Below are 57,671 nucleotides of genomic sequence, written 5' to 3'. Positions count from 1 at the left end.
GCCGCAAGATCCGGCTGCACACCGAGCACATCGACTACTCCCAGGACTCCTGAGCCGGTTCCGGCACAGCCTGTTCCTCACCGAGGGGCCCACGCGGTGACCACCGTGCGGGCCCCTCGAGCCTCCCCGGTCTTGCCCTCGGCTGGGGCGCGATCCGCGTCAGGCGCGTTTTCTCGGTGGGCGAACGACGACGCACGACCGGTGCCCTGCTCGCGGGGCACCACGCATACTGGGAAGGACACAGAATTCGAGTCGACGGAGGCAACCGCATGCACAAGGTCAAGGGCGTCGTGGTACGCGCCAAGAACGAGCCGGCAACCCTGGAGACCGTCCTGGTCCCGGATCCCGGGCCGGGCGAGGCACTCGTGGACGTGCTCACGTGCGGGGTGTGCCAGACGGACCTTCACTACAAGGTAGGCGGCGTGGGGGATGACTTCCCCTACCTCCTGGGCCACGAGGCCGCCGGGGTGGTCAGCGCGGTGGGTGAAGGCGTCACCGAGGTGGAGGTGGGTGACCACGTGATCCTCAACTGGCGTGCGGTGTGCGGCGAGTGCCGCGCGTGCCGGCGGGGCGAGCCATGGTACTGCTTCAACACCCACAATGCCACGCAGAAGATGACGCTCGAGGACGGCACCGAGCTGGAGCCCGCACTCGGCATCGGGGCATTCGCGGAGAAGACTCTGGTGGCGGCCGGCCAGTGCACGAAGATCGAGACCCCGCTGCAGGACGAGCAGTACGCGGCCGTGGGCCTGCTCGGCTGCGGTGTGACGGCGGGGATCGGTGCGGCGCTGAACACCGGCGCCGTCAAGCGCGGTGAGTCCGTGGCCGTGATCGGCTGCGGCGGCGTGGGGACCGCGGCCGTCGCCGGTGCCGCTCTCGCCGGTGCGACCACCATCATTGCGGTGGACGTGGACGACGAGAAGCTCGAGACCGCGCAGCGCCTCGGAGCAACTCACGTGATCAACTCCCGCTCGACGGACGCCGTGGAGGGCATCCGGGAGCGGACCCACGGCAACGGCGCGGACCTCGTCATTGACGCCGTCGGCGTGCCGGACACCTTCATGCAGGCCTTCCAGGCCCGGGACCTCGCGGGGCGCATGGTCCTCGTGGGCGTGCCCAATCCCGGAACGGTCGCCGAGATCCCCCTGGACGAGGTGTTCTCGCACGGCGGGTCCATCAAGTCCGCGTGGTACGGGGACACCCTGCCCTCCCGCGACTTCCCGATGCTCGTGGACCAGTACGTGCTGGGCCGCCTGGACCTGGACGCGTTCGTCTCTGAGCGCATCGGCCTCGCCCAGGTGGACGAGGCGTTCGAGACCATGAAGTCCGGCAAGGTCCTCCGCTCCGTCGTGGAGGTGTCCCGGTGACTCGGACACCCGAGATCGTCGTCACCGACCCCCGCGACGGTGTGCGCGTGACCAACTGCGTCACGGAGGGCACCTTCAGCCTTGACGGGCAGACGTGGGACGTGGAGAACAACGTGTGGGTGGTGGGCAACCAGGCCGAGTGCGTGGTGATCGATCCCGCCCACGACCCCGAGGCCGTGCTCGCGGCAGTGGACGGCCGCACCGTCACCCACGTGCTGCTCACCCACGGCCACGACGACCACATCAGGGCCGTGCGGGACGTCGTGGAGCAGCTCGACGGCAACCCTCCCGTGCTCATGAGCCCCGAGGACGTCATGCTGTGGCACGCCGTCCACCCCGAGGGGACCGAACCGGAACCGTTGCACGACGGCCAGGAGCTCACCGCTGGCACCGTGGCCTTCACCGTGATCGCCACGCCCGGCCACTCCCCCGGCTCGGTGGTCTTCCACGCCCCCGATCTCGGTGAGCACGGCGTGGTTTTCACCGGCGACACCCTCTTCCAGGGCGGGCCGGGAGCCACGGGACGCTCCTACTCCGACTTCCCGACGATCATCGACTCGATCGACAAGCGCCTGCTAACGCTGCCGGAGGACACGCTCGTGCTCCCCGGGCACGGAGACGCAACCACGATCGGCGAGGAGAAGCCCCACCTGGGCGAGTGGATCGCGCGCGGTCACTGACACGGTCCGGCCTCTGGCCGACGACGCCGCCCCGGTGCCTTCCACGGTGAAGGCGCCGGGGCGGCGTCGTAGTCTCCCCCGGCGGCCGTGCGGAGGTCAGATCCTGGGATCGCGGACCGGAGAGCGGCGCAGCGTGTAGCTGAAGAAGAGCGCCGTGCCCAGAAGGAGCATCGCCGCCGCCACCGGTCCCATGGCCGCGGACATGTAGTCGCGGTGCACGCCGAGGTAGGCGCAGACAATCAGCCCCACGGCCGAGGAAGCGCTGGAGACCACTGACATCTGGGCGACCAGGCCCAGGAACCCCGTGGTAACGCCCACCTGACCAGCGGAACTGTGCAGGCACAGCAGGCTGGGGCCAGAGAAGAGACCCACGAGCAGCAGCACCACCGAGTACCCCAGAGACCCGGAGGGTGCGGAGAGCAGCATGGATGCCACCAGGGCCCCCGTGCCCGAGAGCACCATCATGTTGGATGCCGTGATGCGGTGCCGGAACCGCACCGCCAAACTCGAACCCACGGCTGCGCCGAATCCCAGGAGGGCGTAGATGGCACCCATGGTCTCCCCGCTGTCGAGGGACACGGAGTACACGGCCAGGCAGCCCTGCACCGCTCCGAGCAGCGCGCTGAGCGCCCCGATGCCGTAGAGCAGTCCGTGGCGCAGCCGGAACGTGGTGGAGCGGGGGACGCCCAACGGGGAACGGTCCCGCCACAGCAGGTGGACCGGCATGTTGGCCTGCGGATAGCGGGACGAACGGTGGGCCACGAAGAACGCGATGGTGACCAGGGACAGCGTGGCGGAGACCTTCAGAACGGAGGACGGGCCAATGGCCACCGCGAGCAGTCCGGTGAGGGCCGCACCCAGAACGGTGGCGAGAGCCTCGTTGACTGACTCCCGCCGCATGGCCGACGAGAAGGCTTCGAGACGGCCCTGTCCCTGAAGGACGGAGGCCCAGCGCAGACGGGCTGCGAGGCCCATGGGCGTCAGGGAGAGGCCCGCAATGAAGAAGGGAACGAAGGCGGAGACCGCACCCCACGCGACGGGCACCGTGGAGACGTCCACCAGGGAGAGCTGCCACATGACCCCGCCCTGGATCAGGGCGATCCCGGCCAGGGCCCACTGCCGCCAGCGGACGTTCGAGAACAGTGCCATGCCCACGGCGCACACCGCCATGCCGAGGCAGAGCGCGGCGGAACTCAGGGCCGCGGCCCATGCCGAGGAAGCGGACACCGCAACCCACGTGAGCACCCCGAGCGGAGCCATGACCTGGGGCAACCTCAGCAGGAGGGTGATCGCGCTGAGCTGGCGGTCGCTGCGGACGAGCCGCTCCCGCGCGCCGGGATCGGGCGGCGCGGAAACGGGCACCTGGGTGCGGGTCGCGGTACTCACCGTCTCAGCCTACGTGAGCACCGCAGAGCCGGTCTCGACACGCAGGTGGGAACCCCGGGGAGTCTTGGTGACCACCAGCTGGGTCTCGATCCGCTGCTTCATCTCGCTCACGTGGGAGACCACCCCGATCACCCGCCCACCGCGGCGCAGCCCGTCCAGGGTTTCCAGGACCTGTTCAAGTGTCTGCTCGTCGAGGGAGCCGAAGCCTTCGTCCACGAACAGCGTGTCGATCTCCGTGCCCCCGGCATCGGCTCGCACGACGTCCGCGAGCGCCAGTGCAAGCGCCAGCGAGGTGAAGAACGACTCACCCCCGGAGAGGGTCTCGGTGCCGCGGCGTGCTCCGGTCCAGGCGTCCTCAATTTCCAGTCCAAGGCCGGACTTGCCACTGCCACGGGTCTGGTCGGTGTGCACCAGGGCGAACCGCCCGGACGACATCGTGGAGAGGTGCTCCGAGGCGACGGCCGCAACGTGTTCAAGCCTCGCGGCCAGAACGAAAGAGGTCAGTGTCATGCGCAGGGAGTTCTCCGAGGTGGTGGCGGTGGCTACGCCCGCGAGCCCGCTCAGGCGTTCCGCCCGGTCCCGGGCGGCCTGCAACGCCGTTTCACGGGCCGGTGCCTCGCGCGCGTGGGATCGCGCCTCAACCGTGAGGTCCTCGAGGCCTCCGAGCAGCCGGTTGAGTGCGTCCCTGTGGCGCGCGGCCTCCTCGCACTCGGCCTGAGCGCGTTCACGTGCCTCCGCCGAAACCTCGTGGCGCTGCTGCTCGGTGAGCCGAGCCGCGCGCTGCATGTCCTGGGTTGCGAGTTCCGCGTCCAGCGCCGCGACCTCGCTGGCGACGCGTTCGACCCAGTCGGTCACTTCGGTGGCCTCCTCCTCGTCCATGAGGGCCGCGTGGACGTCCACCTCCCTGCTGAAGGGGGACCGCGCGAGCGCACGGTCAAGGGCTTCCTCCGCCGTGCGTTTCTCGTGCCGGGCTGCGTCCCGCTCGTCCTGCGCGTCGGACCAGCGGGTGGTGAGCTGCACGAGCTCCTCAGCGGCCCGGACGCAGTCCTGGACGGTCGCGAAAGGCCCGATGGCACGGGCCACGCGCTCCCGTTCCGATGCGCAGCGACCACGTGCCGCCTCCACCCCCGTGCGCACACCCGCCATCTGTGTGGTGGTGTTCCGTTCCTCCGTCTCGAGACGGGTCACGGTGTCGTGCACGGTGGCGATTTCCTCCGTGCCGCGCTGCAGTTCCGCGAGGGCGGACTCGACGGCCTCCTCGGCGAGACGGGCCAGTCGAGCCCGCTCCACGACGTCTGCGAGGTCCTCACCGGCACCGCGCGCCAGGTGTTCCGCGCTCGTGCGCTGGGCCTGCTGCCAGCGGTGGTGGGCCGCATCGGCGGTGTTCTGCGCCGTCTCCCGATCCTCCCGGGCGCGCTGCAGCATCCCCGGGGTGACGTCCTGCTCCTCGTCCCCCGTGGCCGGGCACGGGTGCACCGTGGAACCGCACACGGGGCACGGATCCCCTTCGGAGAGTTCCCGGGCGAGGCTGGAGGCGGCACCGGCATATCGGAGGGTCTCCAGGGACTCCACCTGGCGGGCCGCTTCACGCCGGGCGGTCTCGGCGGACTCGAACTCTGCGGCCCGCGCGTTCTCCGTGTCACGGGCCCGGGCATAGTCGCGGCTGGCCTCGACCGCCTCGCGCGCCGCCCGGGCACGCTCCCTCACGAGGCCCTCGTCCTTGACCTGCAGTTCCAGCTCCTGGCGGGAGTCCTCCCACCGTGCGAGGTCCGCGTGCCGTGCGGTCAGCTCCGCTGCGATCTCCTCGGATCGCAGCTCAAGTGTGCGCAGACTCTCCTCGTCCCGCTGCAGCGCGGTCTCCTCCTCGGCCAGGAGGCGGGCGCGCTCCGCCGTTCCACGTGCCGCCTCACGAGCCGTCACGGCCGCGTCCCGCAGCTGCCGGGGCATCTCGGGGGTGCCCTCCAGCTCTCGGACCAGATCGGGCCGGTCGCGCAGGACATCCCGGAGCGAGCGCGCCGCCGCAGAGGTCTCCGTGAGCGCCGCCCGCACCGCCTCGACCGCGGAGGCAGAATCCGCCACGCGCCGTCGAGCCCGGATCGCCGATGCCAGGGGCTCCGCCAAGCCCTCGGCCGCCGTGTGCTCCTCGAGCCGACGTCTCGCGTCCCCGAGGCGCTGCGACTGCGCCCGCAGCTCGGCACGACGCACCGTAAGCCGGTCGAAACGGGCGAGGAGCCCGCTCAGCGCCTCCAGTTCCGTGATCCGCTGCTGAGAAGATGCGTGGCGATCGGCAGCTTCATCACGGGCCGCTACGGCTCCCGCGAGCGCCGATTCGCCGTCGGACACGAGGGCATGCCACCGCTCCGAGAGGCTAGCGGGTCCCTCCGGAGGAGAGGTTTCGCCGCCACTGACCTCGTCATCACCGCCGTCGTCCGGGGAATCCTCCTCGCTCGCACTGCGCACTCCGTCTGCTGAGTCAGCCGGTGACGGGACGGATCCCCTTGCGGGCAGACCGGTCCGCGGATCCTGCTCGTTGAGTCGGGACAGGCGCTCCCCCGCGCGGGAGAGCAGCTCCTCGGAGCGTTCCCACTCGAGCTGGGCCGAGGCCGCGTCGGTTTTGGCTGCGTCCGCCCGGGCCTTCAGCTCCTCCTGCACGTCCGCGTAGACGTCCGTGCCGAACAGTGTCTCCAGGAGTTCCTCCCGCTCCCGCGATCCGGCCTGGAGGAACTGGGCGAACTTTCCCTGGGGCAGCATCATCACCTGGGTGAACTGCTCCCGGTTGAGGCCCACGGCGTGGTGGATGGCCTGGCCCACGTCGTCCGGGCGGTGCCCCCGGTCAGCCCACTGCCCCTCCGTGTACTCGCGTAGCAGCACCGTGGCGTGCCGGTCGCGCCATCCGGAGGCCGCCCGCGTGGAGGGTTCTCGCCACGCCGGGGTCCGGGTGACGCACCACCGGCGACCGGACGCGGTGAACTCCACTTCCACGCGCGGAGCCGTGTGGGGCTCCGCGTGGTGGCTGTGCTGAACCTTGCGACCACCCTTGCCCACCGTGGTGGGCCCGGAACCGTAGAGGGCGAAGCAGACGGCATCCAGCACACTCGTCTTGCCTGCGCCGGTCTCGCCGTTGAGCAGGAAGACCCCGGCTTCGTTGAGGGCGTCGAAGTCCACGGTCTCGTGCTGCGGGAACGGCCCGAAGGCGGTGATCTCCAGACGGTGAAGTTTCACTGTTCCACTCCCCTGCTTTGCACGACGGAGACGACGTCCGAGATCTCCGCCGACTCCTGCGCAGTCAGTGCCCGCGAGCGGACGTGCTGATAGAACTGGGCACACAGTTCCTCTGTGGTCGTGGCCTCCGCAAGGCGTGCGCCGTAGTCGCGCTCGGTACTGGCCCGACCGCCGTCGGGCTCCCACCTCAGCTCCACTGTTCTCGGGAAGCGCGTGCGCACCCGCTCCATGGCGGATGCTGGGCGTTCCACGTCCGTGAGGACCACCTGGCACCAGGCATCTTCGGAGGGCGCCAGCGCGTGGTCCGAGAGCAGGGACTCCAGGGAGCCCCTCAGCCGTGCCAGCCGCAGGCCAGCCCGGTGGTCGAGGGGCACGACGTCGTCCACGCCATTTCCGCCGACCGTCACCAGCCACGCGCCCTTGGCGTGGGTGGCTTCCGAGAAGGAGTAGGCCACGGGTGAGCCGCTGTAGCGAACCGTCTCCGTGATGCGCTGGCGTCGGTGGATGTGGCCCAGTGCCGCGTAGTCGTGCGCCGCGAAGACCTGGGTGGAGACCGTCCCCAGTCCGCCGGAGTCCACCACGCGCTCGGAATCGCTGGCCTCGGACCCCGTGACGAAGGCGTGCGCCATGACCACGGATGCGGGTGAACCTCGTGAGGCCCGGTCCTCGTCCACACGGTGCATGACCGCACCCAGCACCGCCTGGTGGGTGGGTGTGCAGTCGAGCAGCGGCGCGGTGGCCCGCGGATCCAGGTAGGGAATGCCGTAGACCGCGAGGACTGCGGCGTCATCACCCGTGGACGGAAGCTGCGCAGCCGTTCGCCCGCCGGTCCCCTGGCCGGCCATCTCCACCCGGGTGGCCGTGATTCCTCCGGAGGACGACTCCGAGAACAGAACCGGCCGAGCGGATCCCTCCAGGGTGGTCAGGAGGAAGACCCCGCCGTGGGCCATGATGCGGGAGCCGAAGCCCAGGCGTGCCGGGGAGTCGTGGTTGCCACTCGTCAGCACTACGTACGCACCCGCCTCCCGGATCTGCGCGAGGGTCGTGTTCAGCAGCTCCACCACCTCGGTCCGGGGTTGGGCCCGGTCGTAGACGTCGCCGGCTACCAGGACCACGTCCACTCCGTACCGGCGGACCCAGTCGACGATCTCGCCCATGGCACGCGCCTGGACATCCAGGATGTCGACGCCGTGGAAGGTCCGCCCCAGGTGCCAGTCGGAGGTGTGAAGGATCAGCATGGGCTCAATGTAAGACGGAGCACAGACACGCATATGGGATCCCGCGCCGTGTGGAGGGATGCTGTCCCGATGCCCGTGGACGGGTGGTGCAGGCTCTCACCGTGAACACGCGGAATTGTTTCAGCGGATTCGGGATTCCTGCCCGGCCCTGACCTGCGGTCATGCATGCGCATATTTCCTACTGTCCACAGTTCGTCCGCAGGCGTGGCTTGCGTCGCGAAGCACCCCCTATGCTCTGGGAGATGTTCGACACGTCACACCCGATGTTTCGAGACTAGGGGGAAATCATGGGCATCCACGATGTCGCAGCGAGGAGCCGCCGTGCAACGGGGGTCTCCGCCGCGGTCCTGGCGGCGGTGCTGCTCACGGGGTGCACGGGTGGTGGCAACGTCCCCGAGGAGACAGCCACGGCGTCGTCCAACTCGTTGTCACCCTCCCACGCCAGTGCATCGGCTGAGTCCACCGCCAACACCGGGTCCGATGACACCAGCACGACGACGCCCGCACCGTCCGGGTCGGAGAACCCCCTGCCCGACGACTGGCGTCCCCAGGAGCCCACCGTGCTCGCCACGGGCCAAAAGATTCCCAATGACTACGAACCCGCCACCCTCGCGCACCCAGCGAGAAACGTACCCAAGCCCGTCATGCCCGACGAGGCGAAGCAGGAGACGGAGGCTGGCGCACAGGCGTTCCTGAACTACCGAGCCGATGCTCAGTGGTATGCCATGCAGACAGGCGACACAACAGTGGTACGAGAGGTCACGGCGATAGAATGCGAAAATTGCATAAAGCAATTTGATGACATTGATTCACTCTACAGTGAAGGTGGGTGGGCAATGGGTGGCTGGGAAAAACTTACTTTACCCGATGGCAGTTTCACGAAGAGGGCTGACGGTGGCTACAACCTCCCGGTTTCGATAGATAGCAGGGGGTTCAAGACAATCGAAAAACACGAAGCAAGGGTTCTTCAGGAGCCATTCGCCGGAACCGGCATCCTTGACGTTTACATCGACTACCGTCAGGGACAATGGAACTACTTGACCGCATCGCCCAGGGGATCCCTGTGAAACTCGGCACCCGTGCGCCCACTTTCCGGAATGGACTATTTATAATATTTGCAATTATTTTTATGTTAATTACAACTATCCCCGCAGGGGTGGCAGTTGCAGCTGAAGGGGATGGCGGAAGGTTTTCAAAGGGCGGCCTGTCCTTGGGTGACTTTGGGGGCGCGGAGCGTTCCGCACGAGCCAGCGGCTCCACGATCGATCTTCAACTGCGGGTCAGCCATGATTCCATATCTTTCAGTGAGCCATGGGCAATCTCGGATAACGAATTGAGTAACGCGGGGACCGTCGAAGGAGCAGCCTGGGACCCCGACAGTGATCCAGCATTCCAAAAGGCCCTGCGCGACCGTTTGATGTCCAACGACGACTCCATCTTTTTCAACTCCCAGCTCATGGACACCGCCAAGAACCGGACAACCTTTGGTCTCCAGGATCCCTGCATCGACGACAAGGGCTCCGCGCTCACTCGCTGCCGGGCATCGCAGGAGTGCACCGACGATTCTGGAACCAAGGGCGTGAATATGGACGTCGTGGTGGGCGGCGCCGGAGACGGCCAGCGTTCTGCTCGCGGAACACAGATGTGCGTGGCCCAAGGACAGGCTGAGGGTGCAGACGATGAAGGCTACGTTCCCCTGCCGGTCTTCACGCTCCAGGATTTCCAGCAACTCGCGGTGGCGCCGGCTGAGAACCACGCCCAACCGGCCCCGGACACCCTCAAGAACATGAACACGAACGTCTACGCGGTGGCCCAGCCCCAGACCTTTGAGACCACCCTGGGCGGCTATCCCGTGTCGGTCCGTGCCTATCCCGTGCAGTACACCTGGAACTACGGGGACGGCAGCACGCTTGGACCCACTCCCCTCACGGGCGCCCCGCTGACAGACGGGGAATGGGACGTCCCCACCGACACGTCCCACGTTTACACGGCCACCGGCGACTACAGCCTGACGCTCACCACCTCGTTCTACGGGGAGTACAACATCGCGGGCACCGGGTGGCAGCCGGTCAACGGCTACAACCAGGTCATGTCCCCGCCCGTCGCGCTCACCGTGTGGCGGGCCACGGTGCACAACGTCGCCGACGACTGCCTGGTCAACCCCACGGGACTGGGCTGTCCGGGTGGTCACCGCTGACGCGCACTCGGCGCCCGAGGGAGCCAGAGAGCCAGGACGGAATCGAGCCGCGCCGTGGAGTCACACCTTTCATAGACTGGAACCATGACGTCACCCGGGACCCCTGAACTGCTGGACCGAGACCACGGCCTGGATCCGTCGTCGTCGGACTATCCGAACGCGGTGCGCAGCGTCCTCCTGGCACCGTGGGCCGCAAGGGGCCCGGCCGCTGGGAACGAGGCCGTCCAGCTCTCAGCACGCAGTGTGGGCGCGCTCAACGAGGTCGCGCGTTGGGCCAACGACGGCCAGTCCGCTGACCCCACTGCCTGCGCCTGGCTGGCCTATCTCCGATGGGCCGTCGCCAACGGGGCCCAGCTCCCGTCCGACGCCCCCAGACCGCCCACTGACATCCTGGACCGTGACTTTCCGGCGCTCTCCGCCGCTGGGCCGCACGAGGGGGACAGTTTCACCGCCCTCGCCACCGGTCGCCTCGGAGAGGTCGTGAGGCCGGTCCTGCCGGACGCACAGAGCCCCGAGGTGCTGGCGCGCACTGCGCCGTACGGCCTGATTCCGAACGTGGGATGGAAGTCGCTCATTGTGCTGGCGCTCGACTCGGCGGCGATCACCCACGGCAGCCCGGAGGCACAGACCGCGGCGACAGCCCTGGTTCTCACGGTCCACGCGGCCATTCGAGCCCGCAGTTCAGACGCCTCCCTGGCAGAGGTTCTCGCAGAGACGGCCCGGGTCTCCTCCGCGATCACGAGGGCCGCCCCGCGCACACGTGACCTGCTCGCAACCCTGGCCGATGCGGACGCGCGCGCTGCACTCTGGACCGGTGCTCCCGAGACCCTCACGGGGCGGCTGGGCACGGGTGACACGGCCACCCAGGCGCTAGCTCTCGGCCTCGCGGCGTTGCTCGCGGTCGAGGACGCAGCAAGTCGCGAGTTCCTCGCGAGTGGAGACTCCGCGCGTGGGGGCCATGCCGGTAGCCGTGTGTCGGGGGGCCGCGCTTGGCCCAGCTCGGGAGATGACGTCGCTCGGAACGCCTGCGCCCTGCTCACGGATCGCGGTGTGACGAGTTGCGCGGCGCGGCAGGTGGTTGTCGTGGTCGCGGCCGCCCGCTGGGGACTCGCAGCCGCGCGGGTGGAGGCAGAGGATGCGCCCCGGGCTGGGGATCAGCAGGCTGCGGAACCCATGACGTCTGACGGCACCGACTCCCCCGGCGATGCTCCCATCTTGGGGGCCCCGACGGGATCACACCGCGGCAGCACCGAGAACACTGGCAACACCGAGAGGGCCGGGATCACCGAAAGCGCCGAGGACACCGAGTCGCGGGATGCCGTAGACCCGGTGCGCACCGAACTCCTCCGCCTCGCGGAGCACTGGACCTCCCTGTGGCGGCCCTGACCGAGCGCTCCTAGCCTGCGGATGAGACTCACGCCCTGGCCGGCTTCCCGAGGCCGCAGGCGAGTGGCAAGTGGCAACACTGACCGGTATTCCCCGAGGCCGCGGGCACGTGACAACCCGGCTCGGCCCCGCACCGCCCGACCGGGCACGAACCCCTCAGAGCTCTGCGCGCTGCATCTTCACCCCGTAGTGCGCCGCGAGCTCGGCCATGCTGTCCGCCCCACTGCGCCGCGCCAGGTCCAGCACGATTCCCGCGCAGGCCAGCGCGTCGCTGAGGGCGTTGTGGTGCTCCTGCACCTCGGCCCCCGCGGCGCGGGATGCCGAGGGCAGAGCGTAGGAGCGCAGGGTGTACGCCGCGCGGGAGAGACGCAGGGTGCACGCGTAGTCCCAGGGTCGGGCCGTCCCACCGCAGGCGCTGTTGGCGGCCTTGACGACCCCCGTGTCGAAGACCGCATTGTGCGCCACAAGCACCGCGTCCGGGTCCTGCGGGGTGATCGCGCGGCACACCCAGCCCCAGGCCGCCTCGAAGCTCGGGGCGTTCTGGATGTCCGCGGGTCGGATGCCGTGGATTCGGATATTTCCCGGTTCGAAGGCGTCGTGGCCCGGAGGTGGCCGGAGCAGCGAGTAGCGCGTGTCGACCACCTGCCCGTCCTGGACCCGCACCACACCAAGGGCGCATGCGGAGGCCAAGCTGCGGTTGGCGGTCTCGAAGTCGATGGCGGTGAAACTGACGGGCACGCTCCGAGCCTAGGCAACGACTCCGACACCCAGACACGCCAGGCCACGCGCGGTCTGCCCGAGACGCGTCTGGTCAAGACCGATCTGGCAGAGAGCGATCCGGCAGAAACCGACCCGGCCGCGAGTGGTCTGCCCGAAGGCGGCCGGCCCCGCCACGACCTTCAGGCGGCCGCGGCCGCCCGCGTCTCGTACCACGCGTCCGCCTTCTCCACGGCCTGCCGGACCTGTGCGGCGTCCAACTCGTGGTGCAGTGCGTAGGCAATGGCCTGCACGGGGAAGATCCTGGCGTGCAGCTTCGCGCGCTCGTAGCTCTCGGGATCGGTGGCATCACGCACGCTCGACCACCCGAACCACAGTCCGAGCGAGGCAACCTCGTAGGCGGGGTCGCTCATGCAGGCATGGTCCCAGTCAATGACACCCACCAGGTGCTCACCGTCCCACAGCATGTTGGAGCCCATGAGGTCCCCGTGGACCAGCTGGGGAGTCACGTTCTCCAGCGCCACGAGGTCCTCGATCGCGCTCATGGCCCGGTCCCTGTTGCGCGGCAGCAGCAGGGGCAGCACCTGGTCGAGGAGAACGTGCCGGCGGCGGTGTCCGCCCCAGTGCTGGCCCGGGCGGTCCAGCCACGGCTCGGCGTCACGGGCGTCCGCGTGCCGGATCTGCTCCAGCGCCCGGCGAAGTTCCCGGGGATCGGCCGATCCCGGCGCGCGCGGGGCCCCCGGCAACCAGGTCATCCCCACGGCCGTGTAGCGCCCGTCCTGCAGCACCGGGGTCAGCGGCCGGGGAATTGCAAAGTCGAAGTCGGGCAGCCGCGTGAGGGCTTCGGTCCGCCGCCGGACGTTCTCTCCGGACGTGGGGTTCTTGGCGATCCGCACGCTCATGAGGTGCCCGGCGTTGACCACGATGTGCGCCGATCCACCGGCGTGCAGCTCCCACTCGGAGCGGTCCACGCTCACGCCCGCCTCTGCGAGGACCGCCTCGACGGCTCCGGCAAAGGGGAGGTGTCCGCACGCGAAGGTCATGTGTCAGCCCTCGGGCTCCGTGGCGGGAAAGGAGGTGGCCTCGGTCGCCACGACGTCGCTCCTGCTGTCCGCTCCCGGGGCGGCGCCGCAGTCCCGCTGGAGCAGGTCCAGCAGGATGGGAAGGGCCTCGGCCATGGCACGCGCACGGTGGCTGATCCGGTTCTTGTGCTCGAGGCTCAGCTCCGCGCAGCTGCGTCCGCCCTCCCCCTCAGGGGCCAGAACGGGATCGTAGCCGAAGCCGTTCGACCCGGCGGGTGCGGTCAGGATGGTCCCGGGCAGCTCGCCGTGAACCACGTGCTCCTCGCCTCTCGGGCCCACCACGGCCACGGCGCACACAAACTTCGCACGGCGATGCTCGGGCGCGATGTCCGAGAGCTGGGCGAGCAGCAGGTCGAGGTTGGAGGCGTCGTCGCCGTGCGTCCCGGACCAGCGCGCGGAGAAGATTCCAGGCGCCCCACCCATCACGTCCACGGCAAGACCGGAGTCGTCCGCCAGCGCGATCAGACCGGACCCGGCGGCCGCGGCGCGCGCCTTGAGCAGGGCGTTCTCCCGGAAGGTCACGCCGGTCTCAACGACGTCGCCCAGTCCGGCCGCTGCGGCGTCCACCACGGTGCCGGAGAACCCCGCCGTCTCGAGCATGCTCTGCAGCTCGCGGACCTTGCCCTGGTTGTGGGTTGCCAGCACGATGCGGGCACCGTGCGGGTCAGCGGTCACGGGTGCCATCCAGCGTGCTGTGCTGGATCTGCGCCAGCTGTGCGCACCCTGCCACCGCGAGGTCGAGCAGGGAGTCGAGCTCGTCCCGCCGGAAGGGCGCACCCTCGGCAGTGCCCTGGACCTCCACGAAGTCTCCGGAGCCGGTGACGACCACGTTCATGTCGGTCTCCGCACGCACGTCCTCCACGTAAGGCAGGTCCAGCATAGCCACGCCGTCGATGATGCCCACGGACACGGCGGCCACGGAGTCGGTCAGGGGCTGGGCGCCGGCTTTGAGGATGCCGTTCTCGCGGGCCCAGGCGAGGGCGTCCGCGAGTGCAACGTACGCACCGGTGATGGACGCTGTGCGGGTGCCACCGTCCGCCTGCAGGACGTCGCAGTCGAGCACCACGGTGTTCTCACCGAGGGCCTCGAGGTCGATGATGGAGCGCAGCGAGCGGCCGATCAGCCGGGAGATCTCGTGGGTGCGCCCGCCGATCTTGCCCTTCACGGACTCGCGGGCCGAGCGGGTGGAGGTGGCGCGCGGGAGCATCGCGTACTCGGCGGTGACCCAGCCGCGCCCCTGCCCCTTGAGCCAGCGGGGCACGCCCTCCGTGAGCGAGGCCGTGCACAGCACCTTGGTGCCGCCGAACTCGATGAGCGCGGAGCCCTCTGCCTGCTCGGACCACCCGCGGGTGACGGTGATGGGTCGCAGCTCCGCGACTCCGCGGCCGTCCGAGCGAACAAGCTGCTCAGCGGACGAGTCGCTCTGACCCTCGGCGGTGGTGGTGGACGTGGCCGGATCGGAAGGCGAGGTCATGCGCCTCAGCCTAGTCGTCGGCTCCGGCCGGTGCCAACGCGTCGACCGAACGTTCGGTGGGGCGGGCGACGTCGTAGCGCCTGTTCACACGCGTCACCTCCACCGAGCCGTCGTACACCGCGGCTGCCTCGGCCTCGACGGTTTCCGGGGAGTTCCAGACGGGCAGGTGGGTGAGCAGCAGCCGCCGCGCTCCCGCGGCCACGGCCGTCTCTCCCGCGCGCCGGCCGGTGAGGTGGATGCCGCGCAACCCGTCCTCACGCCCCTCCTGGTAGGCCGCCTCGCACAGGAACAGGTCCGCGTCCCGTGCCGCCTCCACGAGCTCGTCGCACGCGTCCGTGTCCCCCGAGTAGGTCAGCACCTCGGTCCCGAAGGGCCCCCGGTACTCCACGCGCAGGGCGTACGGCTCGGGGCACGGGTGGTTCACCGGGAACGGGGTCACGGTGAACGGTCCCACCGTCACGGCGCACAGGGGCTGCCACACGTGGAACTCGAACTCCGTGTCCATCGAGTGCTCCGGAGGCAGCAGGTGCAGCTGGTTGAGGTAGGTCGGCAGCTGCGACGGGCCGAACAGCGGGATGCTCCCGGCCGTCCAGCTGCGGGGATCCCATTTGATCGCCACGTGCAGTCCTCCCACGTCCACGCAGTGGTCCGGGTGCAGGTGGGACAGCATGATGGCGTCGATGGTATCGAGCTGGATGTGGCGCTGCAGGGCGCCCAGTGTCCCGTTGCCCATGTCGAGCACGATCCGCCACGTCCGGCCGTCCGCGTCCTCGCCGCTGAGCAGGTAGCAGGAGGCAGGCGCGTCGGGACCGGGGAAGCTGCCGGTGTTGCCGACCACGGTGAGCAGCATGTGTTGACCTTTCTGCCGCCGGCTCAGCGCTGAGCCGGGTGGATCGTGGCGAGCGAGCCAGTGGGGTACTGCTCCGCCACGGAGGCGGTGTGGCGCACCCGGACCACCTCGGGACCGAGGAAGCGCTGCGCGAGCGTCTCGAAGCCCACGGGGTCCCCCGTGGCGAGGAACTCGTGGTGGGGAGCAAGGTCGGGATCGCGTTCGAGGCCGTGGTCCATGAGCGAGCGGTAGACGTCCCGCGCGGTCTCCTCCGCGGAGGAGACCAGGTTGACACTCTCCCCCATGACGTAGGAGATCACCGCGGTGAGCAGCGGGTAGTGCGTGCAGCCGAGCACCAGCGTGTCCACCTGGGCGTCCTTGAGCGGCTGCAGGTACTCCTGGGCGGTGCGCAGCAGCTGCGGGCCCGTGGTGACGCCGCGCTCCACGTACTCCACGAACTCGGGGCACGCCACGGAGGTGATCTCCAGCTGGGGTGCGGCGGCAAAGGTGTCGTCGTAGGCGCGCGAGCCGATGGTCGCCTCGGTGCCGATCACGCCCACCCGGCCCGTGCGCGTGGTGGCCACGGCTCGACGCACGGCCGGTTGGATCACCTCGGTGACCGGGATGTCGTAACCGCGCGTGTAGCGCTCGCGGGCGTCCCTCAGCACGGCGGCGGAGGCTGTGTTGCACGCGATCACGAGCAGCTTGACGCCTGAGTCCACGAGGTCGTCCATGATGCGCAGGGCGTTGGAGCGGACCTCCGCGATGGGCAGGGGGCCGTAGGGCCCGTGAGCCGTGTCGCCCACGTAGAGGATCTCCTCGTGGGGCAGCTGGTCGATGATCGAGCGGGCCACCGTGAGCCCGCCCACACCGGAGTCGAAGACGCCGATGGGCGAGTTGGGGTTTGGTCCTGGTCGACGTCCGTGCTCAGCCTGCATACCGGAAAACTGTAGTGCTTTTCGGGGAGCACCTCCCACATGAGTCACCCGGTAACAGGGCCGGGGCTACCGGGACGGCAGCGTCTTCAGCAGCGCCGTCATGAGAGTCTCCTGAAGCCAGGAGACAAAGTTGTAGACCACCGCCATGTAGTCCTCCACAGTCTCCGTGCGGCTGAAGTCCGTGAGCTCTCCCACTCGTTCGGCATCCTCTGGCGATTCGATGCCCAGCCGGGCGGCGAGCACCACGCGGACGTCGTTGAGGGCGCGGGCGAAGTCCTGCGCCTGCTCGGGGGTGAGCAGCACCGGATCGGACTCGAGCGCGAGCGAGGACGCCCGCAGCGCGGCGGTCTTGCCCTCGCGCAGGGTGCGGTCAGTGAGACGCCGGAACTCCGCAGCCTGCTCCGGGTCCGACGACGCGGCGGGCAGCAGCCGACGCACCGCGGGGTCCTCGGGCTCCGGGACCTCCTCGTCCCACCCCACGAGTGACTCGAGCGGGTCCGCGTCCTCGCGGGGCTCGGGCTCCAGGGTGGTGGCGACGTCGGAGAACAGCTTCTGCAGCAGCCGTACCTCCGGACGCTCGAAACGAGCCGTGATGCCCTTGCGCGTGCGTTTGAACCCGTGTGCCATCAGTTCTCCCCGGCCTTCTCGTAGGTCGCCCACAGGCCGTAGCCGTGCAGTGCACTCACGTGCGCCTCGGCCTCCTCGAGCGAGCCCGTGAACACGATGGATCTCCCCTGGTGGTGGACCTCCAGCATGAGCGTGCGGGCCTTGGCGTCCGGGTAGCCGAAGTGGGCCCTGAACACGTAGACCACGTAGCTCATGAGGTTGACGGGGTCGTCCCAGACCACCACGTTCCACGGGACGTTCACGGCCGTGGCGGCCTGCTCGTCCCGTGAGACCGTCGGGGACTCCGCGGGTGCGGCGCTCATGAGGACCGCGGGAACCGCGCTGGTGCTGGGGGCCGGGGTGTGGGCCGCCGTGTAGGAACCGGACATTGTCCTCATGGTAGTCGCGCGTTCCCGTATCCGCAGGCGGGATGTGCTCGTCGAGCGCGCGCACTAGGCTGGCGGGGTGAACGAGCACACCTACTCCTGGCACCCGCAGCCCACGTCCCTGCTGACGGACCACTACGAGCTGACCATGCTGCAGGCGGCCCTGCGCGCCGGCACGGCGTCGCGGCGCAGCGTCTTCGAGGTCTTCGCCCGGCGGCTGCCGCACAGCCGGCGCTACGGCGTCTTCGCCGGGGTGGGCCGCTTGCTCGAAGGCCTCGAGCAGTTCCGCTTCACGGACGAGCAGCTGCGCTTCCTGCGTGACACAAACGTCGTCGACGCCGCCACCGTCGCATACCTGGAGAATTTCCGGTTCACGGGCCAGATCCGCGGCTACGCCGAAGGCGAGACGTACTTCCCTCACTCACCCCTGCTGAGTGTCGAGTCCTCGTTCGCCGAGGCGTGCGTGCTGGAGACCTTCATCCTCTCCGTCCTCAACTACGACTCCGCCGTGGCCTCCGCCGCGTCACGCATGGTGGGTGCCGCGGGGGGCCGGCCGTGCATCGAGATGGGTTCGCGCCGCGCGCACGAGCAGGCCGCCGTGGCCGCGGCGCGCGCCGCCATTGTCGCCGGCTTCGACTCCACCTCCAACCTGGAGGCGGGCTTCCGCTACGGCGTGAAGACCGTGGGCACCGCCGCGCACTCCTTCACGCTGCTGCACGACACCGAGGAGCAGGCGTTCCGCGCGCAGCTCGACGCTCTGGGCGTCTCCACTGCGCTGCTCGTGGACACGTACGACGTCGAGCGGGCCGTCCGACTCGCCGTGGAGATCGCAGGCCCGGACCTCGGGGGCGTGCGGCTGGACTCCGGGGACCTCGTGACCCAGGCGTCGTCGGTGCGCGCGTTGCTGGACACGCTCGGCAACCAGCACACGAAGATCACAGTGACGAGCGACCTCGACGAGTACGCCATCGCCGCGCTGCGGGCCGCTCCCGTGGACGCCTACGGCGTGGGCACGCGGCTCGTCACCGGCTCCGGCGCCCCCACCTCGTCCATGGTCTACAAGCTCGTCTCACGCGAGGGTGCCTCCGGCACGATGGAACCCGTGGCGAAGGCCTCGTCCGGGAAGGCGTCCGTGGGCGGCGAGAAGTACGCGCTGCGCCGTCGCAACCCCCAGGGCGTGGCCACGCACGAAATGGTGGGCGTCTCCCACCTGCCCGAGGACGACGGCGACGACCGCCCCCTGCTCGTGGACTACGTGACGGGCGGCGAGCTGCGCGAGGGCTTCACCGGCCCCGAGGCCGTGGTGCGGGCCCGGACCCGCCACGCCGAGTCGATCGCGGAGCTGCCGCGCGCAGCTCGTAGGCTCTCGGAGGGCGAGCCCGTGATTCCCACCGTCATCGAACCCGGCACTGCCCACTGAACACACCGGGCTGAGAACACCGAAAGGAAGGCGATCATGCGCACCGCACTTGTGATCGTGGACATCCAGAACGACTTCTGCGAGGGCGGCAGCCTGGCTGTGCCGGGTGGCGCGGCGGTGGCCGCTGCGGTCTCCGAGTACCTCGAGGACCACCACGCGGACTACGATGCCGTGGCGGCCACGCAGGACTGGCACATCGAGCCCGGCTCACACTTCAGCGAGACCCCGGACTACCGTACGAGCTGGCCGGTGCACTGCGTCGCGGAGACCCGCGGCGCGGAGATCCACCCGGACCTGGACACGGAGCACGTGGCCGAGTTCTTCCGCAAGGGCGCCTACGACGCCGCCTACTCCGGTTTCGAGGGCCTCTCTGCCCCGGACGTCGACGTTCCGATGGGCGAGCCCGAGGAGAGCGCGGACGAGGAGCGGGTGAGTCTGGACGACTGGCTGCGGGAGCGCAACGTCGAGGTCGTAGACGTCGTGGGCCTCGCGCTGGAGCACTGCGTCCTCGCGACCGCCAAGGACGCTGTGGAGGCCGGCTACGAGACGCGGGTGCTGCTGCCCCTGACCGCCCCGGTGGACCGCGAGCGCGGTGAGCAGGCCGTGGCAGAGCTCGAGGACACGGGCGCGGAGGTCGTCACCGAACTCGACTGAACGGCGCCGAGCGAACGGCGCTGAACGACCGTGTTGTCGTCGGCCTGCGGCAAGTGCTCACTTGCGGCCGATGAACCACCGCTGCAGCAGCGCGATCCGCGCGTCCAGCTGTTCCTCCGAGGCCTGCGCCACTGCCGGGCCACCGCACTTGGCGCGCAGCTCGTTGTGGATCACGCCGTGGGGCGTGCCGGTGCGGGCGGACCACGCGGAGACGTTCTTCGACAGCTGAGAGCGCAGCTCCTTGAGCCGGCGGTGGTCCGGAACCATGGGCTGCTCCGGCTGCGAGGCGCCCGACCCCTGCCGCTGTGACGAGCGCGTCTGGCGCTCCCGCAGCAGCGCCGAGACCTGCTCCGGGTCCAGAAGCCCCGGGATCCCGAGGTACTCGGCTTCCTCCTCGGAGCCCACGGCCGCTCCCCCGCCGAACGCGCCGCCGTCGAAGAGCACGCCGTGGAACGAGGCGTCCGAGTCCAGGGCCTGGAAGTTGCCCTGGGCCAGCGCGGAAGACGCCTTCTCCTCGCGATTTGCCGCGTCCAGGAGGTCGTCGTCCCAGCCCTCCTCCATGGGCTGGTCGAAGTCCACCACGCCGGGCATGTTCTTGGGCCTGTCCAGCGCGTGGTCCCGCTCCTCCTCCATGGAGTTGGCGAGCGCCATCAGCGCCGGGACGGACGGGAGGAACACGGAGGCCGTCTCGCCGCGCTTGCGGGCGCGCACGAAGCGCCCCACGGCCTGCGCGAAGAACAGCGGTGTGGACGTCGAAGTCGCGTAGACGCCCACCGCGAGACGCGGCACGTCCACACCCTCGGAGACCATACGGACGGCCACCATCCAGCGCCTGTCCGACTCGGAGAACTGGTCGATCTTGTTCGACGCCGCCTTGTCGTCCGAGAGCACCACGGTGGGACGCTCCCCCGTGATCGCGTGCAGCTGTTCGGCGTAGGCCTTCGCGTCCTGGTGGTCGGTGGCGATCACGAGCGCACCGGCGTCGGGAACCGTTCGGCGCACCTGCGTGAGCCGCTGGTCCGCGGCCCGCAGCACGGACGGGATCCACTGGCCGTTCGGGTCCAGCGCGGTGCGCCACGCGTGGGAGGTGATGTCCTTGGTGAAGCCCTCTCCGAGCTGGGCGGCCATCTCCTCACCGGCGGAGGTGCGCCAGCGCATCTGCCCCGAGTAGGCCATGAAGATCACGGGGCGCACCACGTGATCGTGCAGCGCGTTCGAGTACCCGTAGGTGTAGTCCGCCGTGGAGCGCCGGATGCCCTCGCCGTCCTCCTCGTAGGTCACGAACGGTATGGGTGAGGTGTCGGAGCGGAACGGCGTGCCCGTGAGGGCGAGCCGCCGCGTGGCGGGCTCGAACGCCTCCCGCAGCCCGTCGCCCCAGGAGAGGGCGTCGCCCGCGTGGTGAATCTCGTCCATGATCACGAGCGTGCGCCCGGCCTCGGTGCGCGCCCGGTGCAGCAACGGCTTGTTCGCCACCTGCGCGTACGTCACGGCCGCGCCCATGTAGCCTCGCCCGTGCTGGCCGTCCGCGTTCTTGAAGTTGGGGTCGATGGCAAGCCCCACGCGCGAGGCCGCGTCCGCCCACTGCCGCTTGAGGTGGTCGGTGGGGGTCACCACCGTCACGCGCTGGACAGCGCCGGAGTCGTGCAGCTTCTTCGCGACCGTGAGCGCGAAGGTGGTCTTGCCGGCCCCGGGGGTGGCCACGGCCATGAAGTCGCGGGGCTGGGCGGCCTCGTAGCGCTGGATCGCCTCGGCCTGCCACGCGCGCAGCTTGGGTGCGGTGCCCCACGCGGCCCTGTCCGGGTAGGCCGGGGGAAGATCTGCGGCCGCCCCGAAAAGGGACAGCTGGTCGTCGTCAGACACGTGGTGTTCGTCCTCTCCGCGCGCTCGGCGGCGCGCACTGCCCCGGTCGCGCACCGCGCGACCACCGCGGCGGCGTCGTCCTCACACGAGGGAACGACGTCGCACGGCAACGGCGCCCGCTCAGTTGCGGGCGCCGTCGGGTGCCCCGCAGCTCTGCGGGGCCTCACTGCTCTGGGATGCCAGTCAGTTCTCGGGCTTGTCCTTGCCGGGGCGCAGGCCCTGGTAGATCTCCTTGCACTCCGGGCACACCGGGAAGCGTTGCGGGTCCCGACCGGGGGTCCACACCTTGCCGCACAGGGCGATCACGGGTTCGCCGGACAGCGCCGACTCCATGATCTTCTCCTTGCGGACGTAGTGCGCGAAGCGCTCGTGGTCACCGGGCTCCGCGAACTGGCGGGTCTCCTCGCGCTCAATGGTGGAGGTGCCACCCACGGTCTGCGGCTCGGTCGCCGACTCGGTGCTGCTGACCACCCGGGAGGACCGCACGGATGGTACCTGGGATTCCTGGGCATCGGTGAATTCCATGTCTCCCACTGTACCCCGAGTGCCAGTGCCGACTTCCCTGTTCACCGGTAGGCGGAGACCTCCTGCAGCAGCTCCGGGGCGCGCGCGTCGAGCCACCGCCCGCCTGCGCGCGCACCGATCCACAGCAGCGCGAGACCCTCCACGAGGCCGACGGCCAGCGCGAGCCAGCTCCACGTGTGGTCCCCGGAGATCAGGTAAACGACCAGCAGGGCGAGAGCGGGCAGGCCGAGCAGCACGATCACCCCCATGAGCACGAACTGCATCACCAGGTTCAGCAGGGTGAACCCCTGGGCGCTCTTCATGGGCGTGGACCCCGGGGGCGGTGTGGGATAGGTGTAGCGCGCAGAGACGACCGAGACCACTCCGGCACCCCCGAGCAGCAGGGTCGCGCACAGGCCCAGCATTGCTGGCACCGCGCCCCAGTCCCCCGCGCGCACGAGCCACACGACGAGCGCCACGGCCACCAGGGGCACGCTCACGACGAACAGCGCCATCACCCGCCCGAGCCGGTCCGCCAGCCCGGGGACCCCGGCCAGCACGTGCAGGCTGAACGCGGAGTTGTCGTAGGAGATGTCCGCGGAGATCGCGAAGGCCATCAGCAGGGCGATGCCCGCAGGCAGCAGCCAGACTACGAACCCGGACTGCGAGGTGAGGAACCACGCGACCGCGCACATCGCGGGGACCATCACCAGGGACGCGCTGTATCGGGGGTCCCGCGTCCAGTAGAGCAGGCAGCGGACGGCCACCGCCCACGTGGGCGTCGCGGGCACACGGCCGAAGAGCCCGATGCCCTCCATGGCCTTCGTGCTGCCGCGGGCGGCTCCGGCTGCGGCGTCCCCCAGGGCACGGCGCAGGGCCACACGGGCAAGGACCGTGAGGGCGACGATCGACACCGCGGTGATGATCAGGCGGGCCAGTGCCGCGCCCCAGTGGCCCAGGGCGACGTCGCCGGGCACGGCCCACACGGCCCCCAGCGGTGTCCATGCGAGCACCGCCGCCCACGTGGGGAGCAGGCCCCAGACCCGTTCCAGACCGGCACCCAGGGCGGTGATGATCGGGCCGGTCAGGACCGCGAGCGCGAGCGCCACGATCGAGACCGTCTCCGTGGTGCGCCGGCCACCAGCCAGGCGGAGGCTCACGGCGGAGACGCAGCGCGATCCCACGAACGCAAGCAGCAGCCCGAGCAGCGCGCATGGAATGGACACGAGCACCGCCGGAAGAGAGCTCCGCCATGCCACCGCCCACCCGAGGCCCGCAACGAGCGTCAGCGCTCCGGGGATGCCGATCAGCGCACCCAGCACCTGTCCGACCAGCAGACCCGACGTGCTCAGCGGGAAGAGTCCCAGCCGGGCGGGGTCGAGCGTCGCGTCCGCCTTGGACGTGGCCACGGGCAGGATCCACCACCCGAGCAGCAGCGCCGTGCCCAGCAGCACCGACGCGGTGACCACCCACCGCAGCTCCTCCGCGCCCAGGAAGTAGAGGGAGATCATCAGCATCGCGAGCACGCCAAGGGCATAGAGCCCTCCGAGGATCGTCCCCACGAGCACCCACGTGCTGCGGGACAGCGTGTTGCGCAGCACCCGCCACTTCAGTGAGGCGAGCCGACGGGCCTCCTCTAGCACCCCGAGGTGCCGCACGGTGGCAGCTGCCCCGCCACCCGCCGGGCGCACGGAGCGGGGCACCGCGGCGTCGGCTTCCGCAGGTACCGTCGTGGCGGCATCGCGCGCGTCCGTACCGTGCGCCGTCGGGCTCCCGGTGCCGTCCCACGGGGCAGCACCGGGTTCCGCGGACGACGTCGTGCCGTCCCGGGGCTGCGCACGCCCCGATGTGGTGCGCGAAGGGTCGAGAGGGTACTGGTCGGGGTTCACTCGGGACGAAGCCACTGCAGCTCCTCCCCTGCGTCCGTGCGACCGCCCACGAGGGACACGAAGCGGTCCTCCAGCGAGAGACCGTCGCACACCTGCGCCGTGGTGCCCTGAGCGAGCACGCGCCCCTGGTCCATCACGGCCACGTGGTCGCACATGCGCTGAACGAGGTCCATGACGTGGCTCGAGACCACCACGGTCCCGCCCGCCTCCGTGTACTGGTGCAGCAGGGAGCGGATGTTGGCGGCGGAGACGGGGTCCACGGACTCGAACGGCTCATCGAGCACGAGCAGGCTGGGCGCGTGGATCATGGCGGCGGCGAGCGCGATCTTCTTCGTCATGCCCGCTGAGTAGTCCTGCACCTGGCGTCCGGCGGCGTCCTGAAGGTCCATGGCCTTCACCAGGTCCTCCGTGCGCTGCTTGACGACCTCCCTGTCCATCCCGCGCAGCAGGCCCGAGTAGGCCACGAGCTGGCGGCCGGTCAGCCGGTCGAAGAGGTGCGCGCCGTCCGGCAGCACGCCCATGCGCTGCTTGGCGCGCACGGAGTCCCCCCACACGTCCACGAGTTCGTCACGGCTGCCGCCGCCCACCAGCACGGTGCCGGAGGATGGACGCAGCAGTCCGGTGGCCATGGACAGGGTGGTTGTCTTGCCCGCGCCGTTGCGACCCACGAGGCCGTAGAAGGAGCCGCGCGGGACGGTGAGGTCCACGTGGTCCGCGGCGGGGCGCTCCGCGTGGCCGTAGACCTTGGTGAGCGCCCGCACCACGAGCGCAGCCGCACCGGGGCGCGCAGCGGGGTCGTGGTCCTGCGGGCGGGGGACGTCCTGGTGGGTGCGCTCGGTCGTGGCGGCCCCTGGGCCGGGCTCGCGGCGCGGGGTCGTGGGTCCGTCTGTGGGGATGCTCATGCTCCCAGCCTAGGAACCGGCATCCCCGGTGTCACTGCTCCACACCGCGAACGGATCAGAACAGCGCGCGCATGAGCTGCGAACGGGCGGCGACCACCCGGGGGTCGTCTGCTCCCACAACGTCGAAGAGGTCCACCAGCCGCTGCCGGGCGGTGTCCTTCTCGTCGCCGGCCTTCGTGCGCACGAGGTTCAGCAGCCGCCGGAACGCGTCCTCCACGTGACCCCCGGAGAGGTCGAGGTCCGCGACGGCGAGCGCCGCCTGCAGGTCCTCCGGGTCGGACGCCGCGGCGTCGCGCACGGCCTTCGCGTTCATGGAGCTCACGCGCTGCAGCAGGTGGACCTGGGAGAGCGCGAGCTTGGCGTCGTGGTCCCCGGGGTTCTCGGCGAGTGCCCTGCGGTACGCGGCCTCGGCGCCGTCGAGGTCACCGGCTTCCAGCTTGTCCACCGCCTCCTGGTGCAGGGGCGGCAATGGTGCAGGCTCCCCGTTCCCAGCATCCGTGGGCTCCGCCGTGCCGGTGACACCGTTCTGCTCCGCGAGGCCCAGCAGCTCGCCGAGCAGCCCGCGCAGCTGCTCCTCGGGGACGGTCGAGGTCACGAGCGGCACCACGCGCCCGCCCAGCAGGGCGAGCACCGTGGGAACCGACTGGGCCTGGAATGCCTGCGCGATCTGCGGCTCGGCGGCCGTATCCACCGTGCCCAGCAGCAGCCTGCCGTCGAAACCGTCCACAACCTTCGCGACGAGGTCAACGAAGCTCTCCGACTCCGGGCTCTGCGCCGCGTGCAGCACCACGACCACCGGGTACTGCGTGGAAGCTTCCGCGTACTGCTGGAAGTTCCCGGTGTTCAGGGCCACCCGGTAGGAACCGCCCCTGGTGTTCGCAGCTGTCGACGCCGCCTGCGCCGCCTGGGGTGCCCCGCCGGCGGCCGCGCCGCCCGTAGCCGCGCCCAGGTCCACGGCACCGCGCACAGACGCGGGAACCTGCTGCTCTCCCTGCCCGGGCGCACCCTGCTGTCCACGGGCCGACGCACCGGCCTGACGTCCTGACGGTGAAGGGGGGAACTCGCTCATGGCTGACCTCCTCGGAAGCCGCGCCCTCGAGGAGCGCGGGTCGAAAATGTGCCCGCCGTGCCACACAGCACGCGGATGTCGTCATTTCCATTATGTGCACCGGGCGGCGGGGATGTCCCGACGGCGCCGCGATGTACGCTTCCGGCGTGAGCACAACCTCCGATCCACGACGCAGGCCGCCCGCGCGATTCCGGCCCTCCCGCCAGCGCTTCGAGGTGCCGCCGGAACCCGCCGGGGACCAGGATGGGCGCCGCGCCCCCTGGGATCGCCCGGGTGACGTGCGGGCGCACCCGGTCCAGACGGGCTTCATGCTCACGGTGGGCGTGGGCCTCGCGCTGCTCGTCTACTACGTGCTCACGAACGTGGGCGGGCTGGTCGGCTGGATCGTGACGGCCGCGTTCATCTGCCTGGGGCTCGACCCCCTGGTGCGGTGGCTCGAATCCAAAGGCCTTCCCCGCCCGCTCGCGGCGGGAATTGTGATCGTCGCCCTGGCGCTGCTGATCACCGGATTCATCCTGGGCGTAGTGCCCCGCATGGTCGAACAGGCGCAGCAGATTGCCGCGCGGGGCCCGGACTTTGTGAACGACTTCATGCAATCGGACCTCTTCCACACCCTGGACGCCCGCTTCGACATCGCCTCCTCCGTGCAGACCGCCGCGGACGGGCTGCAGAAGCGGATCACCACTGACGAGAACTTCCTGGGCGGCATCTTCGGCTCCGTGGTCAACGTGAGCGGGGTGGTGCTCAACGCGATCACCGGAACGCTGATCGTGATGGCCTTGAGCCTGTACTTCCTCTTCTCCCTGCCCACCATGAAAGCGTGGTGCTACCGGCTGGCCCCCGCGAGCCGCCGCGCCCGCGTGCAGCAGCTCGGCGAGCGGATGACCAACGGTGTGGGCAACTACGTCATGGGCCAGGCGTGCGTGGCGCTGATCAACGCAGCCGTGGCGTTCATCCTCATGAACGTGTGGGGAGTGCCCTACGCAACCCTTCTCGTGCTCTTCGTGGGACTGCTCGCGTTCATCCCGCTCGTGGGCGGCGTGCTCGCCGGCATTCTTGTCACGATCGCGGCCTCCCTCGGCGGGTGGGACACGGCCATCCCCTACGCCATCTGCTACTTCGCCTACCTCCAGCTCGAGGCCTACGTGGTCTCTCCGCGCATCATGGCCCGGGCTGTCGCGGTGCCGGGCGCGGTGGCCGTCATTGCCGTCGCCGCCGGGGGCGCGCTGTGGAGCGTGCTGGGTGCGCTCATCGCCATCCCCACCGCGGCCGCGGGGCTGCTGCTGGTCCGTGAGGTCTTCGTCCCGCGCCAGGACGCCCGGTGAGCGACGACGCCGCCGCAACCCACGCCTGCCGCTAGGCTGTCCTGGTGCGTTTAGTGATTGCAGACTGCTCGGTGCGCTACGAGGGACGGTTGAACGCCTACCTTCCCCCGGCCCGCCGACTCATCATGCTCAAGGCCGACGGCTCGGTGCTCGTGCACTCCGACGGCGGCTCCTACAAGCCCCTGAACTGGATGAGCCCACCCGCGACGCTCCACGTCCGCGAACCCTCCGAGGAGCTTGCAGCGGAGGGAGTCACCGAGGTGTGGGAGGTCCGCGCGGGCAAGTCGGACGACCGCCTGCTCATCCACATCACCACCGTGCACAGCCAGCTCCACCACGAGCTCGGTGCGGACCCGGGGCTGGTCAAGGACGGAGTGGAGGCGGACCTGCAGAGGCTGCTCGCCGAGCAGATCACCCGCCTGGGTGAGGGCTTCTCCCTCGTGCGCCGGGAGTACCCCACCACCATCGGACCCGTGGACATCCTCGCGCGGGACGCCAACGGGGCCACCGTGGCGATCGAGCTGAAGCGCCGTGGCGACATCGACGGCGTGGAGCAGCTCACCCGCTACCTCGAGCTCCTCAACCGGGATCCCCTGCTGCGGCCCGTCCGCGGCGTCTACGCGGCCCAGCAGATCAAACCCCAGGCCCGCACCCTGGCCCGCGACCGCGGCATCGAGTGCCTCAGCCTGGACTACGACGAGATGCGCGGGGCCGTCGACACGCAGTCACGACTCTTCTGAGCCTCCCCGGCCGGCAGCACGCGCCGCTTCCCTCCTGGGCTGCAGTCGCTGCAACCGCTCCGGATGGCAGGTCGTGGTGTCCTGCGGAGCTCAGAGTGACCAGTGCGCTACCACTGAGATCTTGGCGACACATTCGCCACGGCCACGCGGAACGATTGACCGTCCCGCAACAGTATGTGATGCTTGAGGTGTTCTCGCATCATGTTTGACATGCTCGCAGGAATGGTAGCGAGCGTGAAGTTCTGACTGGCGCTGTGGCACAACATATCGTGAGCCGCATCCACAGCCTTCTCGCGGTACCAGTTCAGGTGCACATCCATGTGCACGCACTATTACTCCAGAAGGAGATGCCCCATTATGGCTCAGGGCACCGTTAAGTGGTTCAACGCAGAAAAGGGCTTCGGCTTCATCACGCCGGACGACGCTGATGGCGACGTCTTCGTCCACTACAGCGAAATTCAGTCGGGCGGCTTCCGCACCCTCGAAGAGAACCAGCGCGTCGAGTTCGAGATCGGCCAGGGTCAGAAGGGCCCCCAGGCCACCGGTGTGACCCTCATCTGAGTCGCGTCCCCGGACGAAACCCCCGCCACCTCGAGAGGTGGCGGGGGTTTTCTCGTGCCCGGGGTGGGACGGGCACGGGATGCGGCGGCGGAACAGCCGACCGGGAACGGTCCCCCGCCGACAGCCCGGGCGCGGGTTCCGGAGGACCGGGACCCGCGCCCGGCTCAGCTCCAGCCGCGCGCGATCCGCCGCTGCACCCGGACACCCGCGTTGGCGAGGTGGTCCACGAAGTGCTCGTAGCCGCGGTCGATGTGCTCCACCCCGGAGACCTCCGTGACGCCCTGGGCGGCCATGCCCGCGATCACGAGGGCCGCGCCGGCGCGAATGTCCATGGCCTCCACGGGCGCGCCGGAGAGCTCGTGAGCCGGGACGCCGTCCACGCGGGCGTGGTGGCCGTCCAGCCGGACACGCGCCCCCAGCCGTTCGAGTTCGGCCGTGAAGCCCCAGCGAGCCTCGAACACGTTCTCCGTGATGATCCCGGAACCTTCCGCCACCGCGTTGAGGGCCACCACGAACGGCTGCAGGTCCGTGGGGAACCCGGGGTACGGAAGCGTGGAGACGTTGATGGCTCGTGGTCGTTCGGGGCCCTGCACCACGAACCGTCCCTCGCGCGTGTCGATCTCGCAGCCCGCGCATCGCAGCTTGTCGAGGACCACGGACAGGTGCTCGGGTTCCGCCCCCTGGATCTCCACTCTGCCACCCGTCACCGCAGCGGCGAAAGCCCAGGTGCCCGCGACGATGCGGTCCGCCACGGTGCGGTGCGTGACCGGAGACAGCCGGGGCACCCCGTGGATCGTCAATGTGGTGGTGCCGAGCCCCTCGATGCGGGCACCCATCTCCCGCAGCATCCGGCCGATGTCCACGATCTCCGGTTCACGCGCCACATTCTCCAGCACGGTCACGCCCCGGGCCGTGGTCGCTGCCGTCATCAGGTTCTCCGTGGCACCCACGGACGGGTAGCCGAGACGGTACGTCGCTCCCCCGAGCCCGCCGTCCGCGCTGGCTCGCAGGAAGCCCCGCTCAATGCTCAGCTGGGCGCCCATGGCCTCCAGCCCGGCGCGGTGCATGTCGAGACCGCGCGTACCGATCGCATCTCCCCCGGGCAGGGCCACCTCCGCCCGGTGGCAGCGTGCCATCAGCGGCCCCAGCACGGAGATGGACGCGCGCATGGCCCGCACGAGGTCGTAGTCGGCCTGGTGCCCGAGCTCCTCGGGGACGTCGATGCTGACCTCGTGCTCAGCCGGCCGGTAGGACACGTCGCAGCCCAGGCGCCGCAGCAGCTCCGCCATGACGGTGACGTCGTGGATCTCGGGAACGTTGGTGATGGTGGAGCGTCCCACCGCCAGCAGCGTGGCCGCCATGAGCTTGAGCACGCTGTTCTTGGCGCCATACACCGGCAGTGCCCCGGCCACGGCAGACGGGCCCTGCACCTCGATCATTTCTTCCACGGTTCCTCCTGGTGGCCACGGCATTGTCTGGGGGAGTTGGGAACGGCGCCAGCCACGGTGACCGTGCGCGGCCGTGACGACACCGCGGAGACCTCACAACGTCGTCGACCCCCGCACCAGCAGGCACGAGGGTCGATGACGACGGGTCAGGCGATCCGGTCAGGCGGACCGGTTCTCCGACTCGAGGGAGACCTCGTCCGCGACGACCGTGACGCGGTTGTTGTCGACGGAGACGAAACCGGAGTCGATGGTGCCGCGCAGGCGGTCACCCTCCACGCGGTCTATCGCGAACTCCCCGGCGGTGAGCAGCCCAGCCATGGACTCGTGCCCGGGCATGATGCCGATCTCGCCCTCGGTGGTCCGCACCCGTACGAGTCGGGCGGTGCCGTTCCAGATCTTCCGATCCAGGGCGACGATTTCCACGATGAGTTCGGCCATCTCTACTTCTCGCCCGTCTCGGCCTTGATCTCGTCCCAGCGCCGCATGACGTCGTCCAGACCGCCCACGTTGTAGAAGGCCTGCTCCGGGACATTGTCCAGCTCCCCGTCACAGATCTTGCCAAAGGCCTCGATGGTCTCCTCGAGGGGAACCGTGGAGCCTTCCACACCGGTGAACTGCTTCGCCGTGTACGTGTTCTGGGAAAGGAACTGCTCGATGCGACGGGCGCGGGAGACCACGACCTTCTGCTCCTCGGAGAGCTCCTCGACGCCGAGGATCGCGATGATGTCCTGCAGTTCCTTGTTCTCCTGCAGGATCGACTTCACGCGGGTCGCCACGTCGTAGTGCTTCTGGCCCACGTACTGCGGGTCCAGGATGCGGGAGGTGGAGGACAGCGGATCGATCGCGGGGTACAGACCGCGCGAGGCGATCTCACGCGAGAGCTCCGTGGTGGCGTCCAGGTGCGCGAACGTGGTGGCCGGAGCCGGGTCCGTGTAGTCGTCCGCCGGCACGTAGATGGCCTGCATCGACGTGATGGAGTGACCGCGCGTGGAGGTGATGCGCTCCTGCAGGACACCCATCTCGTCCGCCAGCGTGGGCTGGTAGCCCACGGCGGAGGGGATGCGGCCCAGCAGCGTGGAGACCTCGGAGCCCGCCTGCGTGAAGCGGAAGATGTTGTCGATGAACAGCAGCACGTCCTGGTTCATGACGTCGCGGAAGTATTCCGCCATCGTCAGACCGGTCAGTGCCACGCGCAGACGCGTTCCGGGCGGCTCGTCCATCTGGCCGAACACGAGGGCGGTGTCCTTGAGAACCCCGGCCTCCTCCATCTCGACCCACAGGTCGTTGCCCTCACGGGTGCGCTCGCCCACGCCGGCGAACACCGAGGTACCGCCGAAGTTGCGGGCCACACGGGTGATCATCTCCTGGATGAGCACCGTCTTGCCCACGCCGGCACCGCCGAACAGACCGATCTTGCCACCCTTGATGTAGGGGGTCAGGAGATCGATGGACTTGATGCCGGTCTCCATCATCTCGGTGCTGCCCTCAAGCTCCGCGAAGGACGGCGCCTTGCGGTGGATGGGCCAGCGCTCCTGGACGTCCAGCTCGGAGGTGGCCAGGTCCAGGGAGTCGCCGAGCACGTTGAAGATGTGGCCCTTGACCACTTCGCCCACGGGCACCGAGATCGGGGCGCCGGTGTCCTGCACGGGCGTGCCGCGCACCAGGCCGTCGGTCTGCTGCAGGGAGATCGCGCGCACCACGTTGGAGCCGAGGTGCTGGGCGGTCTCGAAGGTGATCCGTCGCGGCTTGCCGTTGAAGTCGTAGTCAGCGGTCAGCGCGTTGTAGAGGTCCGGAACCTGGTTCTCGGGGAACTCGACGTCGACCACGGGTCCGATCACGCGGGCGATGCGGCCGGTGCCGCCCCCCGCGACCGGCTGGGTCGCCTGGTCGTTGATAGTGGCAGTCATTTCTCTCACTTCGTTTCGGCTGGCAATGGGCAGCGCGGGCCTAGAGGGCCTCGGCGCCACTGACGATTTCGGTCAACTCGGTCGTGATCTCCGCCTGGCGGGCGTTGTTCATCAGGCGCGTGTACTTCTTGATGAGCTCGGTGGCGTTGTCCCCCGCGGCCTTCATGGCGCGCTGGCGGGACGCGAGCTCGCTCGACGCCGCGTGGCACAGTGCCGAGTAGATGCGGGCCTTCACATACCTGGGAAGGATCTGGTTGAACAGCTCCTCCGGGTTCGGCTCGAACTCGAAGTTGCTGTGCGTGTCCTCCAGCGCCTCGTAGCGCTGGGAGACCTCATCGCCCAGGTCGTTCGCATCCACGACCTCCAGGGGCAGCAGGCGCAGCACCCGCGGCTCCTGGTTCACCATGGAGTTGAACTGCGTGTAGACGAGGAGGACCTCGTCCACGCCTGCATCCTCGTAGGGGGCGTTGATGTCGCTCATCAGACGCTCGGTGAGCTCCTCGGCGCGCTCGGTGCTCGCGCTGTCCGTGTTGCCCGTCCAGAAGTCGTCGTAGTCGCGGTGCCGGAAGTCGAAGTACGCCTTGGCCTTGCGGCCCACGAGGTACACGCGGGTCTCCTTGCCCTGCGAACGCAACAGTTCCAGCAGCTCCTCCGTGCGCTTGAGCACGTTGGAGGAGTAGGAACCCGCCAGCCCACGGTCCGACGTGAAGACCACGACGGCCGCCCGCCGGACCTCGTCCGGAACGGTGGTCAGGGGATGGGTGATGTTGTGCTGCGTGGCGATCTGGGAAACCGCGCGGGTCAGCGCGTTGGCGTACGGGTACGCACCTTCGAGGCTCTGCCGGGACTTGTTGATGCGCGAGGTCGCAATCATCTCCATCGCCTTGAAGATCTTCTTCATCGACGACGTGGATGCGATCTTCTGTCGGTAGACCCGAATCTGCGCTCCCATGAAATTTCCTTTCAGCACCGCGGTGGTGCGCCAAAGACCGGCGCACCACCGGAAGCGGCTACTTCTTGACGATCGTTTCCTGGTTCACAGCGGTGGCGCCGAGGCTGTCGTGCTCCTCCACGCCCGGCTCGATGCCGTGCTTGGAACCGTGGAAGTCACGCTTGACCTCGGCCACCGCGGTCTTCAGGGCCTCGATCGCGTCGCCCTCGAGCTTGCCGGTGGAGTTGATCGAGTCCATGACGTTGGTCGTGCGGCGCACCTGGTCCAGGAGCGCGTGCTCGAACTCGGACACGTTGGCGACCTCGACGTCGTCGAGCTGGCCCGTGGTACCGGCCCAGATCGAGACGACCTGGTCCGCCACGGGGTAGGGCGTGTACTGGGGCTGCTTGAGCAGCTCCATGAGACGCTCACCGCGGGTCAGCTGCTGGCGGGAGGCGGCGTCCAGGTCCGAGGCAAACATGGCGAACGCCTGCATGGAGCGGTAGGACGCCAACTCGAGCTTCAGCGTGCCGGAGACCTTCTTCATGGCCTTGACCTGAGCGGCGCCGCCCACGCGCGACACCGAGATGCCCACGTCCACGGCCGGACGCTGGTTGGCGTTGAACAGGTCCGACTGGAGGAAGATCTGGCCATCGGTGATGGAGATGACGTTGGTGGGGATGAACGCCGAGACGTCGTTCGCCTTGGTCTCGATGATGGGCAAACCGGTCATCGAGCCCGCGCCCAGCTCGTCCGAGAGCTTGGCGCAGCGCTCGAGCAGGCGAGAGTGCAGGTAGAACACGTCGCCGGGGTACGCCTCGCGTCCCGGCGGACGGCGCAGCAGCAGAGACACCGCACGGTAGGCCTCGGCCTGCTTGGAGAGGTCGTCGAAGACGATCAGCACGTGCTTGCCGTTGTACATCCAGTGCTGGCCAATGGCCGAGCCGGCGTAGGGAGCCAGGTACTTCAGACCCGCGGACTCCGAGGCCGGGGCCGCCACGATGGTCGTGTAGTCCAGGGCACCGTTGTCCTCCAGCGTCTGGCGCACAGCGGCGATGGTGGAGGCCTTCTGGCCGACCGCCACGTAGATGCAACGGACCTGCTTCTCGACGTCTCCGGACTCCCAGTTGGAGCGCTGGTTCAGGATGGCGTCCACCGCGATGGCGGTCTTTCCGGTCTGGCGGTCGCCGATGATCAGCTGACGCTGGCCGCGACCGATCGGGATCATGGCGTCGATGGCCTTGATGCCGGTCTGCAGCGGCTCGTGCACGGACTTGCGCATGGTCACGCCGGGGGCCTGCAGCTCGAGTTCGCGGCGGCCGTCCGTGGCGACCGGCCCGAGGTCGTCGAGGGGCTCGCCGAGCGGATCCACGACGCGGCCGAGGTAGCCCTCGCCCACGGGCACGGAGAGCACCTCGCCGGTGCGGTGGACCTCCTGGCCCTCCTCGATGCCCTGGAAGTCGCCGAGGACCACGACGCCGATGTCGCGGGTGTCGAGGTTCAGGGCCAGGCCCAGCACCCCGTTCTCGAACTTGAGCAACTCGTTGGCCATGACGGAGGGAAGGCCCTCCACATGGGCGATGCCGTCTGCCGCGGACGACACGCGTCCTACTTCTACTCGTTCCACGTTGCCGGGATCGTAGGACGCGGCGAAATCGTTCAGCGCGCTACGGATCTCGTCGGCATTGATGGTCACATCGGCCATCTGCTGTCCCTGCTCTCTACGTCGTGTGATCATCGCGTGAGCAATGACCAGGCTTGTTCTTGTCGCGATGCGTTGCCCCATCGCCGTGCAGCCGCGTGGGCCGCCCGTGGAGGCAACGCGACGAGATGCCGGCATCGACCGACTCCCCGCGATCCTCGCTCCACGAGAGGATCAGGCCGCGATCCGCTGCTGCAGCTGATCCAGCCGGTGGGTGACCGAGCCGTCGATGATCTCCTCGCCCACCTGCACGCGCAGACCCCCCACCAGCGACGGAGAGGTCTCCGTGGTCAGTTTGAGATCCCGTCCGTACAGGCGGTTCAGCGCGTCCCGCAGCTTCGCCAGCTGGTCCTCGCGCAGCGGCCGAGCCGTCTGCACGCGGGCGATCCAACGATGCTGCCGGTCCGCGACCCACTGGGCGAAGTGCTCGAGCAGCCGCCCGGGCAGCGAGCCGCGCGGTTCGCTGACCGCGCGTTCCACGAGCAGTGCGGCCTCCTCGGACCCCGGCGCCATAAGACGTCGGGCAAGGGTCACCTTGGCCTCGGCACTCGCACGCGCGTCCGAGAACGCGCGCTGCAGCTCGGCGGAACGCTCCAGCATGGACTTGAACCCGATGAGTTCGTCCACGAGCGCCTCGAGAGCGTCGACACCGCCACGGTTCTCGGCGGCCGCGGCTGCGAGCTGCACGGCCGTCCGCTCGATCCCGTCCCCCAGCTGGCGCTCGGTGGCGCTTCGCTGGGAGGCGAGTTCCGCGACGATGTCCACGGCGACGTCGTTGGCCCGGCCGTCGAACAGCGTGTGCACGAGGCGGGCACGGTCCTCTGCGGAGCGCGAGGGGTCCGTGAGTGCCCGGCGCAGTGGGCCGTTGGCGTCCACGATGTCCAGGATCTCGAAGAGCTGCTTCGTGATCCCGGTGCTCGCGGCCCCGGCCCAGCGGTCCACGTCCACTGTGAGGGGTCGGTAGGGTTCGTTCGATGCTTCTGCCATTACCGTGCAGCTCCCGTACGGCCTTGCTCGGCGTCCAGGTCAGCCAGGAAGCGATCGACCACGCGGTTGGCGCGGTCGTCGTCGTTCAAGGACTCCCCGACGATCTTGGACGCGAGCTGCGTTGCCAGAGTGCCGACCTCGTCCCGCAGGGACACCACGGCCGCCGCACGCTCGGCCTCGATGGCCTTGTGGGCGTTCTCGGTGATCCGCGCGGATTCCAGGTTGGCGCGATCCTTGAAGTCCGCCAGGATCTTCTCGCCCTCTGAGCGAGCTTCCTCACGGATCTTCTGGGCCTCGAGCCGGGCACTTTCGAGCTGCTGGTTGTACTCGTCGCGTGCTGCCTTGGCCTCGGCCTGAGCGGCCTTCGCCTTGGCAAGTCCACCCTCGATGGCGTCCGCCCGGTCCTTGTAGACCTTCTCGAACGCCGGGACGATGAACTTGAACGCGATGAAGAGCAGAATCACGAACCCGATGAAGGTGATCAGCATTTCCCAGCCGTCGGGGAAGAGAGGACTCTTCGCCTCCTCGGCTGCCAACACCAGTGCGTTCATGAGCGCGATTCCTGTTCTCTAGTTAGGGCGTGTTCTGAGGGGTGCCTCAGAGCAGCGCCAGGACGAAGCCCAGAATGGCGAGGGCCTCGACCACGGCGAAGCCCATGAACAGCATCGGCTGGATCACGCGCTGGGACTCGGGCTGGCGAGCGACGGACTGCATGTAGGCAGCGAAGATGAGCCCCACACCGATACCACCGCCGATGGCAGCAAGACCGTAGCCAATGACGCTAAGCGAACCTTCCATTGTGGATATTTCCTTTCTGGGTGCCCGCAGGAGCGAGCGGTGGTGCCGTTACGAGAACCGTGAACGGACGATGGTCAGATGAGCGGCCCGGAGGCGGCGCTCCTTCGTGGGGCTAGTGCCCCTCCTGCAGTGCGCCCTGTACGTACACGGCGAACAGCAGGGTGAAGATGTAGGCCTGCAGGATCTGGATCAGAACCTCCAGGAAGTAGATGAACAGTCCCAGCACGAGGCCGAAGGCCGAGCCGGCGATGCCGAGCACGCCGCCCACCTCGGTGGCGAGGTACGCCATGAACGCAGCTGCGACCATGATGGCCATGTGACCCGCGAACATCGTGGCGAACACACGCAGCGCGTGCGTCACCGGACGGATGATCATGTTCGAGAGGAACTCGAGCGGGATCAGGATCACGTAGAGGACTTTGGGCACGTCCGGCGGCATGGTCATCTTGACCATGAAGTGGCCGAGACCGTGACGTTTGATGCCGACACCGACCCACACGACGTAGGCAATGGCGGCCAGCACGTAGGCGGAACCCGGGTGCGACAGCGTGGGAAGCTGGAGCAGGGGGATCGACCCGAAGAGATTGTTGACCAGGATGAAGAAGAAGAAGCTGAACAGCAGCGGCACGTAGGGCCGGAAGTCCTTCTCCCCGATGATGTCCCGACCCAGGTGGTTGCGAACCAGGCCGTAGCCCATCTCGCCCACGTACTGGCCCTTGGAGGGCACCATGGCCCGGCGGCGGATCACAAACATGAAGAAGCCGGCGATCAGAACCACCGACAGAAGGATCAGCAGAGACTGCTTGCCGAAGGCGAGGGACCCGAGTTCGAAGAACGGGGGAAGATGGGCGTCTTCCGTGGAAGGGGCCACGAATTCGGCCGGAATCCTCAGGGCGGGGTTCAATACGGGTCCTTTCTGCGGTATCCAGACCGGTCATGCTCCGGGCCGGTGGCCCGGTTCAGATGACTTCCTTGTCTCCGACGTGGTCTTCTGCGGGGGTTGGCTGCGGTTCAAGGCGTCCCTCATGTGGAGGTAGCCGAGGTACACCCCGGCGGACGCGCCGAAGACGGCACCCGCGATCACAATCCACCGTGTTCCCAGCAGGTGATCCAGGAACCAGCCTACCAAACTCCATAACACCGCACCGACCACTATGTAGAGCAACACGGCGAGTCCTCCGCCGAGACCGCCCTCCTCGACCAGCTCCCCCGCAGTCTGCAGGGTCTCCCCACGCGCGGCGTCTCGGTAGCGGTGGGACGCCTTGCGGAGCCGGTCGGTAGCAGACCCGTCAGTGTCCGGGTCGGTGGGTCCCGGAGAGCCGGGCTGGTCCGGTGTCGCGGTCATGGCGTCTCGCTCTCGTGGTGGTGAGATCCGACGGTGGCGTCCCTGTTCCCTGGGAGGCCCCCCAGGGGCCGGTTCGCGCCGCCATCGGCGTCTGTCAGCGCGAGCTCGGAGCGGGGCGTCATGCCGGCGGTGACGCGCCGCACGAGCAGCGCGAAGACGGCAGTCGAGAGCACGAGGCAGGCCAGCACCGTCACGGCGAAGGCCCGCGAGGCCAACCATCCGGGGGCGCCCACCACGAGCAGCACCCATCCCAGGACAAGCACCTTGAGCAGGTAGAGGGCCGCGAGCGCAGGGGCCGTGACTGCGGGGGCCACCCGGTACATCTGCGCCGCAACAAGCACCGTGGCACTCGAGCTGAGGGCCACCAGGCCCGCGCCGAGCACGACGGAGCGCAGCGTGTCGGAGGTTCCCAGGCCGGCCACCAGCACGAGGAGCGCCCCGAGGCCGAGGCAGGCCAAGGAGCTGCGGCGCACGCCCGGGCCGTAGGACTGCGGGATCGTTGACGCGGCTGGCGGGGCAACGGAGGATGCCGTGTCGGTGGCGGCACGAGGGATGTCCTCCCCGGCGCGCCCGGTCTCTGGGCGAGTCGTCACGATGCGGCCCCGCCCCTCACCCTGTGGAGCCGCGAGAACAGCTGCGGGGAGCCGAGGTACACCACGATGACGAGCACCACGGCGAGGCCTGCGATCGCCGAGCCCGTGCCGTCCGCCCGCAGCCCGTACAACGAGATCAGACTGACCAGCACCGTGGCCGCCGTGACCACCAGCGAGGACTGGACGTGGGACAGTCCCACGTCCGTGAGGCGCTGGTAGACGTGCTGACGGTGCGGCTTGTACCAGACCTCGCCGCGACGAATGCGCAGCACCAGCGTCACGGCCGTGTCCGCGAGGTAGACGAGGAGCGGGGGCAGCAGGTATTCCACGTACACACCCGAGAGGAAGGCGGCGATCGCGATGGCCGCGATGGCGCCACCGAGGACGTAGGACCCGACGTCGCCCAGGAAGACCGTGCCGCGTCCCAGGTTCCAGGGCAGGAACCCGAGGAACGCTCCGGCCAGGGCAAGACCGGCGCAGACCATCCAGGGCATCCCGTTGGCCGCACCCGCCCACGCGTAGAGCAGCCCCACGGCGCCGCCGTGCAGACCTGAGATCCCGTTGATGCCGTCCATGAAGTTGGCGATGTTGATGTACGCGACGGTCGCGACGACGCCCACGGGCCACCACCACGCGGGCACGCCCAGGGTGACGATCAACGCCGCCGTGCCGACGGCGCCCACGAGAGCCTGTGCGCCGAGGCGCATGCCGATGGAGACGCCGTGGTAGTCCTCCGCCCAGCCCAGGGCCGCCGGGGCCAGGGTCATCGCGAGCACCACCACGGCCACCGAGCGGTCCACCGGAATCAGGCCGGTCAGCAGGCAGGTCCCGTAGGTGAGCACGAGCGAGACAGCCACAGCGAGCCCCATGCCGCGCAGCACGGGTTTCGAGTGTGAGGAGCGGTCCGAAGGGATGTCGACGACCCCCCAGCGGGTCAGCCACGGCTTCACCGTGAAGGGAAGCACCGCAGAGAGCACGAAGGCCAGGAGCAGCGTCCAAGGCGCCAGCCCCAGAAGCATCGACAACGCGTCCCCGCCCGTCACCGCGCCGGGCTCGGCCATGGCCGGCAGCTGCGCGGCACGCGGCACGGTGGCAGCGCCCGGCGACGACGCGGTCAACGCCAGCACTGCTGGCGCGGGGGCGAGGAGGCCCGTGAGCACGGCGCTCATGCCCGGTGCCCCTCGTTGTCTCGGACGCTCAACCCCGGGGTGTGCGGATCAGCGGGTGGCTGCGGGACCCGGCCCGCGCCGTCGCCGGCATGGCCGCCCTTGCCATCAGGGCTCGCCGAGGAAGCCCCGACGGCGCCGCCTGTTGCACCACGCGGCGTGTCCGCCGAGGAGTGCCCGCTCTCGCGCCCGTCCTCTTGGGAGGACACGCACCGCGCCGCGCGGGGCACCGAGAAGCTCGTGATCCTGGGCTGAGTGCTCACCACAACCTGGGGGATGGATCCCGTGAACACCATGCCGCCGCGGACCTTCCACACGTGCCGGTCCAGGTTCGCGGGGTCGAGACGTTCAGCCTTGGCATGGGAGATCTTGGGGTGGAAGGGACGCTCGTCTGTCTCCCCCGTGCCGATCAGGTCCTCATGCAGCTTCTCCCCGTGGCGCAGCCCGGTGATCTCGATGGCGATGTCCTCCCGCCCGGACATGGCCCGCAGCCGCTGGGCGATGTCCATGATCCGCACGGGCTCGCCCATGTCCAGGATCAGCACCTCTCCCCCGCGGGCGATCGCTCCGGCCTGGATCACGAGCTGGCAGGCCTCAGGAATGGTCATGAAGTAGCGCGTGGCGTCCGGGTGGGTGACGGTGATCGGCCCACCCTGCCGAATCTGCTCCGCGAACAGGGGAAGCATGGAGCCGCGGGAGCCGAAGACGTTGCCGAATCGCACGGACGCGTAGCGCCTGCCGGTCTGCTCTCCCATCCAGGCCGTGAGCTTCTCGGCGACCCGCTTGGAGTGGCCCAGCGCGGTGGTGGGGTTTGCCGCCTTGTCCGTGGAGACGTTCACGAAGACGTCCACGTCCACCGACGCCGCCGCCTCCAGCACGTTCAGGGAGCCCATCACGTTGGTCTTCCACGCCTCGTCCGGATACTGCTCCAGCAGGGAGACGTGCTTCAGCGCGGCCGCGTGGAACACCACCTGTGGCCTGCGCTCCTGGAACACCCGGGTCAGGGCGTCCCCGTCCCGGATGTCGCACAGCACGGTGTCCTTGCCGTCCAGAAGCCCGCGGCCGGTGATGGAGATCTGGGTGGCCTGCAATCCGGTCTCGTCCCGGTCCACCATGATCAGCTCAGCAGGCTCGAAGCCCACCAGCTGACGGCACAGCTCGGAGCCGATGGACCCGCCCGCGCCGGTGACAAGTACCCGCTTGCCGGTGATGTAGCCGGCGATGGCGTCCACATGGATGTCCACGGGCCGACGGCCGATCAGGTCCTCCATGGAGATGTCGCGCAGGTCCATGCCCTGGTTCCCACCGGCGAGCATCTCGCTCAGCGGGGGCACGGTCATCACGCGTGTGCCGGTGCCTTCCACGGTCTCCGACACGCGCTGCATCGTGCGGGGATCCGCGTCCGCCAGCGCAACGATCAGCACACCGGAGCGAGTGTGCTCCAGCACGGATGCGGCGTCGTGCAGCGTGCCCATGACAGGAACGGAGGAGATGCGCAGGTGCTTCTTGGCCGGGTCGTCGTCGAGCAGGGCCACCGGCAGGAAGCCCGATGCGGGGTCCTGCATCATGCGGTGCACCAGGAACGTGCCCAGGGCGCCTGCTCCGAAGATCACCACGTGCTGGGCCTCGTCCCCGGGTTTGGCGGTGGACTCCTGGTACATCCGCTTCAGGTAGCGCAACGCGGCCATCAGCAGGCACGCGAAGGGGAAGGCGATGAAACCGAGCGACCGCGGCACCCGCAGCGTGACGCCGAAGACGAGCAGCACACCCTCGAGCAGCGCCGTCACGATGACCGTGACGACCACGAGCAGCTTGGCCTCCTCGAAGCTGCCGAACGAGTACCGGCCCTTGTAGAGGGCGAATGAGAACCCCAAGAGCAGCTGCAGGGCCACCGCCACCACGCACGCGGTCACCACACCGCCCACGGAGACGAGCTCGACGTCGAGCTCGAAGCGCAGCAGGACGGCCACCCACAGCGCCACGATCCACGCGGCGGAATCCAGGATCATCTGGATCCACAGCCACGCGACGGGCTTCTCGCCTCGGGTGGTGGGTCTCGGGGGGTTGGGCATGGGGGCGTAGTCCTTTCGGGCGCGCGGATCAGCCGCTGCGGTGACCCACCATGAGCCGGTAGGCCGCTTCTCGCACTCGGACGGGCACGAACCGGTAGCCGCCGCGCACCATGACGTTCGTTGCCCATTGTAGGAACCCCACGTGGCCAAGCGCCCGCAACCGGGCCTGGAGCGCGAGTTCCGCCCTGAGCACGCTGTACCCGCCGCGGCGTTCGTAGGAGCCGGCGGAGACCCGGTACCCCACGAGCGGCTCGGCCACATTGCGCACGTCCGCGCCCGCGTGGAGCATGCGTGCCCACAGCCAGTAGTCCTCCGCCATCGGCGCGTCCTCGTAGCCGCCCACGCGCTCCACGCTACTGCGGCGCAGCACCACGGTGGGGTGCGAGATGGGGTTGCGGCGCCTGCTCACCGCCATGATGCGCCGCGCCCCCACGGGCGCCGCACGCAGGGCCAGGGGCGTGCCCTCGTCGTCGCCGATCTCGTGCATCGACGCCCCCACGAGGTCCGCGCCGGCCTCGATCAACGGAAGCTGCAGCTCGAAGCGGCGAGGGTAGGCGACGTCGTCCGCGTCCGCGCGCGCAACGACGTCGTACGAGCAGCTGGGCAGGGCCGTGCGCAGTGCGTGGGCGAGCCCATGGTTCTCGGGGATGCGTACGAGGCGCACGGGAACCGGGCACCCGCGCTCGAGACGCTCGAGCTCGGCGTGGAGCTCAGGCGGCACAGGGCCGTCCTGGACGACCACGACTTCGGCGGGGGGCCTGGTCTGCTCCACCGTGTTGGACTCGACCGCCCGGCGCAGGCGCTCGGGTGTGTCCCCCGCGTACACGGGCAGCAGCAGGGAGAAGCGCGCGGGCAGCTCGGACGGGGTCAGCGGCTCAGCGAGGGCCACCGAAACCACGTCCGCGTATGCCGTTGCCGTAGAGCCGCACCCACGTGCGCAGGCCTTCGAGGTCCCGGTTCTTGAGATAGTGCGCCGGGTAGCCGATCACGTCCGCGCCCAGCTGCACGAACCGCTTGTAGCGCCACGAGACGTAGCCGCGGTTGCGGAAGAAGTGGCGCTGCTTGAACTCGCCCGGGGGGATCAGCACCTGGAGCCTTCCGGGGATCACCACGTGCTCCTCGTCCCAGCCCGGCGGGTGGGAGACGGCGGCGGTGGTCACGGTGCCGAACGGCAGCCCGCTCTTGCGCAGGCGCACCAGGAAGTCCACCTCGTCCCCGCGCAGGAACAGCTTCAGGTCCGGCAGGCCCACACGGAAGAAGACGGACTCATCCATGAGGGCCCCGTTGAAGAAGTTGGCGTAGGAGTCGATGAAACCCAGCGGAACGAGGTCCTCGCGCCGGTGCGTGATCCCGCCGTCGAGGCGGAACGGGAAGGAGAGGAGTTCGTGGTTTTGCGGTGCCACGATCAGGGGCGAGACCACGGCGAGACCGCGCTCACGGGCGGCCGTGCGCAGCACGCGCAGGCAGTCGGGGTCCTCCGGGTGGGCATCGTCGTCCATGAGCCAGACCTGCTCCGCTCCGCTGGCCAGGGCCGTGAGGATGGCCAGGGAGAAGCCGCCGGCGCCCCCCAGGTTCGCCACGGAGCGGCGGTAGTGCAGCTCGAAAGCCCCCCCGATCTGCTCGCGCAGGGCGGCCTCGTCCAGTGCGGTGCGTCCAGCGTCCACGAGGCACAGGCTCGCCACGGGATCGGTCTGTGAGCGCAGCCCGTCGATCAGCACCGCCACATCCCGCGGCCTGTCCTGCGTGACGCAGGCAACACTCACGATGGGGTTCGTGGGGGCCACGGCCCTCGGGTAGGTTTCCGTCATGACGCCCCCGGCGATCTGGTCGTGTGGTAGTCCAAGCTGCTCCGTCGCGCTCCCCTCCGCCGCGGGCGGACGCGCTGCGGGCCGGAGCCCGGCGAATTCCCGGAGTCTATCAACGCTCACCATGGTGCCCGCTCAACGTCACCCGGACGCCCGCTGCGGGTGCGCGCCGGGCCCCGTCCTCTTCCGGCGCTACCGTACGATGGGAGGACCATCACGGGAGGAGATACACAGTGACGGCTCACAGCTGGCGCGTCCTCGGAGCAACGGGCTTCATCGGTTCCGCCATCACCACGGCCCTCCGGGCGCGTGACATCCCGGTCACCCCGGTGGCCACACCCCGCCTGGCCTCTCCGGCGACCACCGTCCACCACGTGATTGAGCACGCGCACCGGCTGGAGTCCGTGATCGACTACCTGGCCGAGTCCTTCGCGGGCGCCGACACCGTCGTCAATGCCGCGGGCCTCGCCGCACCGGACCAGACCCACCAGCAGTCGCTGACCGGCGCCAACGCCCTGCTCCCGGTGCTCGTGGCGCTCGCGGCGCACCGCACCGGTGTGCGCCGGGTGATCCACATGAGCTCCGCATCGGTGCAGGCGGACGCACCGGTGCTCGACGAGTCCATCCGCACGGCGCCGTTCTCCCCCTACTCGTTCTCGAAGGCCCTCGGCGAGTCCGCGCTGTACCGGCTGCACTCGCAGTGGAGCGAGGAGCCGAGCGCCCCGGAGCTCACCGTGATCCGGGCGACCTCCGTGATGGGCACGGCCCGTCGGACGACTCGCATGCTGGCCCGCTTCGCTTCCTCTCCGCTGAGCTCGGTGGCCGGCGACGGAACCGCACCCACGCCCGTGACCTCGGTGACGGCGCTCGCGCAGTTCACCGCGTCCGTGGGCGAGTTCCGGGGCGAGCTTCCGCCGGTGATCCTGCAGCCCTGGGAGGGCGCAACCACCGGTTCCGTGCTGCGCGACGCCGGCCGGCGCCACCCCCTGAACCTCCCGCCGCTGCTGTGCCGCGCAGTGATCGCGTGCGCACGCTTCGGCTCCGACGCGGTGGGACACCGCTACGCGGGTCTCATCCGCCGCCTCGAGGTCACCTGGTTCGGCCAGCGGCAGGTCCCCGGGTGGGCCCACGAGCACGGCGTGATTCCGCAGCCCCACGTCCAGGAGATCCTGCGAGAAGCGCACCTCGCACTCGGACGCTGACCCCTTCCAACAACGAGCCCGCCCCCTCGCGGCGCAGCAGCACTGCACGGGGGCGAGTTCTTGTGTGAGGTCAGGGGATCACTCCCCCACGAGACGTTCGGCGTCCTCTATGCTCAGGGCGCTCGTGCCGTCCCACCGGGGTTCGTGACGCACACGGCGGTCCCTGCCCTGGTCGACGGCGCTCTCCGCTGTGGGCGCGCCGTCCTGCACCATGGCGTTGATGAGCTCCTCGTCCGAGACATCGGAGGCATCCCGGGTGGTGGGGGTCCGCGGCACTTCGTGCGCCGCGGAGGACTGCGCCGCGACGTCGCCGTCGTCCGCGGCGTCGGCAGAACCGGTCGTCCCGGCCGCGGACGTCACGTCCGTCGTCTCTGCCGTGCCATGCGAGGCCGACGACGACGCCGCACCCGCGGCGGTCTGCGCCGACGCGCCGGTCTCCGTTGCCACTGCCGCTGTACCGTCCTCGGCGGGCGACGCGGCCAACGGGACCGTCGCGCCGACGGTTCCGGCAGCTGGTTCGGCCGACGTGGTGGCTGCAGCGGCGGCTACGCCCTCCGCGGGGGTGCCTGTCGCGGCGTCCTGGCCAGGCTCCATGGCGCCGCCGTGGACCGCAGGAACGACCTCACGCAGCCGCTCGAGCGTGATGGCACCGTGGCGCAGCACCACGGGCGTCTCCCCCGTGCAGTCCACGATGGTCGAGGCCACGTCCCGTGCGCCCGCGGCGGTGGACACAACCGGGCGGGGGCCGTCGTCGAGGTAGAACGGAACCCGGTCCTGAAGCATCGCCTGGGCGCTCTGCGCGGTCAGTGCGGCGGGCATGCCCGTGCGGTTCGCTGAGCTCACGGCCATGGGACCCACCCGCTCGAGCACCGCTCGCGACACGCGGTCGTCCGGGACGCGCAGCGCCACCGTGCCGTGGGTCTCCCCCAGGTCCCAGCCGAGCGTGGGCTGCGCCCAGCACACGATGGTCAGCGCACCCGGCCAGAAGGCCTCCGCGAGCGCGCGGGCGTCCGCCGAGACCTGGTCCGCGAGGGCGTCCATGACCTCGGGCCGGGCGATGAGCACGGGCGGGGGCATCTCCCGCGTTCTGCCTTTGGCGCCCAGCAGGGCCTGCACCCCGGCGGCGGAGAAGGCGTCGCAGCCGATGCCGTAGACCGTGTCGGTGGGCAACACGATGCACTCGCCGCCGCCCACGACCTCCGCGGCAGCCGCCACGGCCTCGTCCAGCTGCTGCTGGTCCCCACAGGGCCTGATCTCACTCACGGGCTTCTCCTCCGCTCACGTACTTCGTCTGATTCCCCGGAGCATGACGCCGTCGAGGCTTCTGTTGTCCGGGATTCGTCGTCACGGGTGCAGTGCTCCCACCCAGGGCGTAGGCCCGCCCTGCCTGCAACCGTCGGTCGTGGCTCAGGAGCGTTCTCCCGGCAGGACAGCGGTGGTCGCGCGGGGCCGGCCCACGAGATCGTGGTGCAGCCTTACATCCGTGAAACCCCGCCCAACCAGTGCCTCGGCCACGGCAGCCACCTGCGACTCCGCATGCTCCACGATGAAGCTTCCACCGGGGCGAAGCAGGCGCAAAGCCGTGTCCATCGCCGCGCACGGCAGACGCATCCCGGTCTCGTCGCCGCCGTAGAGCGCGGTGGGCGGGTCGTAATCCCGCACCTCCGGGTCCTCTGGGATCTCCCCGTCGGGCACGTACGGCGGGTTGGTCACGACCACGCAGAAGCTGCCCGCCGTTACGAGCGTGAGATCCCGGTAGTCGCACTCGAGCAGACGGACCGGGGAGCCCGCGAGGTTCTGGCGCGTCCACCGCAGGGCCTCTGGCTCCCGTTCGACCGCGCTCACACGGCACGCCGGATCCTCGGTGGCCACAGCCAGGGCGATCGCCCCGCTGCCCGTCCCGAGATCGACGACGGCGGGGTGCAGCTCCCCGTGCTCGCGCCACAGCCGTGCCTCGTCCAGGCTCAGCTGCACGAGCAGCTCGGTCTCCGGCCGTGGCACGAAGACCCCCGGCCCCACGGCGAGCTCGAGCTGTCGGAAGGGCGCTCGGCCGGTGATGTGCTGGAGGGGTTCCCGCCGGGCACGGCGCGCCACGAGGCCCCGGTAGCCAGGAGGCTCGGGCGCGCCCAGGATGGCCTTCGCCTCGGTCTCCCCGCGGCCCAGGCCCAGGACGTGGGAGGCGAGCAGGACGGCATCGGCGTCCGGGGAGGGGACGCCCGCGGCCGCGAGCTCGCGCCGGCCCCACCCGATCGCCTGGGCGAGAGTCGTGGTCACGGCTCAGCTCTTCCGGCCCGAGGGCCCCTGCCCAGCGGAGTCCTGGCTCAGCTGCTCCAGCCGGTGGCGTTCGTCGAGCTCGACCGCGGACGTGATGACGGGCTCCAGGGCACCGTCCAGCACGTGGTCCAGGTTGTAGGCCTTGTAGCCCGTGCGGTGATCCGCGATGCGGTTCTCGGGGAAGTTGTAGGTGCGGATGCGCTCGGAGCGGTCCACCGTGCGCACCTGCGACTTGCGGGCCGCCGCGTTCTCCGCGTCGATCTGCTCCTGCTGGTGCGCGAGCAGGCGCGCCCGCAGCACGCGCATTGCCGCCTCACGGTTCTGCAGCTGGGACTTCTCGTTCTGCATGGAGACCACGATGCCCGTGGGGACGTGCGTGATCCGCACGGCCGAGTCCGTGGTGTTCACGGACTGCCCGCCGGGACCCGAGGAGCGGTAGACGTCGATCTTGAGGTCGTTCTGGCTGATGTCGATCTCGTCCGGCTCGTCCACCTCCGGGAACACGAGCACCCCGGCGGCCGAGGTGTGCACGCGCCCCTGGGACTCCGTCACGGGAACCCGCTGCACGCGGTGCACCCCTCCCTCGTACTTGAACCGTGCCCAGGCGCCCTCGGACGGGTCCGGGGAGTTTCCCTTCACCGCCAGCTGGACGTCCTTGTAGCCGCCCAGTTCCGTGGGGGTCGAGGAGAGGATCTCCGTCTTCAGCCCCGACTGCTCCGCGAAGCGCATGTACATGCGCAGCAGGTCCCCGGCGAAGAGCGCGGACTCGTCCCCCCCCTCCCCCGCCTTCACCTCGAGGATCACGTTGCGGCCGTCGTCCGGGTCCCTGGGCACCAGCTTGCGGCGCAGCACTTCACGGGCCTCGCCGAGCTGCTCCTCGAGGGGCTTGACCTCCGCGGCGAACTCGGGATCCATGCTCCCGAGTTCGCGCGCGGCCTCCAAGTCCTCGGACAGCCGCTCGACCCTGCGGTGCGCCTCCACGATCGCGTTGAGCTCGGAGTACCGCCGACCCAGTTTCCTGGCCCTGCCCGCATCCGCGTGGACGGCGGGGTCCGCCAGTTCGTGCTGCAGCTGGGCGTGCTCATCCAGCAGCGGCTGCACGGGATCGGACATGGGGTGTTCTCCTTCTCGACGGGCGGGACGTGACGCGGGGTTGGCGTCCTAGTGGCCCGCGAGCGTGGTCTTCTGGACCTGCAGCAGGAACTCGGCGTTGGACTGGGTGTCCCGCAGCTTGCTCGTGAGCAGCTCCAGGGCCTGCTGCTGCTCGAGACCGGAGAGCACACGGCGCAGGCGCCACATGATTTTGATCTCTTCGGACGAGAGCAGGTTCTCCTCGCGGCGCGTGCCGGAGGAGTTGACGTCCACGGCCGGGAAGATGCGCCGGTCCGCGAGCTGGCGGGAGAGCCGCAGCTCCATGTTGCCCGTGCCCTTGAACTCTTCGAAGATGACCTCGTCCATCTTGGAACCCGTCTCCACGAGCGCGGTGGCCAGGATGGTGAGCGAGCCGCCGTTCTCGATGTTGCGCGCCGCGCCGAAGAACTTCTTGGGCGGATACAGCGCCGCGGAGTCCACGCCGCCGGACAGGATGCGTCCGGAGGCCGGGGCGGAAAGGTTGTACGCACGGCCGAGGCGGGTCATGGAGTCCAGCAGGACCACCACGTCCATTCCCATCTCCACGAGACGCTTGGCGCGCTCGATCGCGAGCTCCGCCACCGTGGTGTGGTCGTCCGCGGGACGGTCGAAGGTGGAGGCGATGACCTCGCCCTTCACCGTGCGCTGCATGTCAGTGACCTCTTCGGGCCGTTCGTCCACGAGCACCATCATGAGGTGGACCTCGGGGTTGTTCGTGGTGATCGCGTTGGCGATCGACTGCAGCATTAGGGTCTTGCCCGCCTTGGGCGGGGAGACGATCAGACCGCGCTGGCCCTTTCCGATCGGGGCCACCAGGTCCACCACGCGGGGGCCAATCTTCTTCGGGTCGGTCTCCAGTCGCAGGCGCTCCTGCGGGTACAGCGGCACGAGCTTGTTGAACTCGACGCGTTCGCTGTTCTCCTCCGGCTTGCGGCCGTTGACCGTGGTCAGCTGCACGAGCGCGGAGAACTTCTGGCGGGAGTTGTTGTGCTGCTCCCCCTCGCGCGGCGCCCGGATGGCACCCACGATGGCGTCGCCCTTGCGCAGGTTGTTCTTCTTGACCTGGGACAGGCTCACATAGACGTCCGAGGGCCCGGGCAGGTAGCCCGAGGTACGCACGAACGCGTAGTTGTCGAGCACGTCCAGGATGCCGGCCACGGGCAGCAGGACGTCGTCCTCCGTGATCTCGACGTCGTCTACGTCGGGACCGTTGTTGCGGTTGCGGCGGTTGCGGCGCTCGTTGCGGTCGTTGCGATCGCCGCGGTTGTCCCGGTCGTTCCGGTTGCGGTTGCGGCGGTTGCGGCGCGAACCGTTCTCGCCGTCGTTGCCGCCGTTGTTGTTGCGGTTGCGGCGCTCGTTGCGGTTCGAGCCTTCCTGGCCACCGTCCCCGGAGTCCTTGGAGTCGCGCTGGTTGCCGCGGTCGTTGCGGTCCTGGCCGCCGTCCTTGGAGTCCTTCTGGTTGCCGCGGCCACGGCCGCCATCGGACTTCTCGTCCCGCTTGGCATCCTGGGATTTCTCGTCCTTGGCGCCGGAATTCTCCTGCGGTGAGGACTTCTCCCCGCGGTTGCCGCGCGAACGCTGGTTGCGTCCGCCGCGGCCGGAACCGTCCTTGATCTCCTCGCCGGAGTCCGATGACCCGTTCTTCTGGTTCTCGGACTTCTCCTCCTGGGAGGACTGCTCGTTCTGCCGCTCGGCGGAGCCGGCCTCACGGCGGGAGCGGCGCGAGCCGTTCTGGCGCTTGCCGTTCGACTCACCGTCCTCCCCCTCTGCGGAGGACGCGTCCGAGGACCTGGTGTCCTCGGTGCCGCCCGAGCCGCTCTGGGAGGTGCCCTCCGCGGTGCCGGCCTTGGCGGCGTCGTCGCCGTCCGTGTCCTTGTGGCGGCGGGAGGCCTGGCGAGCGGTCTGCTCAATCTTCTCCTCGACGGCCTTGTCGCGGGCGGCGACGGCGCCCCCGCGCTGGTGCGCCTCGATCGCCTCGACCAGGAGGGACTTGCGCATCCGGCGGGCACCGGTGATGCCGAGCTGAGCGGCCAGGGCCTGCAGCTGCGCAAGCTTGAGTCCGGAGAGTCCGGTGCTCTGGGCCTGCGAGGTTTCCGTTCCCTGTTCGGGGGCGGTGGATTCTGTCACGAAGGTTCCTTCTGACTCGGTGGGGGCTGCGGCATCCAGATCGCCAGCAGCCCGGCGGTGATGGTGTGGGCCGCCCGTTGCGGGCCACGGGTGTGCGTGCCGTGAGCACGCGACATCAGCAATGGAGACCCCCGAATCCCTCGTGGGACCGAATTGCCACATCACAGAGGTGGCGGGTCTGCACGAGAGAGGATCGCAGAGAGGCGATGCTGTTCGAGTACCTGCGGTGGAAAACCGCGCATGACGCTCGACTACGGGGCTGGCCCGTCCTGGACGGACAGGAGCCCGGGGCCTATTGCGTGGATACACTCACCTTAGCACCCTCGCGCGGTACGTGCAGAGTGAGGACACGCCACGAGACCCGCCCGCCGTGGTGGGAGTGTGCCGGCGACGCCGCGTCGGCGGCGATCGCACGCACCGCCTCGGCCGCGCGCTCGGCACCCTGCGGCCCGTTGGCGAGCACCAGCACCGTGGGTCCCGCGCCGGAGATCAGCGCGGCGTGGCCGCGCTCGCGCAGCCCCTCCACGAGAGCGGCACTCGGGGCCATCGCCTGCGCCCTGTACCGCTGGTGGAGCAGGTCGAACGTGGCCGGCAGCAGCAGCTCGGGGCGCCCGCCCAGGGCTACCACGAGCAGGGCCGCGCGGCCCGCATTGACCGCCGCGGCGCGATGGGCCACGGTGTCCGGGAGCAGTCCACGGGCCACCGCGGTGGCCACTTCGAAGTCCGGGATCGCCACCACGGGGACGACGTCCGGGTGCACGTCCACGGGGGCGCTGTGGAAGCGGCTCGTCTCCTGCCACGACACCGTGAAACCGCCCAGCAGCGTGGGCGCCACATTGTCTGGGTGGCCCTCCAGCCTGGAACACACCTGCAGCACCTCGTCCGGGTTCAGCCGGGAGCGGATGGGGAGCAGAGCGTTCGCCGCGAGCACCCCGGCCACCACCGCCGAGGCCGAGGAGCCCATGCCTCGGCCGTGCGGGATGACGTTGTGCGCCTCGAGCCGTAACGGGGGCAGCGCTCCCGCACCCGCGGCGTCGAAGGCGGCCTGCATTGCCCGCAGCACCAGGTGCTCAGGGGTGCGCGGAACGCCGTCTGTGCCCTCCCCCGTGAGGTCGAACTCCAGGCCGCTCGCGATCCGGGTGACCCGCACGGTGTCGTAGTGGCCCAGGGCCAGCCCGAGCGAGTCGAAACCGGGCCCCACGTTTCCCGTGGAGGCAGGGACCTCGACCGTGACGGTCGCACCGAGCGGGGCGCCGTCCTCAGAGGAGGCGGCACCGTGGCCGGGCGCGCCGTCCTTGCCGGGGCCGGCTGCGTGTGTCTCGCTCACCACGGACCCGCTCACTCGAGACCGAGGGCCGCGGCCACCGAGACCACGTCGAAAGCCACCCGCTTGGGCGCGGCCGCCTGCGCGTCCTCCGCCTCGGCGCCCTTGACCGCCCACTGGGGGTCCTTGAGGCCGTGGCCCGTCACCGTGGCCACGATGGTTTTCCCGGAGGGGACCTGACCGGCGCGCGCCTGCTTGAGCAGACCCGCGACGCTCGCCGCGGAGCCCGGCTCCACGAACACGCCCTCGCGCGAGGAGAGCCAGCGGTGCGCCTCCAGGATCTCGTCATCCGTGACGGAGCCGATGAGCCCGCCCGACTCATCCCGGGCGGCCACGGCGGTGTGCCACGAGGCGGGGTTGCCGATCCGGATGGCCGTGGCGATCGTCTCCGGCTCGGTCACTGGGTGGCCCAGCACGAGCGGAGCGGCGCCCTCCGCCTGGAAGCCCCACATCACGGGGGTGTGCGTGGCCACGGCGGGAAGCGCGGTGCCGTCCGTGGCCGTGGCGTCCTGCGCGTACTCGCGGTAGCCCTTCCAGTACGCGGTGATGTTCCCCGCATTGCCCACCGGCAGCGCGTGGATGTCCGGTGCGTCACCGAGGGTGTCCACCACCTCGAACGCGGCGGTCTTCTGCCCCTCGATGCGGTACGGGTTCACCGAGTTCACCAGGAACACGGGGTAGGACTCGGAGAGCTTGCGCGCCACCTCGAGGCAGTTGTCGAAGTTGCCGTCGATCTGGATGATGTCCGCGCCGTGCGCCACGGCCTGGGACATCTTGCCCATGGAGATCTTGCCCTCGGGCACCAGCACGGCGCAGCGCATTCCGGCCTGCTTCGCGTACGCGGCGGCGGAGGCGGACGTGTTGCCGGTGGACGCGCAGACCACCGCCTTGGCGCCCTCCTCCTTGGCCTTGGTGATTGCCATGGTCATCCCGCGGTCCTTGAAGGAGCCGGTGGGGTTCATTCCCTCGAACTTCAGCCACACGGCGGAGCCGGTCAGCTCGGAGAGCGCACGCGCACGGATCAGCGGCGTGCCGCCCTCCCCCATGGTCACGACCTCTGTCTGCTCGGTGACCGGCAGCCGGTCCCTGTACTCGTTGATGACGCCCTTCCAGACGTGTGCCATGCGGCGCTCTCCTCGGTTCGACTCGTTGCTTCCACGCGGTGCTCCGCCCCTCGGTGGGCGGGCACCGGAACTCATTCTCCGGCTTCCACCGGAGTGACGGACACGACGTCCCGCACCACCGGCAGCTCGCGCAGCGCCTCCACCGTGGCCATCAGGGACTCGTGGCGGCCGCTGTGGGTCACCAGTCGCAGCAGGGACGTGTCGCTCTCGCGGGGGTCCTCGCTCTGCTGCATGGTGGAGATCGACACGCCGTGGTCCGCGAATACCTTCGCCAGCCGTGCCAGCACGCCCAGCCGGTCGTTGGCGGCCAGGGTAACGGCCAGCCGTGTGGTGACGTCGTCCATGCTCACGGCAGGAAGGGCCGCGTAGGGCTCCAGCGGGATCCCCGTGGCCCCCAGCGCGATGGCCCGTGCCGCGGAGACGAGGTCCCCGAGCACGGCCGACGCCGTGGGGTCACCGCCTGCGCCCTGCCCGTAGAACATCAGCGACCCGGCGTTCTCCGCCTCCACGAACACCGCGTTGTACGCCCCGCGCACCCCGCCGAGCACGTGATCGCGCGGGATCATGACCGGGTTCACCCGCAGGTTCACGCCGTCCCCGCAGCGCTCTCCCACGGAGAGCAGCTTGATGACGTAGCCTGCCTCCCGTGCCGCCGCGACGTCGTCCGCGGTGACCCCGGTGATGCCCTCGCAGTGAACGTCCGCGATCGTGTAGCTGGAGTGGAACGCCAGGGACGCCAGCACGGCGGTCTTGGCCGCGGCGTCGTGGCCCTCGACATCGGCCGTCGGGTCCGCCTCCGCATAGCCGAGTTCCTGAGCCTCGGCCAGGGCGTCGTCGAACGCGGCACCGGTGCTGTCCATCTGGTCCAGGATGAAGTTCGTGGTCCCGTTCATGATCCCCAGGAAGCGGTTGACGCTGTCCCCGGCGAGCGAGTCCCGCATGGGACGCACGATCGGGATGGCGCCGGCCACGGCCGCCTCGTAGGACAGCTGCGCGCCCGACCCCGCGGCGGCGTCCTGCAGCTCGCGCCCGGACTCCGCGAGCAATGCCTTGTTGCCCGTGATCACTGACTTCCCGGCCTTGAGGGCACGTAGCACGCGGGTGCGCGTGGGCTCGATGCCGCCCGTCAGCTCCACGACCACGTCCGCCCGGTCGATCACGGCGTCCGCGTCCGTGGTCAGCAGCTCCGGTGGCAGCTCCACGTCCCGGCGAGCGGTGACGTCCCGCACCGCGATACCCGTCAGCGCGAGCCGCACACCGGTGCGCTGCGCCAGCTCGTCCGACTGGGTGAGCAGCACGCGGGCCACCTGGGAACCCACGGTGCCGGCACCCAGCAGGCCGACCTTCAGGACGGGGGTCTCGCGTGCGGGGGCTGATGTGTTCATGGTCCTCGGGTTCCTTGGGAAGGGGGCTTCGGGAAGGGGGGGGTCAGGATGCGGGGCGCGCGTGCGCGGTGATGGCGCCCGCGGGATCGACGACACCGGTGTCCCTGCCGAGCAGGTCCGTCACCGTCTCACGGCGCACGATCTCGCGCGTGGCACCGTCCGGTGCCACAGACACGATTCCAGGGCGCGGCAGCCAGTTGTAGTTGCTCGACAGCGCCCAGCAGTAGGCGCCAGTCACGGGGACGACGAGCAGGTCCCCCGCCGCGACGTCGCCCGGGAGGTAGACGTCCTTGACGACGACGTCCCCCGACTCGCAGTGCTTGCCCACCACGCGGCTGAGCACTGGGGCCTCGTGGGAGACCCTGTTGCCGAGCACCGCGGTGTAGTCCGCGTCGTAGAGCACGGGACGGGCGTTGTCGCTCATGCCGCCGTCCACGGAGATGTAGCGCCGCTGCACGCCCGGGGCCACGGTCACGGTCTTGACCGTGCCCACCGTGTACACGGTGCAGCCGGACGGACCGGCGATGTAGCGCCCCGGCTCGAAGGAAAGGTGTGGTGCGGGCAGCTCGGAGGCTTCCAGCGACTCGGCCAGCAGGGGGGCGAGGTCACCCGCGATGGCCGCCACCTCGCGCGGTGCGTCCTCGGCGGTGTAGGCCACTCCGTGGCCACCGCCCAGGTCCACCTCGGGCAGGACGACGTCCCAGCGGGCCGCCACTGCCTCTCGCAGCGCGAGCACGCGCTCGGCCGCCTGACCGAAACCCTCGGCGGCGAAGATCTGGGAGCCGATGTGGCAGTGCAGCCCACGCAGGTCGAGGGCGTCGGAGGCCTCCAGGCACGCCGCCACGGCCGTCAGCGCTGGAGAGTCCTCTCCGTCCCGCGCTGGGTTCAGGGAGAGGCCGAACTTCTGGTCCTCGTGGGCCGTGGCAATGAACTCGTGCGTGGAGGCGTGCACGCCCGGGGTCACACGGATCATCACCGGCGCGCGGGTGCCCCGGTCACGGGCGAGTCCTGAGAGCAGCTCGATCTCCGCGAGGGAGTCGACGACGATGCGCCCCACGCCCACGCGCAGCGCCAGCTCCAACTCTGCGGCCGACTTGTTGTTGCCGTGCAGCGCGATGCGTGCGGGATCGACCCCCGCGGCGAGCGCGACGGCCAGCTCACCCCCGGAGGCGGTGTCCACATTGAGCCCCTCCTCGGTGGCCCAGCCGACCACGGCGGTGGTGAGCAGTGCCTTGGAGGCGTAGAAGACGGCCACCTCGATGCCGAGGGGGCGCAGCGCATCCTCGAACGCCTCGCGGAACGCTCGGGCGCGCTCACGGAAGGTGCGCTCGTGGAGCACGTAGCTGGGCGTCCCGTACTGCCGCGCGAGCTCCGTGACGGGCACACCGGAGACGCACACGCACCCGTCCGCGTCACGGGTGTACTGGCGCGTGAAGACCAGTGGGTCTAGCTCCGCCGGGTCAGCGGGGACTGCCAGCCAGGCCGGTGCGAGGGGGTGGGTTTTAAAGGTTTCGGACACGGGTCACATCCTCTCGGGGGCGCTCACGCCGAGCAGGTCCAGGCCGTTGGCGAGGACCTGGCGCACGGCGTCGTTGAGCCACAGTCGACTGTGGTGGATCGGGGCCACGGGGTCCTCGCTCTGCGGCGTGACCCGGCACGCGTCGTACCAGCGGTGGTAGGCACCGGCCAGCGCCTCGAGGTGGCGGGCCACGCGGTGCGGCTCGCGGAACTGCGCGGCCTGCGCGACGACGGACGGGTACTGTCCCAGCGCCGCGAGCAGGTCCGCCTCGCGCGGGTGCTCCAGCAGCGCGGCGTCGAACAGGGACTGCCCCTGCTCGTCCGTGCGCGAGACACCGGCGGCCTCGGCGTTGCGGCTCACCGCGCACGTGCGGGCGTGGGCGTACTGCACGTAGAAGACGGGGTTCTCGTTCGAGCGCTTCGTGAGAACGTCGAGGTCGATGTCGATGTTGGAGTCCACGGAGAAGCGGGTCAGCGAGTAGCGCGCGGCGTCCACGCCCACGACCTCCACGAGGTCCTCCATGGTCACCACGGTGCCCGCGCGCTTGGACATCCGCACGGCTTGGCCGTCGCGCACCAGGTTGACCATCTGCCCGATCAGCACCTCGACGGCGTCCGGGGAGTCCCCGAGGGCCGCCGCCGCGGCCTTGAGCCGGGCCACGTAGCCGTGGTGGTCCGCACCCAGCATGTAGATGCACAGGTCCGCACCACGATCCCGCTTGTTCTTGAAGTATGCGATGTCCCCGGCGATGTACGCGGCGTTGCCGTCCGACTTGATGACCACGCGATCCTTGTCGTCCCCGTGGTCCGTGGAGCGCAGCCACCATGCGCCGTCCTTGAAGTAGAGGGAGCCGGAGGTCCGCAGCTGCTCCAGCAGGGTCTCCACCTGCCCGCCCTCGAAGAGCGAGTTCTCGTGGAAGAAGACGTCGAAGTCCACCCCGAACTCGTGCAGCGAGGACTTGATTTGCTCGAACATCAGCTCCACACCGGCCGCCCGGAAGACCTCCTGGGGGTCCTCCGCCTCCAGCGCGTCCGGGTGCAGCGCGAGCACTTGGTCCGCGATCTCCGAGATGTACTGGCCGCCGTATCCGTCCTCCGGCGCGGCCTCGCCGCGGGCGCGGGCCAGCAGGGAGCGGGCGAAGCGATCGATCTGATTGCCGTGGTCATTGAAGTAGTACTCGCGCACCACGTCCGCGCCCTGCGCGCCCAGGATTCGGGCGAGGGAGTCCCCCACCGCGGCCCAGCGGGTGCCGCCCAGGTGGATGGGGCCGGTGGGGTTGGCGGAGACGAACTCCAGGTTGATGGTGGTGCCCTTCAGTGTCTCCCCCGTGCCGAAGGCCGCGCCCTGCTCCACGATCGACTGGGCGAGCTCACCGGCCGCCGCGGCGTCGAGCGTGATGTTGAGGAACCCCGGGCCCGCGATGTCCACGGTCTTCACACCGGGCACCTGCGCGAGGCGCTCGGAGAGGATCTGTGCGACGTCCCGAGGGCTGCGCCCCACCTTCTTTGCCACCTGCATGGCCACCGTGGTGGCCCAGTCGCCGTGGTCACGGTTCTTCGGGCGCTCCACCTTCGCCTCGGGCAGGTCGACGCCGTCCACGACGGTGAGTTCACCGGCGGCCACGGCGTCCTGCAGGCATGCGGAGACGGCGGAGGAAAGTTCTTCAGGAGTCACTGTGACAGTGTAGCGGGGCAGGTGCATGCGGACCGATTCGCCGACCGTCACGCGCAGCGGTTCCCGCGGCCACGGACCGGTACGGTTCACACGCTCGCGGGCCCGTGCGGGCCCGGTTTGGTGCGGATTCGTGCACCGAGTGCACCTGGTAGTATCGTCGAGTCGTCGTTGCAGCCCGGATGAAACGGGTGGCGCACCTGACACGCCCGCGTAGCTCAGTGGATAGAGCGTCTGCCTCCGGAGCAGAAGGTCGTAGGTTCGAATCCTGTCGCGGGCACAAGGTAGGGCCCCTGATCATGAGAAACGCCGATCAGGGGCCCTTTTGGTGCCCGGAGTGAGTAGTGGCCAAGTACGCGTTGAGGTACGCAGTACGCAACGCGTCGCCGCCTGGATGCGGGTTGCCCAAGGGACGATGTACTTCAGGCGTAGAGTGAACTTGAAGATAGTCACATCGTTAAATGATTGCGACTGTTCCCCGGGGCGGCCATCGCTTCAAATACAGGCCTTTTCTCGGAGGTTTGTTCGTCAGAGAGCCGCGGAGGAAGGACAGTCCGTGGCGATGCGGATGCCATGGAACGTTATCGTCCGTACCCACTTGCTCTTGCGCGCCTCACATGGCGACCAACGTCCTGCCCGGCACGAGACGCTCCAGGAGCGTGTTGAGTTGGGGTGTTCCGTCGAGGCTGCTCCCCACCCTGTGCTTGCTGAACCGTCCCAGGTTTGGT

At 69.5% G+C, this 57,671-nt stretch carries 52 protein-coding genes and 1 tRNA gene (1 of these 53 running past the window's edge); 13 read left to right on the top strand and 40 right to left on the bottom strand.

Annotated elements, in window-relative coordinates; all coding sequences use genetic code 11:
- The 3 genes from B3G12_RS11575 to B3G12_RS11565 form a co-directional block, all read left to right on the top strand.
- On the top strand, positions 1-53 hold the 3' portion of the coding sequence (locus tag B3G12_RS11575; RefSeq protein ID WP_055083368.1) for a YihY/virulence factor BrkB family protein. 1,027 nt of this gene lie to the left of the window's left edge; only the last 53 of its 1,080 coding nucleotides appear in the window; its start codon lies beyond the left edge, outside the window; the stop codon is at positions 51-53.
- A gap of 216 nt (positions 54-269) precedes the next feature.
- A complete protein-coding gene (locus tag B3G12_RS11570) occupies positions 270-1,367 on the top strand; it encodes an S-(hydroxymethyl)mycothiol dehydrogenase (RefSeq protein WP_290500459.1) in 1,098 nt (365 codons plus the stop codon).
- Positions 1,364-2,047, top strand: coding sequence for an MBL fold metallo-hydrolase (locus tag B3G12_RS11565; RefSeq protein WP_055083363.1), 684 nt, complete (start codon positions 1,364-1,366; stop codon positions 2,045-2,047). Before B3G12_RS11570 ends, B3G12_RS11565 begins: the two co-directional genes overlap by 4 nt.
- A gap of 96 nt (positions 2,048-2,143) precedes the next feature.
- Here B3G12_RS11565 and B3G12_RS11560 read toward each other — a convergent pair whose 3' ends face one another.
- The 3 genes from B3G12_RS11560 to B3G12_RS11550 are packed head-to-tail and all read right to left on the bottom strand — an operon-like array spanning position 2,144 to position 7,893.
- Positions 2,144-3,433, bottom strand: coding sequence for a hypothetical protein (locus tag B3G12_RS11560; RefSeq protein WP_290500456.1), 1,290 nt, complete (start codon positions 3,431-3,433; stop codon positions 2,144-2,146).
- 9 nt (positions 3,434-3,442) lie between these two features.
- Positions 3,443-6,655, bottom strand: coding sequence for an AAA family ATPase (locus B3G12_RS11555; protein ID WP_290500454.1), 3,213 nt, complete (start codon positions 6,653-6,655; stop codon positions 3,443-3,445).
- Complete coding sequence (locus B3G12_RS11550; RefSeq protein WP_290500453.1) at positions 6,652-7,893, bottom strand: exonuclease SbcCD subunit D; 1,242 nt, start codon at positions 7,891-7,893, stop codon at positions 6,652-6,654. The genes B3G12_RS11555 and B3G12_RS11550 overlap by 4 nt, the downstream gene beginning before the upstream one ends.
- 560 nt (positions 7,894-8,453) lie before the next feature.
- Between B3G12_RS11550 and B3G12_RS11545 the strand changes: the two genes are divergently transcribed.
- The 3 genes from B3G12_RS11545 to B3G12_RS11535 all read left to right on the top strand — a co-directional run bounded on the left by B3G12_RS11545 (position 8,454) and on the right by B3G12_RS11535 (position 11,476).
- On the top strand, positions 8,454-8,960 hold the full coding sequence (locus B3G12_RS11545) for a DUF6318 family protein (protein WP_290500451.1): 507 nt from the start codon (positions 8,454-8,456) through the stop codon (positions 8,958-8,960).
- Between the two features lie 350 nt (positions 8,961-9,310).
- On the top strand, positions 9,311-10,090 hold the full coding sequence (locus tag B3G12_RS11540) for a PKD domain-containing protein (protein ID WP_290500450.1): 780 nt from the start codon (positions 9,311-9,313) through the stop codon (positions 10,088-10,090).
- A gap of 84 nt (positions 10,091-10,174) precedes the next feature.
- The gene (locus B3G12_RS11535; RefSeq protein ID WP_290500449.1) at positions 10,175-11,476 is read left to right on the top strand and encodes an ADP-ribosylglycohydrolase family protein; all 1,302 of its coding nucleotides are present in this window, start codon (positions 10,175-10,177) and stop codon (positions 11,474-11,476) included.
- A gap of 156 nt (positions 11,477-11,632) precedes the next feature.
- Here B3G12_RS11535 and B3G12_RS11530 read toward each other — a convergent pair whose 3' ends face one another.
- The 8 genes from B3G12_RS11530 to clpS all read right to left on the bottom strand — a co-directional run bounded on the left by B3G12_RS11530 (position 11,633) and on the right by clpS (position 17,511).
- Entirely contained in the window at positions 11,633-12,214 is a 582-nt protein-coding gene (locus tag B3G12_RS11530) for a 3'-5' exonuclease (protein WP_290500448.1), read from the bottom strand.
- Between the two features lie 161 nt (positions 12,215-12,375).
- The gene (locus B3G12_RS11525; RefSeq protein ID WP_290500446.1) at positions 12,376-13,236 is read right to left on the bottom strand and encodes a phosphotransferase; all 861 of its coding nucleotides are present in this window, start codon (positions 13,234-13,236) and stop codon (positions 12,376-12,378) included.
- A gap of 3 nt (positions 13,237-13,239) precedes the next feature.
- Positions 13,240-13,959, bottom strand: a complete 720-nt coding sequence (gene rdgB / locus B3G12_RS11520; RefSeq protein ID WP_414672755.1) for an RdgB/HAM1 family non-canonical purine NTP pyrophosphatase — start codon at positions 13,957-13,959, stop codon at positions 13,240-13,242.
- Positions 13,940-14,749, bottom strand: coding sequence for a ribonuclease PH (rph, locus tag B3G12_RS11515; RefSeq protein WP_144942494.1), 810 nt, complete (start codon positions 14,747-14,749; stop codon positions 13,940-13,942). The genes rdgB and rph overlap by 20 nt, the downstream gene beginning before the upstream one ends.
- A 10-nt stretch (positions 14,750-14,759) precedes the next feature.
- Entirely contained in the window at positions 14,760-15,599 is an 840-nt protein-coding gene (locus B3G12_RS11510) for an MBL fold metallo-hydrolase (protein WP_290500441.1), read from the bottom strand.
- 23 nt (positions 15,600-15,622) lie between these two features.
- On the bottom strand, positions 15,623-16,516 hold the full coding sequence (murI, locus tag B3G12_RS11505; protein ID WP_144942492.1) for a glutamate racemase: 894 nt from the start codon (positions 16,514-16,516) through the stop codon (positions 15,623-15,625).
- 66 nt (positions 16,517-16,582) lie between these two features.
- Positions 16,583-17,143 (bottom strand): DUF2017 domain-containing protein, encoded by a 561-nt coding sequence (locus tag B3G12_RS11500; RefSeq protein WP_290500440.1) that lies wholly within the window; start codon positions 17,141-17,143, stop codon positions 16,583-16,585.
- Complete coding sequence (gene clpS, locus B3G12_RS11495; protein ID WP_144942490.1) at positions 17,143-17,511, bottom strand: ATP-dependent Clp protease adapter ClpS; 369 nt, start codon at positions 17,509-17,511, stop codon at positions 17,143-17,145. Before clpS ends, B3G12_RS11500 begins: the two co-directional genes overlap by 1 nt.
- Before the next feature lie 76 nt (positions 17,512-17,587).
- Between clpS and B3G12_RS11490 the strand changes: the two genes are divergently transcribed.
- Positions 17,588-18,928, top strand: a complete 1,341-nt coding sequence (locus tag B3G12_RS11490) for a nicotinate phosphoribosyltransferase (RefSeq protein ID WP_290500439.1) — start codon at positions 17,588-17,590, stop codon at positions 18,926-18,928.
- A 36-nt stretch (positions 18,929-18,964) separates the two neighbouring features.
- The gene (locus B3G12_RS11485) at positions 18,965-19,582 is read left to right on the top strand and encodes an isochorismatase family protein (protein WP_144942488.1); all 618 of its coding nucleotides are present in this window, start codon (positions 18,965-18,967) and stop codon (positions 19,580-19,582) included.
- A gap of 57 nt (positions 19,583-19,639) precedes the next feature.
- Here B3G12_RS11485 and B3G12_RS11480 read toward each other — a convergent pair whose 3' ends face one another.
- The 5 genes from B3G12_RS11480 to B3G12_RS11460 all read right to left on the bottom strand — a co-directional run bounded on the left by B3G12_RS11480 (position 19,640) and on the right by B3G12_RS11460 (position 25,806).
- On the bottom strand, positions 19,640-21,442 hold the full coding sequence (locus B3G12_RS11480; protein WP_144942487.1) for a DEAD/DEAH box helicase: 1,803 nt from the start codon (positions 21,440-21,442) through the stop codon (positions 19,640-19,642).
- 183 nt (positions 21,443-21,625) lie between these two features.
- Positions 21,626-21,967, bottom strand: a complete 342-nt coding sequence (locus B3G12_RS11475) for a DUF3039 domain-containing protein (RefSeq protein ID WP_290500438.1) — start codon at positions 21,965-21,967, stop codon at positions 21,626-21,628.
- A gap of 41 nt (positions 21,968-22,008) precedes the next feature.
- Complete coding sequence (locus B3G12_RS11470; RefSeq protein WP_290500437.1) at positions 22,009-23,850, bottom strand: hypothetical protein; 1,842 nt, start codon at positions 23,848-23,850, stop codon at positions 22,009-22,011.
- Positions 23,832-24,737 (bottom strand): ABC transporter ATP-binding protein, encoded by a 906-nt coding sequence (locus B3G12_RS11465; RefSeq protein ID WP_290500435.1) that lies wholly within the window; start codon positions 24,735-24,737, stop codon positions 23,832-23,834. The genes B3G12_RS11470 and B3G12_RS11465 overlap by 19 nt, the downstream gene beginning before the upstream one ends.
- A 55-nt stretch (positions 24,738-24,792) precedes the next feature.
- Positions 24,793-25,806: a tetratricopeptide repeat protein gene (locus B3G12_RS11460; protein WP_144942485.1), complete on the bottom strand. Its 1,014-nt coding sequence runs from the start codon at positions 25,804-25,806 to the stop codon at positions 24,793-24,795.
- A gap of 146 nt (positions 25,807-25,952) precedes the next feature.
- Between B3G12_RS11460 and B3G12_RS11455 the strand changes: the two genes are divergently transcribed.
- From B3G12_RS11455 to B3G12_RS11445, 3 genes are all read left to right on the top strand, one after another.
- Positions 25,953-27,131 (top strand): AI-2E family transporter, encoded by a 1,179-nt coding sequence (locus B3G12_RS11455; RefSeq protein WP_244944681.1) that lies wholly within the window; start codon positions 25,953-25,955, stop codon positions 27,129-27,131.
- Between the two features lie 44 nt (positions 27,132-27,175).
- Positions 27,176-27,871, top strand: a complete 696-nt coding sequence (nucS, locus tag B3G12_RS11450) for an endonuclease NucS (protein ID WP_290500434.1) — start codon at positions 27,176-27,178, stop codon at positions 27,869-27,871.
- A gap of 357 nt (positions 27,872-28,228) precedes the next feature.
- Positions 28,229-28,432 (top strand): cold-shock protein, encoded by a 204-nt coding sequence (locus B3G12_RS11445; protein ID WP_144942482.1) that lies wholly within the window; start codon positions 28,229-28,231, stop codon positions 28,430-28,432.
- 164 nt (positions 28,433-28,596) lie between these two features.
- Here the strand turns inward: B3G12_RS11445 and murA are convergent, their stop codons facing one another.
- The 15 genes from murA to B3G12_RS11370 all read right to left on the bottom strand — a co-directional run bounded on the left by murA (position 28,597) and on the right by B3G12_RS11370 (position 43,189).
- The gene (gene murA / locus B3G12_RS11440; RefSeq protein ID WP_144942481.1) at positions 28,597-29,880 is read right to left on the bottom strand and encodes a UDP-N-acetylglucosamine 1-carboxyvinyltransferase; all 1,284 of its coding nucleotides are present in this window, start codon (positions 29,878-29,880) and stop codon (positions 28,597-28,599) included.
- 159 nt (positions 29,881-30,039) lie between these two features.
- Complete coding sequence (locus tag B3G12_RS11435; protein ID WP_144942480.1) at positions 30,040-30,318, bottom strand: F0F1 ATP synthase subunit epsilon; 279 nt, start codon at positions 30,316-30,318, stop codon at positions 30,040-30,042.
- 2 nt (positions 30,319-30,320) lie between these two features.
- Positions 30,321-31,787 (bottom strand): F0F1 ATP synthase subunit beta, encoded by a 1,467-nt coding sequence (gene atpD / locus B3G12_RS11430; RefSeq protein ID WP_144942479.1) that lies wholly within the window; start codon positions 31,785-31,787, stop codon positions 30,321-30,323.
- 40 nt (positions 31,788-31,827) lie between these two features.
- Complete coding sequence (locus tag B3G12_RS11425; protein WP_144942478.1) at positions 31,828-32,739, bottom strand: F0F1 ATP synthase subunit gamma; 912 nt, start codon at positions 32,737-32,739, stop codon at positions 31,828-31,830.
- Between the two features lie 58 nt (positions 32,740-32,797).
- On the bottom strand, positions 32,798-34,423 hold the full coding sequence (gene atpA / locus B3G12_RS11420) for a F0F1 ATP synthase subunit alpha (protein WP_144942477.1): 1,626 nt from the start codon (positions 34,421-34,423) through the stop codon (positions 32,798-32,800).
- A 171-nt stretch (positions 34,424-34,594) separates the two neighbouring features.
- Positions 34,595-35,407, bottom strand: a complete 813-nt coding sequence (locus B3G12_RS11415) for a F0F1 ATP synthase subunit delta (RefSeq protein WP_144942476.1) — start codon at positions 35,405-35,407, stop codon at positions 34,595-34,597.
- Complete coding sequence (locus B3G12_RS11410) at positions 35,407-35,958, bottom strand: F0F1 ATP synthase subunit B (protein WP_055084922.1); 552 nt, start codon at positions 35,956-35,958, stop codon at positions 35,407-35,409. Before B3G12_RS11410 ends, B3G12_RS11415 begins: the two co-directional genes overlap by 1 nt.
- Positions 35,959-36,004: 46 nt before the next feature.
- Complete coding sequence (atpE, locus tag B3G12_RS11405; protein ID WP_035964663.1) at positions 36,005-36,205, bottom strand: ATP synthase F0 subunit C; 201 nt, start codon at positions 36,203-36,205, stop codon at positions 36,005-36,007.
- Between the two features lie 112 nt (positions 36,206-36,317).
- Positions 36,318-37,109 (bottom strand): F0F1 ATP synthase subunit A, encoded by a 792-nt coding sequence (gene atpB, locus B3G12_RS11400; protein ID WP_058954379.1) that lies wholly within the window; start codon positions 37,107-37,109, stop codon positions 36,318-36,320.
- A gap of 30 nt (positions 37,110-37,139) precedes the next feature.
- Entirely contained in the window at positions 37,140-37,550 is a 411-nt protein-coding gene (locus tag B3G12_RS11395; RefSeq protein WP_290500431.1) for an AtpZ/AtpI family protein, read from the bottom strand.
- Positions 37,547-38,143: a hypothetical protein gene (locus B3G12_RS11390; protein ID WP_290500430.1), complete on the bottom strand. Its 597-nt coding sequence runs from the start codon at positions 38,141-38,143 to the stop codon at positions 37,547-37,549. The genes B3G12_RS11395 and B3G12_RS11390 overlap by 4 nt, the downstream gene beginning before the upstream one ends.
- The gene (locus B3G12_RS11385; RefSeq protein ID WP_349678124.1) at positions 38,140-39,312 is read right to left on the bottom strand and encodes a glycosyltransferase family 4 protein; all 1,173 of its coding nucleotides are present in this window, start codon (positions 39,310-39,312) and stop codon (positions 38,140-38,142) included. Before B3G12_RS11385 ends, B3G12_RS11390 begins: the two co-directional genes overlap by 4 nt.
- Positions 39,309-41,381 carry a polysaccharide biosynthesis protein gene (locus B3G12_RS11380; RefSeq protein ID WP_244944683.1) on the bottom strand — a complete coding sequence of 691 codons (2,073 nt, stop codon included), beginning with the start codon at positions 41,379-41,381 and terminating at the stop codon, positions 39,309-39,311. Before B3G12_RS11380 ends, B3G12_RS11385 begins: the two co-directional genes overlap by 4 nt.
- A 28-nt stretch (positions 41,382-41,409) precedes the next feature.
- Positions 41,410-42,270: a glycosyltransferase gene (locus tag B3G12_RS11375; protein ID WP_144942474.1), complete on the bottom strand. Its 861-nt coding sequence runs from the start codon at positions 42,268-42,270 to the stop codon at positions 41,410-41,412.
- Positions 42,257-43,189, bottom strand: a complete 933-nt coding sequence (locus B3G12_RS11370; protein ID WP_144942473.1) for a glycosyltransferase — start codon at positions 43,187-43,189, stop codon at positions 42,257-42,259. The genes B3G12_RS11375 and B3G12_RS11370 overlap by 14 nt, the downstream gene beginning before the upstream one ends.
- Positions 43,190-43,419: 230 nt before the next feature.
- On the opposite strand from B3G12_RS11370, the gene B3G12_RS11365 reads away from it, so the two are divergent.
- Entirely contained in the window at positions 43,420-44,388 is a 969-nt protein-coding gene (locus B3G12_RS11365; RefSeq protein ID WP_144942472.1) for an NAD-dependent epimerase/dehydratase family protein, read from the top strand.
- Positions 44,389-44,466: 78 nt separating this feature from the next.
- On the opposite strand, the gene B3G12_RS11360 is transcribed toward B3G12_RS11365, so the two are convergent.
- From B3G12_RS11360 to argS, 9 genes are all read right to left on the bottom strand, one after another.
- On the bottom strand, positions 44,467-45,651 hold the full coding sequence (locus B3G12_RS11360) for an L-threonylcarbamoyladenylate synthase (protein ID WP_144942471.1): 1,185 nt from the start codon (positions 45,649-45,651) through the stop codon (positions 44,467-44,469).
- Between the two features lie 144 nt (positions 45,652-45,795).
- Entirely contained in the window at positions 45,796-46,662 is an 867-nt protein-coding gene (prmC, locus tag B3G12_RS11355) for a peptide chain release factor N(5)-glutamine methyltransferase (protein WP_144942470.1), read from the bottom strand.
- 3 nt (positions 46,663-46,665) lie between these two features.
- On the bottom strand, positions 46,666-47,775 hold the full coding sequence (gene prfA / locus B3G12_RS11350; protein WP_144942469.1) for a peptide chain release factor 1: 1,110 nt from the start codon (positions 47,773-47,775) through the stop codon (positions 46,666-46,668).
- A 48-nt stretch (positions 47,776-47,823) separates the two neighbouring features.
- Entirely contained in the window at positions 47,824-49,920 is a 2,097-nt protein-coding gene (rho, locus tag B3G12_RS11345; RefSeq protein WP_145009392.1) for a transcription termination factor Rho, read from the bottom strand.
- Positions 49,921-50,212: 292 nt separating this feature from the next.
- The gene (thrB, locus tag B3G12_RS11340) at positions 50,213-51,247 is read right to left on the bottom strand and encodes a homoserine kinase (RefSeq protein WP_145009395.1); all 1,035 of its coding nucleotides are present in this window, start codon (positions 51,245-51,247) and stop codon (positions 50,213-50,215) included.
- An 11-nt stretch (positions 51,248-51,258) separates the two neighbouring features.
- Complete coding sequence (gene thrC / locus B3G12_RS11335; protein ID WP_145009398.1) at positions 51,259-52,368, bottom strand: threonine synthase; 1,110 nt, start codon at positions 52,366-52,368, stop codon at positions 51,259-51,261.
- A gap of 71 nt (positions 52,369-52,439) precedes the next feature.
- Positions 52,440-53,753 carry a homoserine dehydrogenase gene (locus tag B3G12_RS11330; RefSeq protein ID WP_144942465.1) on the bottom strand — a complete coding sequence of 438 codons (1,314 nt, stop codon included), beginning with the start codon at positions 53,751-53,753 and terminating at the stop codon, positions 52,440-52,442.
- Positions 53,754-53,796: 43 nt separating this feature from the next.
- Complete coding sequence (gene lysA, locus B3G12_RS11325; RefSeq protein ID WP_290500422.1) at positions 53,797-55,272, bottom strand: diaminopimelate decarboxylase; 1,476 nt, start codon at positions 55,270-55,272, stop codon at positions 53,797-53,799.
- A 3-nt stretch (positions 55,273-55,275) separates the two neighbouring features.
- Positions 55,276-56,946 carry an arginine--tRNA ligase gene (argS, locus tag B3G12_RS11320; protein WP_055084964.1) on the bottom strand — a complete coding sequence of 557 codons (1,671 nt, stop codon included), beginning with the start codon at positions 56,944-56,946 and terminating at the stop codon, positions 55,276-55,278.
- 204 nt (positions 56,947-57,150) lie between these two features.
- On the opposite strand from argS, the gene B3G12_RS11315 reads away from it, so the two are divergent.
- Positions 57,151-57,223 (top strand) — tRNA-Arg (locus tag B3G12_RS11315).
- Positions 57,224-57,671: the final 448 nt, after the last annotated feature.

Origin of the sequence: Kocuria sp. UBA5001 (assembly GCF_002398425.1) — a bacterium.
Taxonomy (GTDB): Bacteria; Actinomycetota; Actinomycetes; order Actinomycetales; family Micrococcaceae; genus Kocuria; species Kocuria salsicia.
This window is presented reverse-complemented; position numbering and strand designations above follow the sequence as displayed.

Coding starts and splice junctions, on each gene's coding strand:
- B3G12_RS11570 (WP_290500459.1), top strand. CDS start 270: ATGCACAAGGTCAAGGGCGTCGTGGTACGCGCCAAGAACGAGCCGGCA.
- B3G12_RS11550 (WP_290500453.1), bottom strand. CDS start 7,893: ATGCTGATCCTTCACACCTCCGACTGGCACCTGGGGCGGACCTTCCAC.
- B3G12_RS11540 (WP_290500450.1), top strand. CDS start 9,311: ATGTCCAACGACGACTCCATCTTTTTCAACTCCCAGCTCATGGACACC.
- B3G12_RS11535 (WP_290500449.1), top strand. CDS start 10,175: ATGACGTCACCCGGGACCCCTGAACTGCTGGACCGAGACCACGGCCTG.
- B3G12_RS11525 (WP_290500446.1), bottom strand. CDS start 13,236: ATGACCTTCGCGTGCGGACACCTCCCCTTTGCCGGAGCCGTCGAGGCG.
- rdgB (WP_414672755.1), bottom strand. CDS start 13,959: ATGGCACCCGTGACCGCTGACCCGCACGGTGCCCGCATCGTGCTGGCA.
- rph (WP_144942494.1), bottom strand. CDS start 14,749: ATGACCTCGCCTTCCGATCCGGCCACGTCCACCACCACCGCCGAGGGT.
- B3G12_RS11510 (WP_290500441.1), bottom strand. CDS start 15,599: ATGCTGCTCACCGTGGTCGGCAACACCGGCAGCTTCCCCGGTCCCGAC.
- murI (WP_144942492.1), bottom strand. CDS start 16,516: ATGCAGGCTGAGCACGGACGTCGACCAGGACCAAACCCCAACTCGCCC.
- B3G12_RS11500 (WP_290500440.1), bottom strand. CDS start 17,143: ATGGCACACGGGTTCAAACGCACGCGCAAGGGCATCACGGCTCGTTTC.
- clpS (WP_144942490.1), bottom strand. CDS start 17,511: ATGTCCGGTTCCTACACGGCGGCCCACACCCCGGCCCCCAGCACCAGC.
- B3G12_RS11485 (WP_144942488.1), top strand. CDS start 18,965: ATGCGCACCGCACTTGTGATCGTGGACATCCAGAACGACTTCTGCGAG.
- B3G12_RS11475 (WP_290500438.1), bottom strand. CDS start 21,967: ATGGAATTCACCGATGCCCAGGAATCCCAGGTACCATCCGTGCGGTCC.
- B3G12_RS11465 (WP_290500435.1), bottom strand. CDS start 24,737: ATGAGCATCCCCACAGACGGACCCACGACCCCGCGCCGCGAGCCCGGC.
- B3G12_RS11460 (WP_144942485.1), bottom strand. CDS start 25,806: ATGAGCGAGTTCCCCCCTTCACCGTCAGGACGTCAGGCCGGTGCGTCG.
- B3G12_RS11445 (WP_144942482.1), top strand. CDS start 28,229: ATGGCTCAGGGCACCGTTAAGTGGTTCAACGCAGAAAAGGGCTTCGGC.
- B3G12_RS11435 (WP_144942480.1), bottom strand. CDS start 30,318: ATGGCCGAACTCATCGTGGAAATCGTCGCCCTGGATCGGAAGATCTGG.
- atpD (WP_144942479.1), bottom strand. CDS start 31,787: ATGACTGCCACTATCAACGACCAGGCGACCCAGCCGGTCGCGGGGGGC.
- B3G12_RS11425 (WP_144942478.1), bottom strand. CDS start 32,739: ATGGGAGCGCAGATTCGGGTCTACCGACAGAAGATCGCATCCACGTCG.
- atpA (WP_144942477.1), bottom strand. CDS start 34,423: ATGGCCGATGTGACCATCAATGCCGACGAGATCCGTAGCGCGCTGAAC.
- B3G12_RS11415 (WP_144942476.1), bottom strand. CDS start 35,407: ATGGCAGAAGCATCGAACGAACCCTACCGACCCCTCACAGTGGACGTG.
- B3G12_RS11410 (WP_055084922.1), bottom strand. CDS start 35,958: ATGAACGCACTGGTGTTGGCAGCCGAGGAGGCGAAGAGTCCTCTCTTC.
- atpE (WP_035964663.1), bottom strand. CDS start 36,205: ATGGAAGGTTCGCTTAGCGTCATTGGCTACGGTCTTGCTGCCATCGGC.
- B3G12_RS11395 (WP_290500431.1), bottom strand. CDS start 37,550: ATGACCGCGACACCGGACCAGCCCGGCTCTCCGGGACCCACCGACCCG.
- B3G12_RS11385 (WP_349678124.1), bottom strand. CDS start 39,312: ATGAGCGCCGTGCTCACGGGCCTCCTCGCCCCCGCGCCAGCAGTGCTG.
- B3G12_RS11380 (WP_244944683.1), bottom strand. CDS start 41,381: ATGCCCAACCCCCCGAGACCCACCACCCGAGGCGAGAAGCCCGTCGCG.
- B3G12_RS11370 (WP_144942473.1), bottom strand. CDS start 43,189: ATGACGGAAACCTACCCGAGGGCCGTGGCCCCCACGAACCCCATCGTG.
- prfA (WP_144942469.1), bottom strand. CDS start 47,775: ATGTCCGATCCCGTGCAGCCGCTGCTGGATGAGCACGCCCAGCTGCAG.
- thrC (WP_145009398.1), bottom strand. CDS start 52,368: ATGGCACACGTCTGGAAGGGCGTCATCAACGAGTACAGGGACCGGCTG.
- B3G12_RS11330 (WP_144942465.1), bottom strand. CDS start 53,753: ATGAACACATCAGCCCCCGCACGCGAGACCCCCGTCCTGAAGGTCGGC.